General features: G+C 73.0%; 50 protein-coding genes, 1 tRNA gene and 1 pseudogene (2 of these 52 only partly in view). 23 read left to right on the top strand and 29 right to left on the bottom strand.

The window, feature by feature from the left end; all coding sequences use genetic code 11:
- Together adh and D7147_RS00535 are read left to right on the top strand one after the other, a co-directional pair.
- Positions 1 to 39, top strand: partial view of an aldehyde dehydrogenase gene (gene adh / locus D7147_RS00530; RefSeq protein ID WP_120673268.1) — the end only. Its footprint begins 1,467 nt before the window's first position; only the last 39 of its 1,506 coding nucleotides appear in the window; its start codon lies off the left edge, out of view; it ends in the stop codon at positions 37 to 39.
- Between the two features lie 122 nt (positions 40 to 161).
- Positions 162 to 530, top strand: coding sequence for a DUF779 domain-containing protein (locus D7147_RS00535; protein WP_120673907.1), 369 nt, complete (start codon positions 162 to 164; stop codon positions 528 to 530).
- 6 nt (positions 531 to 536) lie between these two features.
- On the opposite strand, the gene D7147_RS00540 is transcribed toward D7147_RS00535, so the two are convergent.
- Positions 537 to 1,241 carry a GNAT family N-acetyltransferase gene (locus D7147_RS00540; RefSeq protein ID WP_120673269.1) on the bottom strand — a complete coding sequence of 235 codons (705 nt, stop codon included), beginning with the start codon at positions 1,239 to 1,241 and terminating at the stop codon, positions 537 to 539.
- A complete protein-coding gene (locus D7147_RS00545; RefSeq protein ID WP_120673270.1) occupies positions 1,238 to 3,721 on the bottom strand; it encodes a hypothetical protein in 2,484 nt (827 codons plus the stop codon). The genes D7147_RS00540 and D7147_RS00545 overlap by 4 nt, the downstream gene beginning before the upstream one ends.
- A 182-nt stretch (positions 3,722 to 3,903) precedes the next feature.
- On the opposite strand from D7147_RS00545, the gene D7147_RS00550 reads away from it, so the two are divergent.
- Positions 3,904 to 4,257 (top strand): nitroreductase/quinone reductase family protein, encoded by a 354-nt coding sequence (locus D7147_RS00550; protein ID WP_120673271.1) that lies wholly within the window; start codon positions 3,904 to 3,906, stop codon positions 4,255 to 4,257.
- Between the two features lie 64 nt (positions 4,258 to 4,321).
- Here D7147_RS00550 and D7147_RS00555 read toward each other — a convergent pair whose 3' ends face one another.
- Entirely contained in the window at positions 4,322 to 4,684 is a 363-nt protein-coding gene (locus tag D7147_RS00555) for a DUF3499 domain-containing protein (RefSeq protein ID WP_120673272.1), read from the bottom strand.
- A 165-nt stretch (positions 4,685 to 4,849) separates the two neighbouring features.
- Here D7147_RS00555 and D7147_RS00560 point away from each other — a divergent pair, with 165 nt between their 5' ends.
- Positions 4,850 to 5,299 carry a metallopeptidase family protein gene (locus tag D7147_RS00560; protein WP_074316962.1) on the top strand — a complete coding sequence of 150 codons (450 nt, stop codon included), beginning with the start codon at positions 4,850 to 4,852 and terminating at the stop codon, positions 5,297 to 5,299.
- 101 nt (positions 5,300 to 5,400) lie between these two features.
- Here the strand turns inward: D7147_RS00560 and D7147_RS00565 are convergent, their stop codons facing one another.
- The 3 genes from D7147_RS00565 to D7147_RS00575 form a co-directional block, all read right to left on the bottom strand.
- On the bottom strand, positions 5,401 to 5,658 hold the full coding sequence (locus D7147_RS00565; RefSeq protein WP_007455784.1) for a WhiB family transcriptional regulator: 258 nt from the start codon (positions 5,656 to 5,658) through the stop codon (positions 5,401 to 5,403).
- Between the two features lie 1,124 nt (positions 5,659 to 6,782).
- On the bottom strand, positions 6,783 to 9,296 hold the full coding sequence (locus D7147_RS00570) for a bifunctional FO biosynthesis protein CofGH (protein WP_120673273.1): 2,514 nt from the start codon (positions 9,294 to 9,296) through the stop codon (positions 6,783 to 6,785).
- Between the two features lie 169 nt (positions 9,297 to 9,465).
- Positions 9,466 to 10,377, bottom strand: a complete 912-nt coding sequence (locus D7147_RS00575) for a hypothetical protein (protein ID WP_120673274.1) — start codon at positions 10,375 to 10,377, stop codon at positions 9,466 to 9,468.
- 98 nt (positions 10,378 to 10,475) lie between these two features.
- Here D7147_RS00575 and cofD point away from each other — a divergent pair, with 98 nt between their 5' ends.
- Both cofD and D7147_RS00585 read left to right on the top strand, forming a co-directional pair.
- The gene (cofD, locus tag D7147_RS00580; RefSeq protein ID WP_120673908.1) at positions 10,476 to 11,423 is read left to right on the top strand and encodes a 2-phospho-L-lactate transferase; all 948 of its coding nucleotides are present in this window, start codon (positions 10,476 to 10,478) and stop codon (positions 11,421 to 11,423) included.
- Positions 11,420 to 12,505, top strand: a complete 1,086-nt coding sequence (locus D7147_RS00585; RefSeq protein ID WP_120673275.1) for a coenzyme F420-0:L-glutamate ligase — start codon at positions 11,420 to 11,422, stop codon at positions 12,503 to 12,505. The genes cofD and D7147_RS00585 overlap by 4 nt, the downstream gene beginning before the upstream one ends.
- Positions 12,506 to 12,555: 50 nt before the next feature.
- Here D7147_RS00585 and D7147_RS00590 read toward each other — a convergent pair whose 3' ends face one another.
- Positions 12,556 to 13,548, bottom strand: coding sequence for an ArsR/SmtB family transcription factor (locus D7147_RS00590; protein ID WP_120673276.1), 993 nt, complete (start codon positions 13,546 to 13,548; stop codon positions 12,556 to 12,558).
- Positions 13,549 to 13,967: 419 nt separating this feature from the next.
- Between D7147_RS00590 and D7147_RS00595 the strand changes: the two genes are divergently transcribed.
- On the top strand, positions 13,968 to 14,501 hold the full coding sequence (locus tag D7147_RS00595; protein ID WP_407663303.1) for an NUDIX hydrolase: 534 nt from the start codon (positions 13,968 to 13,970) through the stop codon (positions 14,499 to 14,501).
- Here D7147_RS00595 and D7147_RS00600 read toward each other — a convergent pair.
- Both D7147_RS00600 and D7147_RS00605 read right to left on the bottom strand, forming a co-directional pair.
- Entirely contained in the window at positions 14,470 to 15,558 is a 1,089-nt protein-coding gene (locus tag D7147_RS00600; protein ID WP_120673909.1) for a mannose-1-phosphate guanylyltransferase, read from the bottom strand. The genes D7147_RS00595 and D7147_RS00600 overlap by 32 nt on opposite strands.
- A 52-nt stretch (positions 15,559 to 15,610) precedes the next feature.
- Positions 15,611 to 16,756 (bottom strand): glycosyltransferase family 4 protein, encoded by a 1,146-nt coding sequence (locus D7147_RS00605; RefSeq protein WP_120673278.1) that lies wholly within the window; start codon positions 16,754 to 16,756, stop codon positions 15,611 to 15,613.
- A gap of 151 nt (positions 16,757 to 16,907) precedes the next feature.
- Between D7147_RS00605 and D7147_RS00610 the strand changes: the two genes are divergently transcribed.
- The gene (locus tag D7147_RS00610) at positions 16,908 to 17,597 is read left to right on the top strand and encodes a TIGR03089 family protein (RefSeq protein WP_120673279.1); all 690 of its coding nucleotides are present in this window, start codon (positions 16,908 to 16,910) and stop codon (positions 17,595 to 17,597) included.
- Between the two features lie 36 nt (positions 17,598 to 17,633).
- On the opposite strand, the gene D7147_RS00615 is transcribed toward D7147_RS00610, so the two are convergent.
- Positions 17,634 to 19,619 (bottom strand): acetoacetate--CoA ligase, encoded by a 1,986-nt coding sequence (locus D7147_RS00615; protein ID WP_120673280.1) that lies wholly within the window; start codon positions 19,617 to 19,619, stop codon positions 17,634 to 17,636.
- A 255-nt stretch (positions 19,620 to 19,874) separates the two neighbouring features.
- Positions 19,875 to 20,393, bottom strand: a complete 519-nt coding sequence (locus D7147_RS00620) for an acyl-CoA thioesterase (RefSeq protein WP_120673281.1) — start codon at positions 20,391 to 20,393, stop codon at positions 19,875 to 19,877.
- Between the two features lie 23 nt (positions 20,394 to 20,416).
- Between D7147_RS00620 and D7147_RS00625 the strand changes: the two genes are divergently transcribed.
- Positions 20,417 to 21,067 (top strand): hypothetical protein, encoded by a 651-nt coding sequence (locus tag D7147_RS00625; RefSeq protein ID WP_120673282.1) that lies wholly within the window; start codon positions 20,417 to 20,419, stop codon positions 21,065 to 21,067.
- A gap of 89 nt (positions 21,068 to 21,156) precedes the next feature.
- Here the strand turns inward: D7147_RS00625 and D7147_RS00630 are convergent, their stop codons facing one another.
- Positions 21,157 to 22,320, bottom strand: coding sequence for an acyl-CoA dehydrogenase family protein (locus tag D7147_RS00630; protein ID WP_120673283.1), 1,164 nt, complete (start codon positions 22,318 to 22,320; stop codon positions 21,157 to 21,159).
- Between the two features lie 245 nt (positions 22,321 to 22,565).
- On the opposite strand from D7147_RS00630, the gene D7147_RS00635 reads away from it, so the two are divergent.
- Together D7147_RS00635 and D7147_RS00640 are read left to right on the top strand one after the other, a co-directional pair.
- Positions 22,566 to 23,993, top strand: a complete 1,428-nt coding sequence (locus D7147_RS00635; RefSeq protein ID WP_120673284.1) for a UDP-glucose dehydrogenase family protein — start codon at positions 22,566 to 22,568, stop codon at positions 23,991 to 23,993.
- Positions 23,994 to 24,155: 162 nt separating this feature from the next.
- The gene (locus tag D7147_RS00640) at positions 24,156 to 29,063 is read left to right on the top strand and encodes an SCO7613 C-terminal domain-containing membrane protein (protein WP_120673285.1); all 4,908 of its coding nucleotides are present in this window, start codon (positions 24,156 to 24,158) and stop codon (positions 29,061 to 29,063) included.
- Positions 29,064 to 29,162: 99 nt separating this feature from the next.
- On the opposite strand, the gene purE is transcribed toward D7147_RS00640, so the two are convergent.
- From purE to mca, 6 genes are all read right to left on the bottom strand, one after another.
- Positions 29,163 to 29,654, bottom strand: coding sequence for a 5-(carboxyamino)imidazole ribonucleotide mutase (gene purE, locus D7147_RS00645; RefSeq protein ID WP_120673286.1), 492 nt, complete (start codon positions 29,652 to 29,654; stop codon positions 29,163 to 29,165).
- 41 nt (positions 29,655 to 29,695) lie between these two features.
- Positions 29,696 to 30,871 (bottom strand): 5-(carboxyamino)imidazole ribonucleotide synthase, encoded by a 1,176-nt coding sequence (locus D7147_RS00650; RefSeq protein ID WP_120673287.1) that lies wholly within the window; start codon positions 30,869 to 30,871, stop codon positions 29,696 to 29,698.
- A gap of 130 nt (positions 30,872 to 31,001) precedes the next feature.
- Entirely contained in the window at positions 31,002 to 33,044 is a 2,043-nt protein-coding gene (locus tag D7147_RS00655; protein WP_120673288.1) for a thioredoxin domain-containing protein, read from the bottom strand.
- A gap of 29 nt (positions 33,045 to 33,073) precedes the next feature.
- Positions 33,074 to 35,563 (bottom strand): putative bifunctional diguanylate cyclase/phosphodiesterase, encoded by a 2,490-nt coding sequence (locus D7147_RS00660; protein ID WP_233562903.1) that lies wholly within the window; start codon positions 35,561 to 35,563, stop codon positions 33,074 to 33,076.
- Between the two features lie 221 nt (positions 35,564 to 35,784).
- Positions 35,785 to 36,078: a hypothetical protein gene (locus D7147_RS00665; protein ID WP_120673289.1), complete on the bottom strand. Its 294-nt coding sequence runs from the start codon at positions 36,076 to 36,078 to the stop codon at positions 35,785 to 35,787.
- Positions 36,079 to 36,126: 48 nt separating this feature from the next.
- Positions 36,127 to 37,011 carry a mycothiol conjugate amidase Mca gene (gene mca / locus D7147_RS00670; protein WP_120673911.1) on the bottom strand — a complete coding sequence of 295 codons (885 nt, stop codon included), beginning with the start codon at positions 37,009 to 37,011 and terminating at the stop codon, positions 36,127 to 36,129.
- 192 nt (positions 37,012 to 37,203) lie between these two features.
- On the opposite strand from mca, the gene D7147_RS00675 reads away from it, so the two are divergent.
- Both D7147_RS00675 and greA read left to right on the top strand, forming a co-directional pair.
- Positions 37,204 to 37,641: a DUF4307 domain-containing protein gene (locus D7147_RS00675; protein ID WP_120673290.1), complete on the top strand. Its 438-nt coding sequence runs from the start codon at positions 37,204 to 37,206 to the stop codon at positions 37,639 to 37,641.
- Positions 37,642 to 37,890: 249 nt separating this feature from the next.
- A complete protein-coding gene (gene greA, locus D7147_RS00680; protein WP_120673291.1) occupies positions 37,891 to 38,388 on the top strand; it encodes a transcription elongation factor GreA in 498 nt (165 codons plus the stop codon).
- Positions 38,389 to 38,475: 87 nt separating this feature from the next.
- Here the strand turns inward: greA and ilvA are convergent, their stop codons facing one another.
- The 3 genes from ilvA to D7147_RS00695 form a co-directional block, all read right to left on the bottom strand.
- On the bottom strand, positions 38,476 to 39,696 hold the full coding sequence (ilvA, locus tag D7147_RS00685) for a threonine ammonia-lyase (RefSeq protein ID WP_120673292.1): 1,221 nt from the start codon (positions 39,694 to 39,696) through the stop codon (positions 38,476 to 38,478).
- A gap of 79 nt (positions 39,697 to 39,775) precedes the next feature.
- The gene (locus D7147_RS00690) at positions 39,776 to 41,185 is read right to left on the bottom strand and encodes an amidase (protein ID WP_120673293.1); all 1,410 of its coding nucleotides are present in this window, start codon (positions 41,183 to 41,185) and stop codon (positions 39,776 to 39,778) included.
- Positions 41,186 to 41,201: 16 nt separating this feature from the next.
- Positions 41,202 to 42,344 (bottom strand): cystathionine gamma-synthase, encoded by a 1,143-nt coding sequence (locus D7147_RS00695; protein WP_120673294.1) that lies wholly within the window; start codon positions 42,342 to 42,344, stop codon positions 41,202 to 41,204.
- 92 nt (positions 42,345 to 42,436) lie between these two features.
- Between D7147_RS00695 and D7147_RS00700 the strand changes: the two genes are divergently transcribed.
- The 3 genes from D7147_RS00700 (at position 42,437) to msrA (ending at position 44,008) form a co-directional block, all read left to right on the top strand.
- Positions 42,437 to 42,763, top strand: a complete 327-nt coding sequence (locus D7147_RS00700) for a hypothetical protein (RefSeq protein ID WP_120673295.1) — start codon at positions 42,437 to 42,439, stop codon at positions 42,761 to 42,763.
- An 80-nt stretch (positions 42,764 to 42,843) separates the two neighbouring features.
- Positions 42,844 to 43,263 (top strand): HIT family protein, encoded by a 420-nt coding sequence (locus tag D7147_RS00705; protein WP_120673296.1) that lies wholly within the window; start codon positions 42,844 to 42,846, stop codon positions 43,261 to 43,263.
- A gap of 76 nt (positions 43,264 to 43,339) precedes the next feature.
- Positions 43,340 to 44,008 (top strand): peptide-methionine (S)-S-oxide reductase MsrA, encoded by a 669-nt coding sequence (gene msrA, locus D7147_RS00710; protein WP_120673297.1) that lies wholly within the window; start codon positions 43,340 to 43,342, stop codon positions 44,006 to 44,008.
- A 13-nt stretch (positions 44,009 to 44,021) separates the two neighbouring features.
- Here the strand turns inward: msrA and D7147_RS00715 are convergent, their stop codons facing one another.
- Positions 44,022 to 44,528: a YxiG-like protein gene (locus D7147_RS00715; RefSeq protein ID WP_120673298.1), complete on the bottom strand. Its 507-nt coding sequence runs from the start codon at positions 44,526 to 44,528 to the stop codon at positions 44,022 to 44,024.
- Positions 44,529 to 44,805: 277 nt separating this feature from the next.
- Here D7147_RS00715 and D7147_RS00725 point away from each other — a divergent pair, with 277 nt between their 5' ends.
- From D7147_RS00725 to D7147_RS00735, 3 genes are all read left to right on the top strand, one after another.
- Positions 44,806 to 45,162 carry a YciI family protein gene (locus D7147_RS00725; protein ID WP_120673299.1) on the top strand — a complete coding sequence of 119 codons (357 nt, stop codon included), beginning with the start codon at positions 44,806 to 44,808 and terminating at the stop codon, positions 45,160 to 45,162.
- Positions 45,163 to 45,493: 331 nt separating this feature from the next.
- Positions 45,494 to 46,411 carry a ribonuclease Z gene (locus D7147_RS00730; protein ID WP_120673300.1) on the top strand — a complete coding sequence of 306 codons (918 nt, stop codon included), beginning with the start codon at positions 45,494 to 45,496 and terminating at the stop codon, positions 46,409 to 46,411.
- Positions 46,412 to 46,421: 10 nt separating this feature from the next.
- Positions 46,422 to 46,931, top strand: a complete 510-nt coding sequence (locus D7147_RS00735; protein ID WP_120673301.1) for a GNAT family N-acetyltransferase — start codon at positions 46,422 to 46,424, stop codon at positions 46,929 to 46,931.
- A gap of 107 nt (positions 46,932 to 47,038) precedes the next feature.
- On the opposite strand, the gene D7147_RS00740 is transcribed toward D7147_RS00735, so the two are convergent.
- Both D7147_RS00740 and D7147_RS00745 read right to left on the bottom strand, forming a co-directional pair.
- A complete protein-coding gene (locus tag D7147_RS00740; protein ID WP_120673302.1) occupies positions 47,039 to 48,409 on the bottom strand; it encodes a cystathionine beta-synthase in 1,371 nt (456 codons plus the stop codon).
- Between the two features lie 80 nt (positions 48,410 to 48,489).
- Entirely contained in the window at positions 48,490 to 48,846 is a 357-nt protein-coding gene (locus tag D7147_RS00745) for a YkvA family protein (protein ID WP_120673303.1), read from the bottom strand.
- A 169-nt stretch (positions 48,847 to 49,015) separates the two neighbouring features.
- Between D7147_RS00745 and D7147_RS00750 the strand changes: the two are divergent.
- From D7147_RS00750 to D7147_RS00760, 3 genes and pseudogenes are all read left to right on the top strand, one after another.
- Positions 49,016 to 50,148, top strand: a pseudogene (locus D7147_RS00750) (SGNH/GDSL hydrolase family protein).
- Between the two features lie 156 nt (positions 50,149 to 50,304).
- On the top strand, positions 50,305 to 51,108 hold the full coding sequence (locus D7147_RS00755; protein ID WP_120673305.1) for an SGNH/GDSL hydrolase family protein: 804 nt from the start codon (positions 50,305 to 50,307) through the stop codon (positions 51,106 to 51,108).
- A gap of 68 nt (positions 51,109 to 51,176) precedes the next feature.
- Entirely contained in the window at positions 51,177 to 52,439 is a 1,263-nt protein-coding gene (locus tag D7147_RS00760; RefSeq protein WP_120673306.1) for an acetyl-CoA C-acetyltransferase, read from the top strand.
- A gap of 22 nt (positions 52,440 to 52,461) precedes the next feature.
- On the opposite strand, the gene D7147_RS00765 is transcribed toward D7147_RS00760, so the two are convergent.
- The 4 genes from D7147_RS00765 to D7147_RS00780 all read right to left on the bottom strand — a co-directional run bounded on the left by D7147_RS00765 (position 52,462) and on the right by D7147_RS00780 (position 54,750).
- A complete protein-coding gene (locus tag D7147_RS00765) occupies positions 52,462 to 52,782 on the bottom strand; it encodes a hypothetical protein (protein ID WP_120673307.1) in 321 nt (106 codons plus the stop codon).
- 51 nt (positions 52,783 to 52,833) lie between these two features.
- A complete protein-coding gene (locus tag D7147_RS00770) occupies positions 52,834 to 53,586 on the bottom strand; it encodes a Bax inhibitor-1/YccA family protein (protein ID WP_120673308.1) in 753 nt (250 codons plus the stop codon).
- Between the two features lie 153 nt (positions 53,587 to 53,739).
- On the bottom strand, positions 53,740 to 54,555 hold the full coding sequence (locus tag D7147_RS00775; RefSeq protein WP_120673309.1) for a Bax inhibitor-1/YccA family protein: 816 nt from the start codon (positions 54,553 to 54,555) through the stop codon (positions 53,740 to 53,742).
- Positions 54,556 to 54,669: 114 nt separating this feature from the next.
- Positions 54,670 to 54,750 (bottom strand) — tRNA-Leu (locus tag D7147_RS00780).
- 91 nt (positions 54,751 to 54,841) lie between these two features.
- Here D7147_RS00780 and D7147_RS00785 point away from each other — a divergent pair.
- Positions 54,842 to 56,707: a hypothetical protein gene (locus D7147_RS00785; RefSeq protein ID WP_120673310.1), complete on the top strand. Its 1,866-nt coding sequence runs from the start codon at positions 54,842 to 54,844 to the stop codon at positions 56,705 to 56,707.
- Between the two features lie 94 nt (positions 56,708 to 56,801).
- On the opposite strand, the gene D7147_RS00790 is transcribed toward D7147_RS00785, so the two are convergent.
- Positions 56,802 to 57,472: the 3' portion of an NAD(P)/FAD-dependent oxidoreductase gene (locus D7147_RS00790; protein ID WP_120673311.1), read on the bottom strand. Its footprint extends 661 nt past the window's final position; the window shows 671 of its 1,332 coding nt (coding positions 662-1,332); its start codon lies beyond the right edge, outside the window — the gene reads right to left on this strand; its stop codon occupies positions 56,802 to 56,804.

Raw genomic sequence — 57,472 nt, forward strand, 5'->3', positions numbered from 1 at the left:
CTGGTCAGCTACTCCCCGAAGAAGCTCGGCTTCTTCTGATGGGCGACCACCCGTCGCGCGACGCGGTGCCCGGTTCGCCGGGCGCCGCGGCGCCACCCACCACCCGACACGCGCCCGTCCCGCTCCCCCGTGCGGTCTCCCCGGTGTCGCTCCCGCCGGCGATCGACCCGGTCTCCGTGACGCCGGCCGCAGCGGAGCTGATCCGTTCGCTGCGGGAGCAGCACGGGCCGCTGATGTTCCACCAGTCCGGCGGGTGCTGCGACGGCAGCGCCCCGATGTGCTACCCGGCCGGCGAGTTCCGCACCGGCGGCTCGGACGTCCTGCTGGCGTCGCTCGACGTCGACGGCGTCCCCGAGCCCGTCGAGTTCTGGATGTCGGCCGCGCAGTGGGCACTGTGGAGACACACCCGGCTCACGGTCGACGTGGTGCCGGGCCGGGGCAGCGGCTTCTCCCTGGAGGCTCCCGAGGGGGTGCGCTTCCTCATCCGCTCCCACCTCGCCGAACCCGGGCCCTCGGACGGGCGGCGCTGACAGGCGTCAGCCGGCGGCGATCTGCTCGTACCGGTCGACCGGCAGTACGGCGACGCCGCCGGCACGCTCCAGCCCCTGCCAGAGCGCGCCGATCGCCGGGTCCTGCCGCGCGACCTCACCCTCCGCCTCGACCAGGTACTCGGTGAGGAAGTCGCGCAGCGGGCCCGCCGTCACGCTCTCCGGCCGCTCGCCGGCGAACTCGGGCGCCGCATGCAGCAGCAACAGCAACATCCCGGGGACCCGGGCCTTCTGCCGATCCAGGGCCGGCTGGAAGTACGGCAGGTCCAGGGCCCGCGCCCCGAGCCGATGGTAGAAGCGCAGCCGTGCTTCGGGGTCGCCGTGCGCCGAGTTGCCGGTGTGCAGGTCCGGACGCTCCACCTCGGCCAGGATGAGGCACGGGTCGTACCGCTTGGCCCACTCGGGCACGAGGTTGCCGAGCAGGAGGGTGCCCGCCCCGGTACCCCGGCTCGCCTCGGTCACGGCGAGGTAGCTGAGCAGCATCACCCGGCCGTCCTCGTACCACGATCCGACGGCCCCGCCGAGCAGCGTGCCGGCCTCGTCCCGGACGACGAAGACCTCGCCGGCTCCCTCGTGCAGGTCGGTGAGGAGGCTCTCCCGCGTCACCAGCTGCTCGTCGGGGAACGAGGGGAGCAGCACCTGCCGGTAGAGCAGGTCGGTGGTGGCGTCGTCGGTCACCCGGGTGATCCTCATCCGGTCACGCTACCGGCGTCGTCCACCGATCCGACCGCTGAACGCGCCCGCGGGCCCCGCCGGTCGCGGGACATGAAGTGCAGCGTGAAGCCGAACGCCGCCGCGAGGAGCAGCACCCCGACGGCGAGCGACAGCGCCCAGAGGTCGTGCAGGTCGTACCCCGCCTGGATCAGCTGCATCACGCCGGAGAGACCGACCGCGGCGGCCACGCCCAGCAGGATGTCGATCCGCCGGCGGTTCACCCGCTCGCGCTCGGCGCGCCGCCGCGCGGCCGTCTCCTCGCGGAACCGCCGCACCCGCAGCTCCTCCTCCTCGCGCTCCCGCGCGGCCCGGGCCGCCGCGAGCGCCCACTCCTGCTGACGACGCATCGACGCCTCCACCAGCGCGCCCACCCGGTCGGCGAGAACCTTGTCGACCATGTCCTCGAACTCGGCGCGCAGCTCGCCGAAGCGCGCGGCCACCAGCAGCCGGTCGATCGTCACCCGGATCGCCGGGGAGGTGACCAGCGACGGCGCGGTGAGGAACATCAGGACGGTACGACTGGACATGACGAAGCCGTGCATCCGGAGCTGCTGGGCCTCCAGCCGCCCCTGCAGGTCGGTCAGCTCCTCGACGTCACGCCGGTGCGCCGCCGAGGAGATCTCGGCCGCGTCCAGCTCGGCCCGGCCCCGGTCCAGCCGTGCGGTCATCTCCGCCAACTGCTCCAGCACGGCCTGGTGGTAGCCGCCCAGCTGGTCCTGCCAACCGGCGAACATGCCTTCGAGGGAGGCCACGAACTCGGCCGTCTCGGCGAGGGAGCGCATCATGTAGCTCGGGCTACCCGGGGTCATCATCAACGTCGTGTTGCAGCTGCGCAGCAGCAGGTCACCGGCGAAGCCGGGCACGTCCACGACGGGGAGCCGCGCCGCGTCGACCGGATAGCGCAGCCACTCCGCGACGGCGCTCATCCCGTCCCGTACGGGGTTGCAGAGCGGCTGCGCGCCGAACGCCGAGAGCAGCTCCGCGGCCGTACGAACCGGCTCGACCACGCCGGTCGAGGGTGAGACGAGGCTGGCCCGGTCGACGGAGAGCAGCACGTGGTACATGCCCGGACGCCCGCTGCAGCGGACCTGCCGTGCCGTGGTCCGGGCGAGCTGTCCGGCCAGATCCGAGATCACCTGGTTCGCGAAGTCCGACAGTCGCTGCCACTGCGGAGCCGACGGCCCCGCCTCGGCCATCCGTAGTGGGGTGCCGAGCTGGGCGAGGTTCCCGGCCTCGGGGGCGACCCGGACCATCGCCGCGTACACCTGTGGCGGGGTGGCCTCGGAGAGCTGCCCGACGATACGCAGGAAGTGGTTGCCCAACTCGGACAGCCGCAGCTCGACGGTGAAGGTCTGCGGCTCGGCGTCGGGCTGGTCGACGTCCCGGATCTCCAGGTCGGGCAGCGTGATCGTCATGCCGCGGAACTGCCGGTCGAGCGGGTCGTCGCCCTTCCAGATGTCGCTCAGCGAGAGGTCGTCCGAGACGTACGCCTGCGGATGTTCGCTGATCGAGCAGCCCGCGATGGTCCAGTCGAACGCGGCCCAGCGGGCCGTGTTGATCAGCTCCTGGGGCAGGCTGACCGCACTCGGCGGCGTCCCGGCCGACGTCCCGTCACCGGCCACGTCCTCGTACAGGCCGAAGGGGTACAGGTAGACGACCTGACCGTGCTCGACCCGGAGCCAGGGTCGCTCGACCGAGGCGGCGAGCGTCTCCAGCGCGAAGCGGTGGGCCCGCATCTCGCTCCGTTCGATGCCGTCGGGCAGGCGCTCCTCCGCGTCATGCAGGGCCCGGATCGCACCGCCCACCTCGCTCTCGCCCGTGCTGAAGTGGTCGAAGACCGCCCGCGCCGCCAGGGAGAGCGCGCGGTAGTAGCGGACGTCGCCGCCGGCCTGCTCGGTCACGAACGACAGCAGCGGGGAGCGCGGGCAGGAGATCGCGTCGGCCAGCATCCGCTCGGCCCGGTCGGCCACCCGGGCGGCCAGCTCCGACCAGGTGGCGAGGGAGCCGGCGTAGCCGGCGTCGTAGCAGACCATCTCGACGGCCAGCAGCTCGATCATCTGCAGCACCAGCCCGGCCGTCGCCTCGTCGACGGCATGCCCCTGCGCCGTGAGCCGCGACCACCGCTCGCCCACGAACCGCATGTGCTCCAGCGCCGGTTCGATGTCCCAGGCCTCTTCCCAGTACTCCTCGAAGAGCGCCTCGAGGTAGAGCAGCAGGCCCGGCGCCGCTCCCGGCAGGGGCGCGGCCACCGCCAACGCCCGCTCGATCGCCGATCGCAGCTGCGGCTGCTCCACCCGCGCCGAGTCCCAGGTGGAGAGGGAGGCGAGCAGGTCGAACTCCTCGGCGGCGAGACCGCCGGGCCGGCACAGCCGCCCGGCGAGCCAGCGACGCAGTGGCCGCAGGTCGCCCTCGCCGAGCGCTTCGAGGTGCTCCGCACCGATCTCAGTCGCGATATCCACTGAGCAGCCCTCCGCTGGGGGGTCGGCGTCGCACAGGGCACTATGCCAAGTGACCGCAAGGATTCTCGACCCCGATCAGGTGGTACGTCGATCGGCCGGTCTGCCGGAACCGGCTCCGGGTGGGCGTCCCGATATCTAGCCTGACAGGCAGGAGCAGCTCAGCGACGTCGACGGAGGCCCGCATGAGTACCGAGGCCATGGACGCCTTCGCCCACGAGCGCGAGGTCGAGATCACCGTGACCGGCCGGCGGACGGGGCGGCAGATCTCCCACCCGGTCTGGTTCGTGCAGGAGGAGCAGAGCATGTTCCTGGTGCCCGTCTCCGGCCTCGACAGTGACTGGTACAAGAACGTCCGGCAGACGCCGGTGATCCGCCTCTCCGCGAACGGTACGGCGGTGAACTCGACCGCGACCACCATCGAGGACCCGGATCGGGTCGACCACGTGGTGTCGCTCTTTCGGGAGAAGTACGGCGCGGAGCAGGTGGAGGACTACTACCCGAGGCACGACGTAGCGGTGCAGGTGCCGCTCGGCTGACCCGGCCGCTAGCGGGCGGCGGAGACGCGACGCGCGGACCGCCCAGCGCTCAGCGGTCCGGCGCTCAGAGGTTCGGCGGGATGACCCGCAGGTGGCCCCGGCGCCCGGTCGAATGCGCCTGCTTGTCCTGGTCGTCCTCGGGCGGACGCGGTGCCGGACGGGCCGCCTCCCGGACCGCCTCGGCCAGCGCGACCAGGTCGTCGGTGGTGGGCGGCGGCGGTTCGAACTCGCCCTCGTGCCGGACGACGTCCCAGCCCCGCGGGGCGGTCAGGCTGCGGGCGTGCGGCTCGCAGAGGTCGTAGGTGTGCGGCTCGGCGAAGGCCGCCAGGGGGCCGACCACCGCGGTCGACTCGTTGTAGACATAGGTCAATGTGGCGACCGCTTGCCGGGGGCAGCCGTTTCGGGAGCAGCGCCGTGGTGACCTCACGGCGGCAGGGTATCTCCATTACCGGGTCCGGCGCACCGGTTCGCGTTGCGACACGCCCGTCACGGTGATCACAATTCGCCGCGCCGGTGCCCGGGTCCGGTCCCGGCACGCCCGAACGCTGGCGGTGCCGCAGGGCGGGGTCGCCCGGGGGCTACCCTTTGCCTCATGACGAGCCCGGAACACCGCCGCCCCGGCTCCGGCCGGCGCGCACACCGCGACCGGCACGGGCGCGGCCTGCGCGGGCGGCTGGTGCCGGCCACCGTACCGCTGGCCAGGACGAAGGCGGAGGTCTTCGACGACCTGGTCCTGGACACCGTCGAGACGCTGGAGCGGCGGTTCGCGAAGGAGCTGGCCGGGGTCGAGTTCGCGGTGGAGGACGTCCCGCCCGACCTGAACGTCTACGACTCCGACGTGCTCGAGGACGGCGAAGTGCCGCTGGCCCGCCTGCTGCCCGGACGGCCGGGCCGGCAGGAGGTGCCGCCTCGGATCGTGCTCTACCGGCGCCCGCTGGAGTTCCGGGCGATGGACCGCGAGGATCTCGCCGACCTGGTCCACGACGTGATCATCGAGCAGGTGGCGAACCTGCTCGGAGTCGACCCGGACGAGCTGGCCTGACCGTCCCGCCCCCACGGGAGCCGGTCGTGCTGAGCCCGTCGGTCGAGGCCGTGGTCTGACGCCTCACCCGGGCGGCCCCCACCGCCCGGGCTACGCGTCGATCAGGCGGCCCGCCGCTTCAACTTGCGCCGCTCCCGCTCGGAGAGGCCGCCCCAGATCCCGAACCGCTCGTCGTGGCCGAGAGCGTATTCGAGGCACTCCGTCTTGACCTCGCAACGCGAGCAGATCCGCTTCGCCTCACGGGTCGAGCCGCCCTTCTCGGGAAAGAACGCCTCCGGGTCGGTCTGCGAGCAGAGCGCCCGCTCCTGCCACTCCGGCGCGTTTCCGAGCAGGTCGGCCACCTCAAGCTGGCCGTCCATCAAATGCCTCCTTGTCGCGCACCGGCGTCATCGCCGCTGCAACCCCCCACGCGAAAGGCGTGCGTGTCCGTCCGGTCCGGTTTGATGCGTTCCGTGCGAACAACCCCATTCAAATTACACGTGTGTAATACGTGCGCCGTCAAGCCAAACTTGATAATGGAGTCGTCCTCCCGACATGACCCGGACGGCCATCCGACCACCCGGCCTCGCAACCTGCCCTATCGATTCAGACCCCGGCCGAGTAACGCCCTCTCCGGCGAGTTGCCGGAGATTTCCCCGTGGCGTACCGGCGCCGGCCGCGTCGGAGCGGTCGCGAAACGCCACAGGGGCGCACCCGGACAGCACTGCTGATCTTGGTGGGGCACAGGTTAACGCGACTCGCGACGGACCGCCCGTCGAGCGACCACCGCCGACCTCTCCGCGTCCACCATGTGGACGTGGAGCCGCGGACGAGTGTGGACGGAGTTCGGGCGAGCCGGAGACGGGCTGCTCGAACCGCATGCCCGGGGCCGGCAACCGTACGGTGACGCACCCCCGCTCTTCCCATCAGGCGGTACGTCGCCCCGACCAGCCGCCGCGGCGCGGCCTGCTGGAGACCGGCCCACGGCCCACCCGGCGAGTGTGCGGCCGACCCCGCTCGACCGACCCGAAGCGCGATCCCGCCCCCGGCGGCAGGCAGCGGCGAACCACCCCGGGCTTACTCCGAACGACGATTGCGGCCGGCATCTTGAACAACTGGTTGCCCGATCATGATCCGCTGCCGGACGGGCCGCCACGCCGAACGGAGAGGTCCGAGAAAGCCACCCCCTCGATGATCAGGAAGTGGAATTCCCCGCCGCTTCCCGACACCCCCTTTTCGACCCGGCCCGTCGAGCGGCCCGCACCGGGCCCGAGCGCCCGGCCCGACGGACGGCGAGCCAAGGGTCGCGAAAGGGGTCACCCGGCGAGCAGCGACGGAGGTCGATCGAGGTCGAGGCGTACGGCCGCACCGAATCGCACGATCCGCGCCGGACGATTCCGGGCGGAGGCCGGCTCGCGAGCCGCCACCGGTCCCACCCGGGCACCGGCGGCGGTACTCGTCGCCGGCGGCGCCCCGGGCAGGTCCACCGGGGAAGGGCCCGATCTCAGGAACGCACGGTCCCGTACGCGGTGGTCCGTCGCCGCGGCGGACGTCCGGCCGCCACCGCGATCGCCCGCAACTGCTCCTCCGTACGCGCCGACCCGTTGGCCGAGCCGGCCATCCGGGAGATGGTCTCCTCCATGAGGGTGCCGCCCAGGTCGTTGCAGCCGCCCTGGAGCATGGCGACCGTGCCGGCGTCGCCGAGCTTCACCCAGGAGCACTGGATGTTGTCGATCCGACCGTGCAGCAACAGCCGCGCCATGGCGTGCACCACCCGGTTCTCCCGCCACGTCGGCCCGGGACGGGCGATCCCGGCCAGGTAGATCGGAGCGTTGGTGTGCACGAACGGCAGGGCCACGAACTCGGTGAAGCCACCCGTGCGGTCCTGCACCCCGGCGAGCACCCGGAAGTGGGCGAGCCACTGCGCGGGGTGGTCGACGTGTCCGTACATCATGGTCGAGCTGGACCGGATGCCCAGCTCGTGCGCGGTGGAGACCACCTCGACCCAGGCCGCGGCCGGCAGCTTGCCCTTGGTGAGCACCCAGCGGACGTCGTCGTCGAGGATCTCGGCGGCGGTGCCCGGGATGGTGTCCAGACCGGCCTCCCGCAGCTGCGTCAGCCACTCCCGCACCGGCACGCCGGCCTTCGCGGCGGCGGTGACGATCTCCATGGGCGAGAACGCGTGCACGTGCATCTCCGGCACCCGCGCCTTGATCGCCCGGACGATGTCGGCGTATCCGGTCACGGGCATCTTCGGGTCGATACCGCCCTGCAGGCAGACCTCGGTCGCGCCGGCCGCCCACGCCTCCTCGGCCCGGTCGGCGACCTGGTCGACCGAGAGCCGGTACGCGTCCGCGTCCCGCTCCCGCTGGGCGAACGCGCAGAACCGGCAGCCCACGTAGCAGACGTTTGTGAAATTGATGTTGCGGTTGACCACGTACGTCACGTCGTCGCCGACCGCCGAGCGGCGCGCGTCGTCGGCGATCCGGCACAGCTCGTCCAGGGCCGGACCGTCCGCGCCGAAGAGCGCCAGCGCCGCGTCGGTGTGCCGCGGCTCCAGCAGGGCAGCCGGGTCGTCGGCGGCCAGCCGCAGACCGGCCCGCAGGTCGTGGTCGCCCGCACCGGACGTCGCCGGAGCGGCGGTCACCTTCGTGGCGACCTCGGCCCAGTCGCCGTAGACGCTGTCGAAGTCGCCCCGCCGGTCGCCGGTACGCCCGGCCGTGTCGATCGTGACGTGCAGATCGGTCCGCCCGCCGAAGACCTCCTCCGGCTCCTGCCACGGCCGGCCCACCGGGCGGGCGTCCTCGACGGCCAGCCCGGTCTCCCCGTCCGCCAGCGCGGTCACGTGCGCCAGCAGGCGCGGGTCGAGCCACGGATCGCCGGCGCGGACGTACTCCGGGTAGACGGTCAGCCGCTCACGCAGGGCGAACCCACCGTCGGCCGTACGCCGCGCCAACTCGTCCAGCTGCGGCCAGGGACGTTCCGGGTTCACATGGTCGGGAGTGACCGGGGAGACGCCACCCCAGTCGTCGATGCCGGCCCGCAGCAGCAGGTCGAACTCGCCCTCGATCAGGTTCGGCGGCGCCTGGATCCGCATCCCCGGGCCGAGCAGCAGCCGGGCCACCGCCACCGTGGCCGCCAGGTCGTGCAGCTCCGCGTCCGGCATACCCCGCATCGCGGTGTCCGGCTTGGCGCGGAAGTTCTGCACGATCACCTCCTGGAGGTGGCCGTACTCGCGGTGGGCGCGGCGGATCGCGAAGAGCGCGTCGACCCGTTCGGCGTGCGTCTCACCGATGCCGATGAGGAGGCCAGTGGTGAACGGGACGCCGACCCGGCCGGCGTCGTCGAGCACCCGCAGCCGGACGGCGGGCTCCTTGTCCGGCGAGCCGAAGTGCGGGCCGCCCGGCTCGGACCAGAGCCGGGTCGCCGTGGTCTCCAGCATCATGCCCATGCTGGGGGCGACCGGCTTGAGCCGTTGCAGCTCCGACCAGGAGAGCACCCCGGGGTTCAGGTGCGGCAGCAGCCCGGTCTCCTCCAGCACGGCCACCGCGCAGGCCCGCAGATAGTCGAGTGTGGAGTCGTAGCCGCGCTCATCCAGCCAACGGCGGGCCGCCGGCCAGCGCTCCTCCGGCCGGTCACCGAGGGTGAACAACGCCTCCTTGCAGCCCTGCGCCGCCCCCTCCCGGGCGATCGCCAGCACCTCGTCGCGGTCGAGGAACGGCGCCGGGAGGCGGTGCGGCACCGTGGCGAAGGTGCAGTAGTGACAGCGGTCACGGCACAACCGGGTGAGCGGGATGAAGACCTTTTTGGAGTACGTGACGACACCGGGCCGACCGGCGTCACGGAGGCCGGCGTCACGGATCCCGGCGGCGAAGCCGAGCAGTTCGTCGAGGGCGTCGCCGCGCGCGCCGAGCAGCGCGGTCGCCTCGTCGACGTCCAACGCCCGACCGGTGGCGGCGCGGCGCAGAGCCCGGCGCACACTCGCCTCGGTCGGCGCGGAGTCGGTGCGATCAACCATCCGCTCAGCCTAAGCGGTGATCCGCTGCACCCCGCCGTCGTCGTCGCCACCGTGGGCAACCACACCTCTCCGCCGGCCCCGGCGAAGAAAATTCGGCGAGAGGTGGCCTCCCGACGGGGAGCCCACTCTCTCGCCGAACGTGTGCGGACGGTGCCGGACGGTGCCCGGGTCAGTGCGGGGTGTTCGGATCGTCACCCGGGTTGATCGACTGGGTCCGGTCGCTCTCGCCGTCGCCGGGGCGCGGAATCGCCTGGGTGGGCTCGGCGGGCTGACGTGGGATCGTCTGCGTCGGCTCGGCCGAGGGCGGCTGCCCGAACGGCGGGGCCGACGGGGCCGGGCCCGCTGGCGGGGCGGAGTGCGGCGCGACGTTGGCCGGCGGAGCCGAGTGCGGCGCCGACGTGAACGGTGGGGTCGGCTGGCCGTACGCGCCGGGCTGACCGGCGTACGGGTAGCCACTCCCCTGACCGGGCGCCGGGTACCCGCCGGGCTGGCCGGGAACCGGGTAGCCGCCGGGCTGACCCGCACCGGGCCAGCCGCCCGGCTGCTGCGGCCAGCCGGGCTGCGGGGCGCCGTAGACACCGGGCTGCGGCTTGGGCTTCGGCACGTAGTAGAAGGCCCGCCAGATCGTGTAGACGGCGAAGACCCCGACCGCGAAGATCGCCAGCCAGGCCAGCCGGCTGAGCAGGCCGAGCAGGGCGTCGAGCGCCTCCCCTTCGGCCAGCCGACCCACCATCCAGATCAGGAAGGTCAGCGCGCCGAAGAGGGCGCCGACGGCGTACTCGCCCAGCGCCAGCTGAGTGATCGTCTTCGCCTTCGTCAGGACCGGCTCGATGTGCGTGGCGAGCAACACGGCCAGCAGCGGCAGCGCCGTCGCCTCGAGACCGACGAACGTGAAGAAGGCGCTGCCCGCGCGGTCGCCGAAGCTGCCGTAGTCGGTGGGCGTCAGCAGCCGGATCAGGCCGACGAAGAGGAACACGGCGTTCGCGCCGAGCAGCGCGAACGCGGCAAGCTCACGTAGCGGCTTGGTCAGCTGGCGGGCCCGGGTCGCGTCGGCGGACGCGGGCTCGGCGGGGCTGGTCACTAGCTCTCCCAGGGGCGAGGCGGACAGTTGCCGGACGTGAGCCTAGTCTCCCGGGCCACCGGAGGACCGCAGGCGTGGCGTGCGGGAGGATGGTCGACATGCGCATCGTGGTTCTGGCGGGCGGCATCGGGGGCGCCCGGTTCCTGGTCGGCGTACGCGAGTACGCCCGTCAGGTGGGCGCCGAGGTGACCGCCGTGGTCAACGTCGGTGACGACCTCTACCTGCACGGGCTGAAGATCTGCCCCGACCTGGACAGCGTCATGTACACCCTCGGTGGCGGCGCCGACCCGGAGCGGGGCTGGGGGCGGGTCGGCGAGAGTTGGACGATCAAGTCGGAGCTCGCCGCGTACGGCGCGGAGCCGACCTGGTTCGGCCTGGGCGACAAGGACATCGCCACGCATCTGGTGCGCACCACGATGCTCGGCGGCGGTTATCCGCTCTCCGCCGTGACCGAGGCGCTCGCCACCCGCTGGCAGCCGGGCGTACGCCTGCTGCCGGCGACGGACGATCGGCTGGAGACGCACGCGGTGGTCGACCTCGACGGCGCCCAGCGGGCGATCCACTTCCAGGAGTGGTGGGTACGCCACCGGGCCGAGGTGCCGACCCACCGGTTCGTCTTCGTCGGCGCGGAGTCGGCGAAGCCGGCGCCCGGTGTGTTGGACGCCATCGGCTCCGCCGACATCGTGCTGGTCGCGCCGAGCAACCCGGTGGTGAGCATCGCGCCGATCATCGCCGTACCCGGACTACGGGAAGCCGTCAGCGACGGCCCGGCGCCGGTGGTGGGCGTCTCACCGATCATCGGCGGCGCGCCGGTACGCGGAATGGCCGACCGGTGCCTGGCCGTGCTCGGGGTCGAGTGCAGCGCGGCCGGGGTCGGCGGCCTCTACGGCAGCCGGACGGCCGGTGGCCTGCTGGACGGATGGCTGGTCGCGGAGGAGGACGAGGGCACCCTCGTGCCGGAGGTGACGGTCCGCGCGGTACCGCTGCGGATGACCGACGAGGCGGCGACGGCGGCGATGGTCCGCGCCGCGGTGGAGCTGCGGTGAAGCTGGAGATCCTGCCGGTGCTCGGCATCGGCCACGTGTCGGAGGGCGACGACCTGGCGGCGCTGATCGCCACCGCGGCGCCCTGGCTGCGCGACGGCGACGTGCTGGTGGTCACCAGCAAGATCGTCTCCAAGGCGGAGGGGAGGTTGGTGGACATCCCCGCCGACGGGCCCGAGCGGCAGGCCGCCCGCGACGAGGTGCTGACCGCGGAGACCGCCCGCGTGGTGGCCCGCCGGGGTGCCACCCGGATCGTGCAGACCCACCACGGCTTCGTGATGGCCGCCGCCGGCATCGACGCCTCGAACGTCGACAAGACCCGGCTCGTGCTGCTGCCGAAGGATCCGGACGCCTCGGCCCGGGCGCTGCGCGCCGCGCTGCGCGAGCGCTACGACCGGAACGTCGCCGTGATCGTGAGCGACACCATGGGCCGGCCGTGGCGCAACGGGCTCACCGACGTGGCGCTCGGGGTCGCCGGGATGGACGCGATCCGCGACCACCGCGGCGAGACCGACCCGTACGGCAACGAACTCACCCTGACCGAGATGGCGGTGGTGGACGAGCTGGCCGGCGCCGGCGAGCTGATCAAAGGCAAGATCGACCAGGTGCCCGTCGCCGTGATCCGCGGCTACCTCGGTGCCACCCGGGACGACGACGGCGCCGGCGCGGCGGTACTGGTCCGCGACGCCGCGCAGGACCTCTTCTCCCTCGGTACCGCGGAGGCGCGGGCCGCCGGCCTCGCCGCCGGGGCCGTCCTCGCGGACGGTCCGGGTGCGGAGCCGGCCGACCCGGGCGCCGTCCGGCGGGCGATCGACGCGGTCGCGCAGGCCGTCGCGCCCGGGACGGTCTTCACCCTCGTCGACGAGGACGCGTACCCGGGACTGGCCGCCACCGTCACCGGCTGGCCGTCGCGGGCCACCCGGCTGATCCTCGGCTCGCCGCCGACCCCGGTGAGCGCTCAGGATCTGGTCCGCTTCGGCGCCGACCTGCACCGGCTGCGGATCGCCCTGGCCGTCGAGGGAGTGCCGTCGCTGGCCCTGTCGCCTCCGGCGGCGAGCACCGCGAGCGCCGCCCTGGCCGTCTGACCGGTCCGGGCCGGCTCCGCCACCGGCCCGGCGGCCTCGGTCCGGCGTTGTCAGGCGTCCAGGACCGCGCGGCCGAGCGGGGTCAGCGTGTGCAGCACCGTGTTGCGGTCCCGCTGACTGACCAGCAGCCCGGCGTTGCGCAGCACGGCCGTGTGCTGGCTCGCCGCCGCCGGTGAGATGTTCAGTCGCCGGGCCACCTCCCCGGTGGTGCAGCCGTCGTGGCTGGCCGCCAGCACCGCCGCCCGTGTCCGGCCGAGCAGCGCGGCCAGCGCCTCCCGGCCGGGGCCCGATCCGACCTCGGCGCCGGACGACCCCAGCCCACCCATCCGGTCCACCGGATAGGCCAGGACCGGCGGCAGCGCCGGGTCGAGCAACGCCACGGGGGTACGCGCACAGAAGAACGACGGCACGAGCAGCAGCCCACGACCGTCCAGATGCAACTCACGACTGTCCGGGTAGTCGTGCACCTCCAGCACACCCGAGTCCCAGCGCATGCTCGGCCGCAGGCTGCTCAGCAACCCCTCCACACCGCGGTCGAGCAGGGCCCGGGCCCGGCGGGTCCGGTCGGCCTCCACCGCGGCCTGGATCCGCCCCCAGTACGGGCTGATCGCCACCGACCGGTAACGCTCCATCGAGTCGGTCAGCGCCCGCAGCACTTCCGGCTCGCCTCTGGCCAGCGCGGATGCCGACGACGGCAGCGGATTCTCCCCGGCGAGCACGGCCAGGTCACGACGGAGCAGCGGGATGGGCGTGCTGCGGACCGCCTCCAGCCCCGCTTCGAAGCCGTCGACACTGGCGTACGGGGTGAGGAAGTCGGGGAAGTATCCCGTCGGCGGGTTCAACGCGAACAGCAGACGCAGCTGCGCGAAGGCGGTCTCCTGGCGCAGCCCGCGCGCCACCGTCCGCCGCCAGGTGGCCATCAGCGGGTCCCGGCCGCGACCTCGCAGGAGGTGCAGGCTGAGGACCAACTCCCAGACCGGGTCGGCGGCCGGGGCGACCCTGGTCCGCAGGACGTCCTCGCCAGAAAAGTAAATCTTCAACATGGCGCGCTCCAGCTCGCCCGGCAGGGGGGTGCCGGGCGACCATTTGCACTCTACCGGCCGGCACTTATCTCCATCTTTAAGCGTGAGCTGAAAAACCTCGACGTCCGCCGGGCGAGTTGGGCATGCTTCCAGTGCCCGCCGGTGCCGGCGCGTCCGTTGCGCAGCGCGGCCGGGCACCGGGGCCGGGGAGGACCGGCGGCCGGGCGGCGCCACGAGGGTCTGCGGCCCTTGCACCGCAGGGGTGCCACCCGGCCGTCCCGCCCGGCTGGTCAGGGAGCAGTGGCCTGCCAGCTCGATGCCCGATCTACTCGTACAGTGTCGGAATGCCCGATGCCCTGAACGACTCGCAGAGCAGCCCGGCCACGACCACGGTCGACGCCGAGGACAGGTACGCCGCGCTGCACGCCGACGCGACCGCGGTGCTGACCGACTGGCGTCCCACCAGCCCCGCCGCCGGGGCCGCGCGGGACCGCGTCCTGGCCCTGCTCACCGCCGGGCCGGTCGCGATGAGCCGGGAGCACCGCGCCGGGCACGTCACCGCGAGTGCGCTGGTGCTGGACCCGACCGGCAGCCGGGTGCTGCTCTGCCTGCACGGGAAGTTCCACCGCTGGGTGCAGCTCGGCGGGCACTGCGAGGCCGGTGACCGGACGCTCGCCGCCGCCGCGCTGCGCGAGGCGACCGAGGAATCCGGAATCGGCGGACTGCGGATCGACCCCGTCCCGATCGACGTGGACATCCACCCGGTCGGCTGCCAGGGCGGCTCGCTGCACTACGACGTCCGGTTCGCGATCCTGGCCCCGGCGGGCGCGGTGGAGCAAGTCAGCGACGAGTCCACCGCGCTCGGCTGGTTCCCGCCGGAGCGGCTGCCCGAGCCGCTGGCCGACGGGACCGCCCAGCTCGTCGCGCCCGCCCTCGCGTCGCTCAGACGTAGTCCTCTTCGCCCCGCTCCTTGAGCTCGTCGACCAGGGCCTTGACCTCCTGCGCCCGGTCCCGCGGGCAGACCAGCACCGCGTCGGGAGTGTCCACCACGATGAGGTCGTGCACGCCCACCGCGGCCACCAGGCGCCCCGAGTGCGGCACCACGACGAGGCCCGTGCTGTCCCGCAGCAGGACGCCCGGTTTGGCCGAACCGAGCACCACGTTGCCCGTGTGGTCGGCCGGCAGCACGTCGCCCAACGTGTGGAAGTCGCCGACGTCGTTCCAGCCGAAGTCACCGGGGACCGTCGCCACCCGCCCGGCCGTCGCGGCACCCTCCATGACCGCGTAGTCGACGGAGATCTTCGGCAGCGTGGGCCAGACCGCGCCCAGCACCTCGTCCTGCTCCGGGGTTTCCCACGCCGCCGAGATCGCGGTGACGCCGGCGTGCAGGCCGGGCTGCTGCCGGGCCAGCTCGGCGAGGAAGACGTCCACCCGCCAGACGAACATGCTGGCGTTCCAGAGGTGCCGACCGGAGCGGAAGTATGCCTCGGCCACCTCGGCGGCGGGCTTCTCCTTGAACTCGGCGACCATGCGCATCGGGCCGTTGCCCACCAGGTCGCCGCACTCCAGGTAGCCGTAGCCGGTCTCGGCCCGGGTCGGCGTGATCCCGACCGTCATCAGCATCCCCTGCTCGGCGCCGCGCATCGCCTCCCGCACCGTCTCCGCCCAGCGGTGCGGGTCGCCGATGAGATGGTCGGCGGCGAAGGAGCCCATCAACGCATCCGGGTCCCGCAACGCGATCACGGCCGCGGCCAGCGCGATCGCCGCGCAGGAGTCCCGGGGCGACGGCTCGACGAGGATGTTCTCCTCCGGCAGGCCGGCGAGCTGCCGCGCCACCGCCGTCACGTGCGCAGCCCCCGTGACCACCAGCGTCCGCTCGGGTGATGTCAGCGGCGCCAGCCGCTCCACCGTCGCCTGCAGCAGCGAGGCGGACGTTCCGGTGAGCGGGTGCAGGAACTTGGGATGCCCGGCACGGGACAGCGGCCACAACCTTGTGCCACTGCCTCCCGCCGGGATGACGGCATAGAGCATCAGCACATCATGCCCGACCGACGCACGTGCCAACCGGCGGTTTCGACGGACGTCAGGACCGGGCCCGCGTCCAGGCCGCGATGTGCACCTCGGCGCTGGACTCCCAGGTGAACTCCTTCGCCCGGTCGAAGCCCGCCTTGGCCAGCGTCAACCGGCGCGGCTCGTCGTCCAGCAGGGCGGCCAGATCGGCCGCCACCTGGTCGGGGCTCTCGCTGGTGTACGCCACGGCGTCACCGCCCACCTCGGGCAGCGAGAGCCGCGGCGTGGTGAGCACCGGGGCGGCGCACGCCATCGCCTCCAGGATCGGCAACCCGAAACCCTCCCCGTAGGACGGGTAGGCGGCCACCAACGCCCCGCCGAGGAAGCCGGGCAGGTCCGCGTAGCGCAGATAACCCGGACGCAGCAGCCGCAGGTGCGCGGGCACCTCGGCGACCGCGCGGTCGATGTCGTCGTCGTGCCCCTGACCACCGGCGATCACCAGTGCGGGCGGGTTCGGACGGTCGGCGACCGCTCGCGCCCAGCCCCGAATAAGGTTCGGGACGTTCTTACGCGGCTCCTTGGCGCCGAGGAAGGCGATGTAGCTGCTGCTGCCGAGCCCGAGGCGGGCGCGTACCCGAGCCTTCTCCTCCTCGCCGGGCGCGTGGAACGCGGCGTGGTCGACCCCGTGGTAGGCCACGTCGATCCGGGTCGGATCGGCGTCCAGCAGGCGGATCAGCTCGTCCCGGGTGGCCTTGCTCGGCACGATCACCCGGTCGGCCCGGCGCAGCGACGTCTTGATGGCGCTGCGGAAGAAGGTGCGACGCGACTTGTCGTAGTGCTCGGGCTCGGTGAAGAAGGTCGCGTCGTGCACGGTCACCGTGACCGGACAACCCGCGCGCAGCGGACAGGTGTAGAAGGGCGAGTGCAGCACCTGCGCGCCGAGCTGCTGGGCCAGCATCGGCAGCCCCGTCTGCTCCCAGGCGAGCCGGGCCGGCCGGTGCGCGACCGCCGCCGGGGCCGGCACGATCTCGGCGCCGGGCAGCATCCGCGAGTAGCGCTCGAGATCGGTGCGGAGGCTCACCACCGCCAGATCCACACCCGACCCACAGACCTTGCCCAACGCTCCGAGCAGGCCGTCGACGTATCTACCGACGCCGCCACGGTCGGCGGGGACACTCGTGGCGTCGATGAGCACGCGGGGCGGGCGACCGGCGGTCACGGGGCGACTCCTTGCTGGCGGGTCTGTGGGGAACAACACTCCGGTGGCAAGCCTACGCCGCAGCCCACCTCCGACGCTGACTGCGACCCGACGGTACGCGTACTTGTCATCGCCATCAGGTACGGACGGCGGCGGCGTATCGTTCGCGCCGATGGCCGAGAACATTGCCCGGGTCTTCGCCGACGCGATCGCACCCGACCCGACCCGACCGCTGCTCACCTGGTACGACGACGCCACCGGCGAACGCACCGAACTCTCCGGCGCGACGCTGGCCAACTGGGTGGCCAAGACGGCCAACCTGCTCGTCGACGAGGTGGCCGTGGGGCCCGACGACAGCGCCGGGGTGCTCCTTCCGCCGCACTGGCAGACCGCCGCGGTGCTGCTCGGCTGCTGGTCGGCCGGGCTCACCGTGGCCGAGGCGCCGGGCCCGGTCGACGTGCTCTTCGCGGCCGTGACCCGGGTGACCGAGACCGACGCCTGGCCGGCCGGTGAGCGGTACGCGCTCGCGCTCGACCCGTTCGCCCTGCCGATGCGCGAGGTGCCCACCGGCTTCGCCGACTACGTGCTGGAGGTACGCGGCCACGGCGACCACTTCACCCCGCGCTCCTCGGGCGGCGCGGCCGACGCGGACCTGCTCGCCCGAGCGCGGGAGCGCGCGACGGAGTTCGGCCTGGCCGTTGGCGACCGGGCGCTGATCGACGTGGTCCGTCACCCCGAGCCGGTGGAGTGGCTGCTCGCACCCCTGTCCGTCGGCGCCAGCGTCGTGCTCTGCGGCAACCTGGACCCGACCCGCCTCCCCGACCGGCTGGTCGCGGAGAAGGTCACCCGGACCGTCGCCTGACACCTCGTCCCCCGCGCCCCGTCGAGGCGCGGGGGCTCAGGCGGGGGTGGGGTCGTCCTGCGGAGCGCGCCGCTGGGCGAGCTGCGCGAAGGCGGTGAGCGACTCCGGGTTGGCGAGGGCTCCCGTGGCGGCCGCGCGGTCGACCGGCGTGCCGGTGAGGATCTTCTTGACCGGCACCTCGAGCTTCTTCGCGGAGAGCGTGCGCGGCACCGCGCGTACCTGGTGGATCTCGTCGGGCACGTGCCGCGGCGACAACGCGGTACGCAGCTCCCGGGCGATCTTCTTCCGCAGCTCGTCGTCCAGCTCCAGCCCGTCGGCGAGCACCACGAAGAGCAGCAGCTCGCCGGCGCCGCCCTCGTCGTCCTCCAGGTGCACGACCACCGAGTCGACCACCTCGGCCAGCCCCTCCACCACCGAGTAGAACTCGGCCGTGCCGAGGCGTACGCCACCTCGGTTGAGCGTGGCGTCGGAGCGACCGGTGATCACACAGCCGCCCCGGGAGTTGATCGTGATCCAGTCGCCGTGCCGCCACACCCCCGGATAGACGTCGAAGTACGCCTCCCGGTAGCGGGAACCGTCCGCGTCGTTCCAGAAGCCCACCGGCATGCTCGGCATCGGCTCGGTGATCACCAGCTCGCCCAGCTCGTCGACGACCGCGCTGCCGTCCGCCGCGCGCGCCTCGACCTTCGCCCCGAGAGCCCGGCAGGTGATCTCACCGGCGTGCACCGGCAGCAGCGGCACCCCGCCGACGAAACCGGTGCAGACGTCCGTGCCGCCGGAGAGGGACTGGAGCTGCAGGTGGTCGCCGACCGTCTCGTACACCCAGGTGAAGCCCTCGACGGGCAGCGGCGCGCCGGTGGAGCCGAGGCCGCGCAGCGCGGAGAGGTCGGCGACCTCCTTCGGGACCACCCCGGCCTTCCGGCAGGCCAGCAGGAACGGCGCGGAGGTACCGAAGTACGTCGTGCCCGTCTCCTCGGCGAGCCGCCAGAGCGCGCTCAGGTCCGGGTGGCCCGGGTTGCCGTCGAAGAGCACGATCGCCGCACCCACCGCCGGCCCGGAGACCAGGAAGTTCCACATCATCCAGCCGGTGGTGGTGAACCAGAGGAACCGGTCGGCCGGGCCCAGGTCGTGGTGCAGGGCGAGCATCTTCAGGTGCTCCAGCAGGATTCCCCCGTGCCCGTGCACGATCGGCTTGGGCAGGCCGGTGGTGCCGGAGGAGTAGAGCACGTAGAGCGGGTGGTCGAAGGCGACCGGGGTGAAGGGGAGCGGCTCGTCGGTGGGCGCGGCCAGCTCGCTCCAGGAGATCGCCCCCTCGGGCACGGCCGCCGGGTCGAGGTAGCCGATGCCGACGGTGTGCCGCAGCGACGGCAGGGCGGCCCGGATCGCGGCCACCTCGGCGCGCCGGTCCACCGCCTTCGGGCCGTACCGGTAGCCGTCGACGGCGACCAGCACCGTCGGCTCGATCTGCTGCCACCGGTCGGTGACGCTCCGCGTACCGAACTCGGGCGCGCAGGAGGTGAAGATCGCGCCGAGGCTGGCCGCGGCGAGCAGGAGCACGTACGTCTCCGGGATGTTCGGCGCGTACGCCGCCACCCGGTCGCCCTCGACGACTCCCAGCCGGCGCAGCCCCGCGGCGACCCGCCGGACCTGCTCGCGCAGCTCGGCGGCGGTGAGGGTGACCGGCGGGCGGGTCTGCCCGTGCGCGATCACCACCGGGTCGGCGTCGAGGCGGCCGGGCATACGCAGCACGTTCTCGGCGTAGTTCAGCGTCGCCCCGGGGAACCACCGCGCCCCGGACATGCCCCGGCCGGTCAACGTGGCGGTCGGCGGCGTGTGCGCCACCACCTCGAAGTGGTCCCAGATCGAACGCCAGAACGCGTCCAGATCGGTGACCGACCAGCGCCACAGCGCGTCGTAGTCGGCGAAGTCCAGGCCGCGGTGTTCCCGCAGCCAGCGCAGGTACGCCCCGATCCGGGACCGCTCACGTACGTCCGCCGGCGGCGTCCACAGCACGTCACCCACTGCTCTGCCCTCCCCTGGCCCGGACACGACTCTGTGCGTGGGCCGTGGCGCCATCTTGCCTTAGAGGGTGGTTGAGCCTTCTCAACCACCCTCTTACGTCGAAGCGCCATTCTCCGCACCCGCCGCCCCGGAAGGGGCGTGGCCGAGCCACATGCCGGGGCGGCCACCGGTGTGGGCGACGGCCGGCGCACTCACACCTCGGCCGCCGGGGCCCGGCGCCACGGGGAGAGTCGGGCGGGAGCCCCTGCGCGGGGGTCAGCCGGCGCGATGGGCCTGGATCGCGCGGCGGCGGGCCAGCCGATGCGCCCGCCGGATCTCCGCCTCCCGGAAGCGCCGCTCGTCCTCGGCCGTCTCCGGCAGCACCGGCCGGACCGGGCGGGGCGCGCCGCCCACGTCGACGCTGACGAACACCAGGTACGCGGTGGCCACCCGCAGCGGCTCGTCCTCGGCCGAGTCCCACCGCTCGGCCACCACCCGGACCCCGACCTCCATCGAGCTGTGACCGGTCCAGTTCACCTGGGCGTGCGCGTGCAACAGGTCGCCGACCCGGACCGGCTCGGAGAAGACGATCTCGTCGATGGCGGCGGTGACCGCCGTTCCGCCGCTGTGCCGGGCGGCGGCGGCGCCCGCCACGTCGTCCACGAACTTCATCAGCACGCCACCGTGCACGGTGCCGTACAGGTTGACGTCCACTGCGGTCATGATCCGGCTCAACGTGACCCGGGAGTACGACGTCGGCTTGCCCGCCGGCGAGGTGGAGGGGTGCTCGTTCATGACGAAAACGGTACGGTGCGCGGATGCGACATCTCTGGAGCTTCCTCGCAGGGTTGGTGGTGGCGCCTGTCACCTGGGTGCTGGTCACGCTCGGGCAGGACGGGTCGAGCGGCACGATCGGCCGCTGGGTGGAGATAGGAAAGTTCAACACGGCCAACCTGATCGAGCCGGCCGTCTACCTCGCTGCCGGTGGCATCCTGCTGGGCCTGCTCGGCACGCTGCGTTTCTCGCCGGTCGGCCCGCTGCTGGCCGGGCTGCTACTGGTCGTCCCGTACATCGGGATGTTCGTGGCGCCGTACGAGGTACGCGACCGGATCCCGGACGGGTGGAAGGTGCTGGGCGACCCGCTGCCGCTGCAGGTGCCGGTGGAGAACGGCACACTCTTCCTGATCGGCACGATGCTGATCATGGCGGCGTTCAGTCTGCAGCGTTGGCGGGCCTGGCCGGCACCGGCGAGCGAGCCGGCGCCCGCCGAGTCGGAGAAGAGCACGGAGAGCGACGTAACGCTCACCGACTGGCCGCCGGTGGCCTCGCCGGAGCGGGACACCGCCGCCCCGATCACCCTGGCCTACCCGGACTCCACGCCGACCGAGCCGCTCCCCCGGCGCAACGGCGGGGAGTCGCCGTGGTCCGCCCCGCCCCGTAAGCCGGAGGACAGCCCCGGCATCCGCTGACCCGTGGGCGGGCCGGCACCGCCGGCCCGCCCCCGACCCGCCCCGACCCGCCGCCGAGCGGCGGGCCGGGTTCGACGAGGTACGCCGCGTCAGCCGCGCAGCAGCTGGCGGGCCATCACGATGCGCTGCACCTGGTTGGTGCCCTCGTAGATCTGGGTGATCTTGGCGTCCCGCATCATCCGCTCGACCGGGTAGTCCCTGGTGTAGCCGTAGCCGCCGAGCAGCTGCACCGCGTCGGTGGTGATCTCCATGGCCGCGTCCGAGGCGAAGCACTTGGCCGCCGCCCCGAAGTACGTGAGGTCGGCGTCACCACGCTCGGACTTGCCCGCCGCCGCGTACGTCAACTGCCGCGCCGCCTCCAGCTTCATGCCCATGTCGGCGAGCATGAACTGGACACCCTGGAACTCGGCGACCGCCTTGCCGAACTGCTTGCGCTCCTGGACGTAGCCCTTGGCGTAGTCGAGCGCGCCCTGCGCGATGCCGAGCGCCTGCGCGGCGATGGTGACCCGGGTGTGGTCCAGGGTGCGCATCGCGGTGGCGAAACCGCTCCCCTCCGCACCGATCATCCGGTCCACGGGGATCCGCACGTTGTCCAGGTAGACCTCGCGCGTCGGGGAGCCCTTGATACCGAGCTTCTTCTCCGGCGCGCCGAAGCTCACGCCCGGATCCGACTTCTCCACCACGAACGCGGAGATGCCCTTCGAACGGGCGGACGGGTCGGTGACCGCGAAGACGGTGTAGTACTCGGAGACCCCCGCGTTCGTGATCCACCGCTTCACACCGTTGAGCACCCAGTGATCCCCGTCACGCACCGCCCGGGTGGTCATCGACGCCGCGTCGCTGCCGGCCTCCGGCTCCGAGAGGCAGTACGAGAACATCGCCTCGCCGCTCGCGACCGGCGTCAGGTAGCGGCGCTTGAGCTCCTCCGAGCCGGCCAGCAGCAGCGGCATGGTGCCGAGCTTGTTCACCGCCGGGATCAGCGAGGACGCGGCGCAGGCCCGGGCCACCTCCTCGATCACCACCGCCGTGGCCAGCGCGTCCGCGCCGGCGCCGCCGTACTCGACCGGGATGTGCGGAGCGTGGAAGTCCGCCGCGCGCAACGCGTCGTAGGACGCCTTCGGGAACTCACCGGTCTCGTCGGCCTCGGCGGCGTTCGGCGCCACCTTCGCCGCACAGACCTCCCGGACCGCCTCGCGGATCGCCTCGTGCTCCTCGGGCAACCGGTAGACGTCGAACGACTCCTCTGCGGCCATGCCGGCCCCTCCCCTTCACCGCTATCATGCGCAGTCTGTACCGTCTCCTGACCGCGGACCGCGCAGACTGAAGGATAGCGACCAAGGTTCAGGTACAAGTTACCGCGGCGTAGGCTCGTTCTCGACGGGTAACGCCGCCGCCCGGCAACCATAGAAAGACGAGCAGTGCCCTCCGGTGCCCGGCCAGGCGCCGCAGCAGTAGCGACGCGACGGTGCGCCGCCCAGTGCGAGCGGAGAAGACAGGCGTGACGATTCCGTACCCCAACAGCCAGCCGGTGCATCCCATCGCCGCGGTGACGCCGCCGTCGGGCGCATCCCGGCCCCGGGTGACCTTCCTGGGCACCGGCTACCTCGGTGCGACCTACGCCATCTGCTACGCGGAGCTGGGCTACGAGGTGCTCGGCTTCGACGTCGACGCCGACAAGATCGCAATGCTCAACGCGGGTCAGGTGCCGATCCACGAGCCCGGCCTCGACGAGCTGCTCCGGCGCAACCTCGCGGCCGGCCGGCTGCGGTTCAGCACCGACATCGCCGAGACCGCCGACTTCGGTGACGTGCACTTCATCTGCGTCGGCACCCCGCAGCGCGCCGACGGCATGGGCGCCGACCTGTCGTACGTCGAGGCGTCGGTGACCGGCCTCGCGCAGCACCTCACCCGCAAGGCGCTGATCGTCGGCAAGTCGACGGTTCCGGTCGGCACCGCCGAGTGGGTGGAGCAGCTCGTCGGCAAGCACACGCCGGCCGACCTCGGGGTCGAGGTCGCGTGGAGCCCGGAGTTCCTCCAGGAGGGCTTCGCCGTCGACGACGTGCTCCGCCCCAACCGGATCGTCGTCGGCGTGAAGAGCGAGTGGGCCAACGGCATGCTCTACGCCGCGCACAAGGGCGTCTTCGACCTGGCCGCCACCGAGGACCGCGAGGTGCCGCTGGTGGTGACCGACTTCGCCACCGCCGAGCTGGTCAAGGTCGCCGCGAACGCCTTCCTCGCCACCAAGATCTCCTTCATCAACGCGATGGCCGAGGTCTGCGAGGTCGCCGGCGGCGACGTCACCCAGCTCGCCCGCGCGATCGGCTTCGACCCACGGATCGGCAACCGGTTCCTCCAGGCCGGTCTCGGCTTCGGTGGCGCCTGCCTGCCCAAGGACATCCGCGCCTTCCAGGCCCGGGCGCAGGAGCTGGGTGCCGGTGAGGCGCTGCGCTTCCTGCACGAGGTCGACCTGATCAACCTCCGCCGCCGTACCCGCGTGCTCCAGCTCGCCGCGGACCTCCTCAGCCGCCGCACCGGCCCGGCCGGCCCCGACCTCTCCGGCACCCGGATCGCCGTGCTCGGCGCCACCTTCAAGCCCAACACCGACGACGTACGCGACGCCCCGGCGCTCGCCGTCGCCGGGCTGCTGCGCAAGGCCGGCGCGGACGTGCACGTCTTCGACCCGCAGGGCATGGAGAACGCCCGCCGGGCGATGCCCGAGCTGACTTACGAGAGCACCATGACCGAAGCGGTGACCGGCGCGGACCTGGTCTGCGTGCTCACCGAATGGGCCGACTTCCGCAACGCCGACCCGGTCGCGCTCGGCGAGCTGGTCGCCGGCCGCAAGGTCGTCGACGGGCGCAACTGCCTCGACCCGGCACTGTGGACGCAGGCCGGCTGGGAGTACCGGGGCATGGGTCGCCCCTGATCAGGATCGCCACGACGGCCGGCCGCGGAGCTACTCCGCGGCCGGCCGTTTCCTCTTCCCGGCCGGCTCGTTTGTCCTGGACCCGCCGACAACTGTCGAAAATCGCGCCGGATTTGGGCATGCTGCGACAGTGAGGGTCCACAGTGCGGGTGGGGGGATGTCGTGGCGACCTTTCAGTGCTCGGCGTGCGGTCGGGAGATCAAACCGGCCGACCGGTGCCCGCACTGCGGCGCCGACCAACCACAGTGGGTCGAGCACCTGGCGGAGATCGAGCGGTCCATCGCGGAGATGAAGGCCCGCGAGGCCGCCATCGCCCGGGAGCAGCGGCAGATCGCCGCGAAGATGCAGGCCGCCCTCTTCCAGCGGGACATCCTCGCGCACGCCGGCGAGGAGCGGACCAAGCAGGCCACCCGACCGCACCGGGTGCTGCGCCGCCGTCCCGGCCGGCGTCCACCGACCGCCGCCACCGGCGCGCCACCCCGCGTCCCCCGGCAGGGCACTTCACCCGGCTCCGCCGAACCACCGCCGCCGCCACCGCCGGTGACCTGGCTGGACGTCGACGACCCCGAGCACCCGCCGGAGGCCTCCTCGCGGGAGGTGCAGAACATCCCGCTCGGGCTCGGCGCACTGCTGCTCGGCGTGGCCGCGGTGGTCTTCGCCGCGGTGGCGACGAGCTCGATGGACGCGCTCGTACGGCTCGGCATCCTGCTCGTCGCCACCGTGCTGCTGCTGCTCGCGCCACCGGTGCTGGCCCGGCGTGGGCTCACCTCCACCGCCGAGACCATCGCCACGGTCGGTCTGCTGTTGGTGCCGCTCGCCGGGTACGCGCTCTGGGCGGTGGACCGGATCGGCAACGGCGGCGCCTCCGGCACGGTCTTCGCCGGGCTGATCCTCCTGGTGACCGCCGCCGTCTCGATCGGCTACGCCGCCTGGACGGGGCTGCGCGCACCCCGCTTCGCCACCGTGCTCGCCGCCCAGCCGGTGGTGCCGCTGCTGGCGTACGACCGGATCACCGGACCTTCCGGCTGGGCCCTGGCACTGACCGTGGTCGCGCTGCTCGACCTCTGGCTGGCCCGCTCCGCGGTGGCCGTGGAACGACCGGTCCGGCGCGACCTGCCGGAGCCGTCACCCACCTCCCCGGCAGCCCCGCCCACGCCCCGGCAGCGCCCCGCCGAGACCCGTCCCGAGGGCGCGCCGGAGGAGGCCGGCGAGACCGTCGCGGCAGCGGATCCGGCGGCCGTCGACTCCCGGCCCCGTCCGGTGCCCGGGCTACGCGGGCTGACCTGGGTGCTGCACGGGATCGCCGTCGCGATCGCCCTGGCGTACGCGGTGACCGCCCTGCTCCGCGCGAGCACCGTGCCGGCGGCCACCGCCGCCGGGCTGGTGTTGCTGCTCGCTGCGGTCGTCGGGATGGCCGGAGCCCTCGCGCTGCGCCGCCCGCCCCTGCCGGACCTCGGCGCGGGCATCCTCACCCTCGCGGTCATCGGCGCGTTGAGTCGGGTCGCCTCGGTGGCCCTGCCGGGTCGCGCGCTCCTGCTGATCGCGGCGGTCATCGCGATCACCGGCCTGGCCGTCCGGGCCCTGCCGGAGGCGGCCCGACGCGGCCCGCAACTCGCCTCGGCAGTGGCGCTCACGGTGAGCGGGCTGCTGGTCGCCGGGAACGCGCTGCGCGCCGGGGTCGCACCGGTGCGCGCCGCGCTGCCCGCCTGGACCGCCGACCTCGACCGCTACCCCGCCGAGCTCGCCGCCGCGGTCGGCCCGGCCGCCTGGCAGCTGGCTGCGAGCGCCTTCCTGCTCACCGTCGCCGCGGTGCTGGCCCTGCCGCCGGAGATCCGCCGCGAGTTCGCGGTGGCGGGCGCGGCGCTGACCGCGCTGGCCGTACCGGCGTCGTTCGGTCTGAGCTGGACGGTCGCGCCCTGGCCTATGGTGCTGGCGGCGGTCGGCCTCGGCGTGGCCGGCCTCTCCGCCCGCACCCCACGGGCCGCGCTGGTGCACGGATTCGGCGCGGCGGTGGTCGGCCTGTTCGGGGCGGGCGCCGCCCTGGCGCGGCCCACGCTGACGGCCGCCGTGCTGGTGGTGCTCTTCCTCGCGGGCGTCCTGGTCGCGGTGGCCCCCCGGATCCGGATCGCACCGGCACCGGCCGACATCGTCTCGGCGTGGGCGGCCGGCGGCGCGGCGTTCGCCCTGCCGGGGGCGGTGGCCGCGTTCGTCGCCGCCACCACGCCGGCGGATCCGACTCCCACCCCGGCGAGCCTTCGTGAGGCGACCGTCCCGGTGCTCGCGGCGGCCTTCCTGGCGGTGTGCGTGACCCTCGGGTACGCGGCGATCGTCCAGGTGTCGCAGCGGCACATTCCGGCGCCGCTCGCCGTCGGCACCGGGCTCGGCGCGCTGGTGGTGACGGCAGCCGCGTTCGGTGCTCCCGGGGCCACCGTGGCGGACGCCTGGGTCGGCGCGCTGCTGCTGGTCGCCGCGGTGCTGCTCTTCCTGGCCCCGTCGATCGACGCGGGCCGTCGCTCCGACCGCACCGTGGACGGATCGGACCTCGCGGCCGCCGCGGTGACCGCCGCCCTGATCGCCACGTTGGTCCGGATCGCGGCCGTACTCGCCCCCGGCGGGCAGCTCGCGGTCACCGCCGCACTGGTGCTCGTGGTGGCCGTCGCGGCACGGGCGATGCCCGAGGAGTGGCGGCGCGGCCCGATCCTCGGCATCGCCGTGGGCGGCCTGCTGATCGGTCTGGCGGCCGGCTGGATCGCGCTGCGCGGCGGGGTCGGTGTGCTCGCCACCCCCGGTCCGATCTGGAACGGTGATCTCTCCGACTGGCCGGCCGCGCCCACCGGAGGCTCCACCTGGCAGGCGCCGATCGCCCTGGGGCTGCTCGCCCTCGCGGCCGCCGTCCTCCTGCCCCGACCGTGGCGCTACGACGTCGCCGGCGTCGCCGTGGTGCTGGCCACCATCGGCGCGCCGGCCGCGTTCGCGTTGCCGTGGTGGTCGCCGGTCCTGGTCGGGGGCATGGTGGCGGCCGTCTTCGGGATGGCCGCCACGGCGTCCTTCGATCCACGGGCCGCGCTTTCCCGGGCGACGATCGCCGGGGTGGTGGCGCTGCACGCCGCCGGCGCCGGACTGGTCCGGCCCTGGACGACCGCGCTCTCACTCTTCAGCATCGCGCTGATCGGCGTCGTGGTGGCCGTGCTGGCCCGCAATCTCGCCGGAACGCTGGTGGAGGACGTCGAGACCGAGGGCATGCCATCGCACCTGGCGCAGATCGGCGGCGCCGCCGCGGGCGCCACGTTGCTCGCCCTGCCCGGCGCGCTCGCGGCGCTGGCCGCCGAGTTCGGCCACTCGGCGCAGGTGGTGCTGACGGCGGCGCTCGCCGCGTCCAGCCTCGGGCTCGCGGCGGTGGCGGCGGCCCGCCGCCGCATCCCGCAGTACCTGCCCTGGGCCAGCGTGGCCGTGGTCGGCGGCGCGACCATCAGTGCCCTGGCCGCGTTCCCCACCGGCCTAGCGGTCGGCGTGTATGCGGCCGCGGCGGCGCTGCTCGGCGTACTTGCCGAGCTGGTCCGTGCGGCCACCGCTCCGCCGACCGGCGCGGCAGAGCCGGTACGACGGTGGTCGGTGCTGCTGGACGGGGCGCTGCGCCGGTTCGACGGCCCGGAACAGCGCCGTTGGCGGGTCAGCCCGGCCGCCGGGGCGTTGGCCGCGGCCGTGCTCCCCACCGCGCTGGCGCTCGCCTCGATCGCCGAGGCCCTGGCGGTGGCGCTGGTCGAGCCGCACCGGACGCTGACCCGGATCTGGCAGGGCCCACCGCCGGAGCTGCTCACCCCGCCGCCGGGGGCGGCGGATCCCACGCACGTGCTCACCGCGCTCCTGCTGACCGCGACGGCGACGCTCGCGGCCACCGGCTTCAGCGGCGGTCGGCGTGCGCGAGCGGTACCGGTGGTGCTGCCGGGCGCGGCGATCACGCTGCTCATCGCTCCGACAGCGTTGGGCAGCGGCTGGCCGGCGAGCGCCCTCGCCGCGCTCGCCGTCTTCACCATCTCGATGCTCGGGCTCGCCCTGACCCCACCTCCGCCGCTGGTCGAGCCGGCCCGCTCACTACGCCTGGCCCGGGTGCTGGTCTTCGTGATCGGCCTGGCGGCGGGCGGTGCGGGACTCGCCGGCAGCCTCGCCACCCGGGAGCTGACCCTCTTCACCCTCGGCGGAGCGGTCGGCGTCGGTACGGTGGCCGCGCTCTTCGGCACCACGCAGCGCGCCCGGATCCTGGGCTGGCTCTTCGCCTCGCTGATGGCGCAGCTCTTCGTGCTGACAGCCGGTCTCGTCGCCGGACTGGCCGCGGTCTGGTCGGCGTTCGGGGTCCTCGCGGTCGGCGCCGCGTTGCAGGTCTTCGCCGCCATGCTGCCCCGGCTGCGCCGTCCGGAGGCGCAACGCGAGGCGGCCACGGTGGAGTGGAGCGCGCACGCGGCCGCGCTCATCGCGCTGGCGCTGGCGTTCGACTCGCCCCGGCACATCGCCGCGCTGCTGGCGGCGTGGGGCGCGGTGCTCGGGGTGGCCGCGACGCGACCCAACCGGCGGCCGGTGGAGCGACGGATCCTGTTCTGGGCGGTGGTGGTCTGCGAGATCACCGCCTGGTGGATCCTCATGCGGGTCGCCGACGTGGCGCTGCCCGAGGCGTACACGCTGCCGTTCGCGGCGCTGGCTCTGCTCGTGGGGGTGCTGGAGCTGCGTCACCGCCCCGACCTGAGCAGCTGGGTGGCGTACGGTCCGGCGCTGCTCGCCGCGTTCGTGCCGAGCCTCGCGATCGTGCTCGCCACCGGCTCGACCACGCTCCGGCAGGTGCTGCTGCTGCTCGGCGCGGTCGCGGTGCTCGTCTTCGGCTCGTCGAGCCGGCAGCAGGCCCCCGTGATCGTCGGCGCCACGGTCACCGCGATCACCGCGATCCACGCGCTCTTCGCCTTCGGTCCGTGGCTGGCGCTGATCCCGGTCGGGATCCTCCTGCTGGTCCTCGGGGCGAGCAACGAGCGCCGCCGCCGGGCTCAGGAACGCCTGCAGACCGCGCTGCGCGGCATGCGATGACATCGGAGGGTCACAACGGGCGCCGTCGAGTGTGAGCAGAGCACGCCGGGCCGATGCACGCCCTGCGCCGCCTTCGGCCGGTGCAGGGCTCAGCGCGGGTCAAGAGAGGCTGGCCTGCAGCTTCGCGTCCTTCTCGTTGATCATCTGCTCGAGGTTCTCCTGGAAGGAGGCCATCCGCCCACGCAGTTCGAGGTCGGTGGCGCCGAGGATGCGGACCGCGAGCAGGCCGGCGTTGCGGGCGTTGCCGATCGACACCGTGGCGACCGGGATGCCCGCCGGCATCTGGACGATGGAGAGCAGCGAGTCCATCCCGTCCAGGTGCGTGAGCGGCACCGGCACACCGATCACCGGCAGCGGGGTCACCGAGGCGACCATCCCGGGCAGAGCGGCGGCGCCGCCGGCCCCCGCGATGATCACCTGCAGGCCCCGCCCGGCGGCGGCCTGGCCGTACTCGATCATCTTCACCGGGGTGCGGTGGGCGGAGACCACGCCGACCTCGTAGGAGACCCCGAACTCGTCGAGGACCTCGGCGGCGGCCTTCATGGTCGGCCAGTCCGAGTCACTACCCATGATCAAACCGACGGCGGTCACGCTCTTCTGCCTCTCATCGACGGAATCGGAAGCCCGTCCGCTCACTCGCGACCCTCGCGCAGCCAGCGCGCCGCGCGTACCGCGCGTGCCCGTACGTCGTCCAGGTCGTCACCGAGCACCGTGACGTGTCCGATCTTGCGGCCCGGGCGGACCTGCTTGCCGTAGAGGTGCACCTTCGCGCCCGGCTCGGCGGCGAAGAGGTGGTGCAGCCGCTCGTCGATGGAGATCCCGCCCGGCTCACCGCCGAGCACGTTCGCCATGACCACCACCGGCGCGGCCAGCGAGGTGTCCCCCATCGGGTAGTCGAGCACCGCGCGCAGGTGCTGCTCGAACTGCGACGTACGGGAACCCTCGATGGTCCAGTGCCCGGAGTTGTGCGGCCGCATGGCCAGCTCGTTGACGACGATGCCGGGCCGCCCCGAGGCGTCGGTCACCTCGAAGAGCTCGACCGCGAGCAGGCCCACCACGCCGAGCGAGGTGGCCAGGTCGATGGCGAGCTGCTGGGCGGCGAGCGCCACGTCCTCCGGCAGGTCCGGCGCCGGGGCCAGCACCTCCACACAGATGCCGTCGACCTGCACGGTCTCCACGACCGGGTACGCGGCGACCTGCCCGAACGGCGAGCGCGCCACCTGGACGGCCAGCTCCCGTCGCAGCGGCACCCGCTCCTCGACGATCAACTCGGTGCCACCGGCGAGCAGCGTGGCCGCCAGCTCCGCGGCCTGCGCCGCGTCGGTCACCATCCAGACACCCCGGCCGTCGTACCCACCGCGGGCGGCCTTGAGCACCACCGGCCAACCCGTCTCGGCACCGAAGGAGACCAGCTCGTCCGGCTCGCCGATCGGCCGCCAGGCGGGCACCGGAGCGCCCAGCTCCGTCAGCCGCTCCCGCATCGCCCGCTTGTCCTGGGCGTACCGCAGCGCGTCGGCCGGCGGGTAGAGCGTCGCACCCTCCGCCGCAAGGGTGCGGATGTGCTCGTTCGGCACGTGCTCGTGGTCGAAGGTGACCACGTCGCAGCCCTTCGCGAAGGTGCGCAGCGCCGCGAGATCGGTGTGATCGCCGTACTGCACGTCCGCGGCGACCAGCGCGGCACCGTCGTCCGGGGCCAGGGCGAGGACGTGCAGCGACTGGCCGAGGGCGATCGCGGCCTGGTGGGTCATCCGGGCCAGCTGGCCACCACCCACCATGCCGACAACAGGCAGACCGGTACGGGAATCCATAGCGGCGCAAGCCTATCCGGGCGGCTGCTCAGGGCCGCCTCCGGATGGCGAATCGCACGTTCGGCCGCCGCGACGGGCCGGAGGCCACCGGAGCCTGCTAGCCCCGGCAGTCCGGCCCGGCCGGCCTCGCTCAGCGCCGGCCGAGCTGCGCCACCAGGTCGTCGACCTCGTTGACGGGGCGCTCGCAGACGAAACCCCGGCAGGCGTACGCGGTGGGCCGTCCGTCGACCATGGGACGCTCGGCGAGCAGCGGCACCCCCGGCTGGTCGCTGCGACCCGCCACGATCACCGCCCCGGGCGGCGCGTGCCGGTGTGCTGCCGAGAGCAGCGGCTCGTCGTCCGGCTGGTCGGTCACCACGGCGATCTCGTACGGCCCGGAGACGAGCGCCTCGCCGACCGTCGCCGCGTACCCGGTGAAGCGGGCGTGCCGGGCGACGATCGGCGCGACGGTGGCCAGCGCGGCCTCCGCCGCCTCCCGGTACCGCGGCTGGCCGGTCAGCGCCGAGTACGCCACCAGCGCCGCGACGATCGCCGAGCGGCCGGAGGGGGTGGCGTTGTCGGTGGGGTCCGCCGGCCTGGTGACCAGCCGTTCGGCGTCGTCGGCGGTGTCGTAGAAGCCACCGCCCGGAGCGGCGAACCGGTCCAGCGCGACGTCGAGCAGCTGCCCGGCCAGCTCCAGCCAGCGCCCCTCCCCGGTGAGCTGGTGCATCGCGCAGAACGCCTCGGCGACGCAGCCGTAGTCCTCCAGGACGCCCGCGGGCTCGCCGACGACGCCGTCCCGGGAGACGCGGCGCAGCCGCCCGTCCACGATGTGCGCGGTCGCCAGGTGCTCGGCGGTGTCGCGCATCGCGCCGTCGGTCACGATGACGACGCCGTCCATCAGATTGACGTCCTCGTCGTCCGGGTTCGCGTAGACCCTGGCGACCTGCTGGAACTCGGCGAGCGCGGTGACCGCCAAGCCGTTCCAGGACGCCACCACCTTGTCGTCCCGGGCCGGCTGCGGGCGCGTGTCCCGGGCCGCCAGCAGCCGACCGACGACGCCCCGCCAGCGGGCACGGATCTCCGGGTCGGCGTCGTCCACGTCGCGGGCCAGCTTCAGCACGCTGGCACCGTGCTCGAAGGTGCCGGACTCGGTGACACCGAACAGGTCGGCGGCCCAGCGGCCGTCCTCCTCCCCGAGCGCCTCGACGAGCTGCTCCGGCGTCCAGACGTAGGTGAGGCCCTCGACGCCCTGGGTGTCCGCGTCGAGGGCGGAGGCGAAGCCTCCCCCCGGCCGGTGCAGCTCGTCGGCGAGGAACCGGGCGACGTCCCGGGCCACCCGCCGGGCCAGCCGGTCTCCGGTCAGCCGCCAGAGCTGGGTGTACGCCCGCAGCAGCAGCGCGTTGTCGTAGAGCATCTTCTCGAAGTGCGGCACGGTCCAGTGCGCGTCCACCGAGTAGCGGGCGAAGCCACCGGCCAGTTGGTCGTAGATGCCGCCCCGAGCCATCGCCTCGCAGGTGTGCCGGACGATCTCCAGACTCCGCGCGGAGCCGGTGCGCTGGTGGTGGCGGAGCAGGAAGAGCAGGTTCATGTGCGGCGGGAACTTCGGCGCGCCGCCGAACCCGCCGTGCGTCTCGTCGTACTCCGTGGCGAGCTGTGCGGCCGCCGCGTCGAGCAGGTCGGCCTCCAGCGGCGCGGTGGGACCGCCCACGGCCTGGGCGCCGCCGATCGCCTCGACCACCGCGGCGCCCTGGCGCACCACCTCCTCCCGCTGGTCGCGCCAGGCGGCGGCGACCGACTGGAGCAGGCGGAGGAAGTTCGGCTTCGGGAAGTAGGTGCCGCAGAAGAACGGCGTGCCGTCGGGCGTGGCGAAGACGGTCATCGGCCAGCCGCCCTGGCCGGTCATGGCCTGCGTGGCGGTCATGTAGACCGCGTCGACGTCCGGACGCTCCTCCCGGTCCACCTTGATCGAGACGAAGTCGGCGTTCATGACGGCGGCGACGGAGTCGTCCTCGAACGACTCGTGCGCCATCACGTGGCACCAGTGGCAGGCGGCGTAACCCACCGAGATGATCACTGGCACGTCGCGGCGGCGTGCCTCGGCGAACGCCTCCTCGCACCAGGGCCACCAGTCGACCGGGTTGTCGGCGTGCTGGAGCAGGTACGGGCTCGTGGCGTCGGCGAGTCGATTCACCTGACGACCATAACCAGGCGACCTGGGGGCTAGGAGGCGCCGTCGGCCCGAAGCGGGAAGACGTTGGGGCGGGCCTCGTCCAGCAGGGTGCCGAGGACCGCGCCGATCTTGTCGGCCGGCATGGGCTTGAAGAAGTGGTAGCCCTGGGCCGCGGTGCAGCCCAGCTCGGCCAGGGCCAGCCGCTGCTCGGCGGTCTCCACCCCCTCGGCCACCACCCGTAGCCCCAGCTCGTGCGCGAGACCGACGGTGGTCCGTACGATGGCCGCCGCCTCCGGCGAGTCGGCCATCCGGATCACGAAGGAGCGGTCCACCTTCAGCTCGTCGACCGCGATCCGGGTGAGGAACGTCAGCGACGAGAAACCGGTGCCGAAGTCGTCCACGGCGAGCTGCACCCCCATCGACCGCAGGGTGGCCAGCACCTCGTCGATGACCTCCAGCTCGCTCATCACCACCGTCTCGGTGATCTCCAGCACCAGCCGGTGCGCCGGCACCTGGTGGCGGCGCAGGGCCTCGGCGATCTCACCGGGCAGGCGAGGGTCCAGCAGGCTGCGCGCGGAGAGGTTCACCGAGATCGGGACGTCCAGCCCCTCCCGGGCCCAGCCGGCGGCGACCGCGAGCGCCTTGTCCAGCACGTACCGGGTGAAGGTGCCGAGCTGTTCGCTGTTCTCCACCGGCCGGATGAACTCGACCGGGCTGAGCCAGCCGCGGCGCGGATGCCGCCAACGGATCAACGCCTCGACCCCGGTCGGCGCCCCGGTGGCCAGGTCCACCGCCGGTTGCAGCGCCAGGACGAGCTGGTCGTCCACCTCGAGCGCCTCGCGCAGCTCGGCGAGCAGGGCGAGCTGGTCGGTGCTCGCCGCGTCGCGGGTGCTGTCGTACCCGGCGACGTTGCCGCCGCCCTCCTTGGCCTGGTACATGGCGATGTCGGCCCGGCGCAGCAGCTCGGTCAGGTCGGCGGCGCCCGCGTCGGCCACGACCACGCCGACGGAGACCTCGACGGACATCCGCACCCCGGCGATCTCGGTGGGCGCGGCCAGCCGCTCGGCGATCTCGCGCGCCTGACGCAGGGCGTACGCCATCGGGGCGTTCCGGTCGCCGACCACCGGCACCGACGTCAACAGCAGCGCGAACTCGTCGCCGCCGAGCCGGCCGAGGAGGTCCCCTGGGCGGGCGAGCGCGCCCAGCCGGTTCGCGGTGAGCCGCAGCAGCTGGTCGCCGGCCACGTGCCCGAGGGTGTCGTTGACCTCCTTGAACTGGTCGATGTCGAGCAGCAAAAGCGCCACCGGGTGGTCGTGCGCGAGCTGCCGCAGCGTCTGGTCTCCCCGGCTGAGAAGGGCCGCCCGGTTCGCCAGGCCGGTCAGCGGGTCGTGCACCGCTTCGTACGACGACCGCGCGGTGACCTGACGCAGCTCGCGGTGCGTCGCCGCATCGTGCAGCGCGGCGGCGAGCGCGTCACCGAACGCGGCCACCGCGTCCCGGTCGCGCCCGACGGGCGGCGCCGACCGGGGGAACCGGACCCGCAGCCGCCCGACCGGCAGGTCGCCGACGGCGAGCGGACGGACGAGCTCGTGCTCCTCGGGCTCCGCGGGCCCGGGTTCGGCGACCTCCCGGTCGACGAGACCACCCGCCGCGTCGCCCCGGTAGCGCCACCAGCTCCCGTCTGCACGGGCCACGTCGACGTCGACCAGCTCGGCGTGGAAGAGGGCGAGCGCGCCGGCGACCGCCGCGCCCGCCACCCCCCGCTCGTCGAGCTGGTTGAGGGCGGCGGTGGACTCGGCGAACGTCCGCCAGGTGCGCTGCTCCTGGTCGGCCCGGAGCCGGTGCCGGTAGGTCTGCTGGAGCAGCCAGAGCGGTGGCGGGAGGAGCAGCAGCCAACGCGCGTCGACGTGCAGGAGCACCACCACGACCAGGCCGACCGCCACGTTGCCGACGAACATCAGTAGCTTGCCGCGGAGCGCGGCCAGCAGCGGGGGCCCGATCGGCACGCCGAGCCGCAGGCCGAGCGTGACCCCGCTGAGCCAGGCGGTGACGAGCAGGTACGTCACCGCGCCGGCGATCATGGCGGCGGAGAGCCCGGGCGTCGGGGTGGCGAGCAGCGGGTGCCCGAGGGTGGTGGTGACCGCCACGGCGAGCGCGGACGCGGCCGACAACGACGCCGCGATCCGGACGGTCTCCAGCACCGGCCGCCGTTCGCCGTAGGCCGAGAGCGCGGACCAGGCGAGTCCGGCGCCGATCAGGGTGGCGGACGGGATCCAGCCGGCGGGCACCAGGTAGAGGCAGATGATCAGTGCCGCCTCGCCCCAGCTGATGCTCACCATGCCGGCCGGCGCACGGAAGCGCAGCCGGGCCAGCTGGGCGAGGGCGAGTACGGCGACGGCGATGCCGTAGCGGGCGGGGGCGGGGAGCGGATCGTCGACGGGCAGGCGGTGCGGCAGCGTCAGACCGACCACCGCGGCCACGAGAGCTGTCACGGTGACCGCCGCCGTGAGCACGAGCACCCGGGGCGGGTTGCCGCGCAGCCCGAGCCGGTCGGCCTGCTCGCCGGCCTGGCCGGAGGTCACCGACCCGCTCCGCGGCCCGGTGCGCACCCGGTACGACGGGCAGCCGCTGCTGTGACGGTCATCGGCGCCCCCTCCCGCGCACGGTTCGGGGACGCGTGGTCCCCCCGGCGAGAGGCTAAGCCAAACCCGGTGGCCGCAACAGGGGTCGACCGCCGGGTTCGGCGTGATTCACGCTCGGACTACCCGTTTCGGCGCTGCTGGTGCCCGGTGGGAGCCTCCGGGGATGAATCCTGTTCCTCACTCCCGTCCGTCGGATCGACGGCCACCGCGTCCGCCTTGCCCGGATCGCCCACCGGACCCTGTTGCGGGAACCGATCGGGCAGTCGGCGCAGCCGAGCGTTCATGTTGCGGATCAGCAGGACGGTGGCGGTGCCCAGCACCAGGATCAGGAGCAGACCCATCGGGCCGGCCAGGCCACCCGTGCGGGTGTCCCCGAAGTTGTTCTCCGCGAGCACCTGGGCAGCGGTCAGCATGGCGTTCCTCCGATGTGCGGTTGCCCACCAGCGTAACGCCGTCCCAGATCAGCGGGCATGCGCCGTCCCGCGTACTCCGGCGAAGAGGTCCGACTCGGGCAGCTGGCTCTCGACCAGCGAGCGCGCCAGGTGGAAGTCCTCGGTCGGCCAGGCGTTCTGCTGGATCTCCATGGGCACCCGGAAGAAGAAGCCGTCCGGGTCGACCTGGGTGGCGTGGGCGCGCAGCGCGTCGTCGCGGACCGGGAAGTACTGCGCGCAGGGCACCCGAGTGGTGATCTCCGGACGCTGCTCGTCCGGGTTCTCCTCCCAGCGCTTGAGCCAGTCCTGGTAGGGCGACTCCAGCCCGGCGGCGAGCACCGCCTCGTGCAGCGCCATGATCTTCGCCTTGGAGAAGCCGATGTCGTAGTAGAGCTTGAGCGGCTGCCAGGGCTCGCCGAGCTCGGGGTAGCGCGCGGCGTCACCGGCGGCCGCGAAGGCCTCGACGCTGATGTTGTGGCACATGATGTGGTCGGGGTGGGGGTAGCCGCCCCGCTCGTCGTACGTGGTGACCACGTGCGGGCGGAACTCGCGCATCAGCCGCACCAGGGGCCCCGCGGCCACCTCGACGTCCTGGAGCGCGAAGCACCCCCCGGGCAGCGGCGGCAGCGGGTCGCCCTCGGGCAGGCCCGAGTCGACGAAGCCGAGCCACGCCTGCTCGACGCCGAGGATCGCGCGCGCCGCGTCCATCTCGCCGCGGCGGATCTCCGCGATGTTGGCCCAGACGTCGGGTTGGTCGAGCTTCGGATTGAGCACGCTGCCGCGCTCACCGCCGGTGCAGGTCGCGACGAGGACCTCCACGCCCTCGGCGACGTACTTGGCCATGGTGGCGGCACCCTTGCTGGACTCGTCGTCCGGGTGTGCGTGGACGGCCATGAGGCGTAGCTGTTCTGCCAACGTCGGCACTCCTCGTCTGGGGCGGCCGGTCGGCCCCGAAGGCCGGTGACCTGCCATGATCCTCCGCCCGATGACACCGGACGGTCACCTCCGGTGGCCGACCTGCCATGCTTGACGCCGGGCCGGGCTGGGAGGATGGACTGAGCCATTCTTGCTGATGCCACTGACAACGACGCCAGGAGATACCCGCCGGTGAGCGAGACGCACACCACAGTTGCCCCGGAAGCACCGGTGTTCCCCGCCGGACGGTACGGCCGCCGCCGGGAGCCGGGCCGTCGCCGCTCGAAGGTTCCGGCCATCGCGGCGCTGGTCGTCCTACTGGCCGCGCTCAGCGTGATCTCGGTACGTCTCTACCGCCAGTACGGCGATCCGAACTACGACGCCCAGGTCATCACGTACACGGACATAACCGACAATCAGCTACGGCTCGACTTCCGGGTGACCGTGCCCTCCGGCGGCTCGGCGGTCTGCCTGCTGCGTGCCCGCGACCGGGCCGGCAACGAGGTGGCCCGCGAGCAGACCACCGTGACCGCGGCGCCCGGGCAACGGCACGTCACCGTCCAGCACCGGATGACGACCACCGGACGGGCCTTCATCGGCGAGGTGCTGCGCTGCCGCCCGCCGGCCTGACCGCGTCGCCGACCCGCCGCTGACGGCCCTCGCCCGGGGGCCGGCCGAGGGTCTCGCCACTCCCCGAGGCCCCTGCCTGACCAGCCCGTACGCGGCTGACGCGCAGCGCACGGGCCGACGGAGGACCATCCTCGCAACCACCTGCCGAGGCGATCCGCCGGTGGTGTTCGTGGCCACCTCGTGTCGTATCGCACTGGTAACTTGGAGATTCACCTGTCGTCCAGCCCCGCACAACTGAGGAGACCGCCTGTGTCCACTGGCAACGAGGCGCCCGCCACCTGGCTGTCGCAGGACGCTTACGACCGCCTCCAGGCCGAGCTCGACGAGATGATCGCCAACCGCCCGGTCATCGCCGCCGAGATCAACGCCCGGCGCGAGGAGGGCGACCTGCGCGAGAACGGCGGCTACCACGCCGCCCGTGAGGAGCAGGGCAAGGCCGAGGGGCGCATCCGCTACCTCCAGGAGCTGCTGCGCACCGCGAAGGTCGGCGAGGCGCCTTCCGCCGACGCGGTGACGCCCGGCATGGTGGTCACCATCTACTTCGACGACGACAAGGACGACACCGAGACGTTCCTGCTCGGTTCCCGCGAGATCTCGTCCACCACCGACCTGACCGTCTACAGTCCGGAGTCGGCGCTCGGCAAGGCCATCCTCGGCGGTCGCGCCGGGCAGACCTGCACCTACACGGCGCCCAGCGGGGCCGACATCAAGGTGACCGTGGTCAAGTTCGAGCCGTTCGGCGGCTGACCCCCGGGCCGGCCGGCCCCTGCGTACCGTCCTGCGAGGCGTGACACCGACAGGTGTCACGCCTCGTCGGCACGGAGCACCTGATGCTCACGCCTCGCCGGCGAAGACCACCTGGTAACCGCTCGCCCGCAGCGCACTGATCAGAGTGTCCGAATGCTCCACACCGCGGGTCTCCACCGAGAGCGCCACCTCCACCTCGCCGAGGTGCAGGTGCGGGTGGGCACGCTGATGCACCACGTCCACCACGTTCGCCCGGTGCTCGGCGATCTCACCGAGCAGCGAGGCGAGCTGACCGGGACGGTCCGAGCAGCGCACCGTGAAGCGCAGATAGCGGCCGGCGGCGGCCAGGCCGTGCTCGATCACCCGCATCATCAGCAGCGGGTCGATGTTGCCGCCGGAGAGCACCGCGACCACCGGCGCCTCCACCTGCACCACACCGGCCAGCAGCGCCGCCACACCGACCGCCCCGGCCGGCTCGACCACCTGCTTGCCACGCTCCAGGAGCATCAGCAGCGCCCGGGAGATGTCCTCCTCGGAGACGGTGACCACCTCGTCCACCAGCTTGCGCACGTGCGTGAAGGTGAGGTCACCGGGCCGCCCCACGGCGATGCCGTCGGCGATGGTGCTGAACGCCGGCAGCCGCACCGGCTCCCCCGCGACCAGGGAGGGCGGGTAAGCGGCCGCGCCGGTCGCCTGCACCCCGATCACCCGTACGTCCGGACGCAGCGCCTTGGCGGCCACCGCGATCCCCGAGACCAGGCCACCACCGCCGACCCCGGTGATGATCGTCTTGACGTCCGGGCACTGCTCGAGGATCTCCAGCGCCACCGTGCCCTGGCCGGCGATCACGTCCCGGTGGTCGAACGGGTGGATGAAGACCGCCCCGGTCCGTTCGGCGAACGTCTGCGCCGCCACCAACGACTCGTCGACCGTGTTGCCGATCAGCTCGACCTGCGCCCCGTACCCCTTGGTGGCCGCCACCTTCGGCAGCGGCGCGTTCACCGGCATGAAGACCGTGGCGTGCGTCCCCACCAGGCCGGCGGCGAGCGCCACCCCCTGGGCGTGGTTGCCGGCGCTCGCCGCGACCACCCCCTGGGCGCGCTCCTCCGCCGACAACCTGGAGATCCGGACGTACGCGCCGCGCACCTTGTACGACCCGGCCCGCTGCAGGTTCTCACATTTGAGCCAGGTCGGACCGCCGAGCGCGGCGCTCAGCGGCCGGGAGGGCTCCAGCGGGGTGGTGCGGGTGACGCCGGCGAGCAGTTCCCGCGCGGCCCGTACGTCGGCGAGACCGACCAGTTCCGTCATGCCCCGATCGTGCCACCCGCCGGTTTGGCTCCCGGCGGCGACGCCCGGGAAGGTCAGCGCCGCCGGCCGGCTCGAACGATCACGCGACTGCGGGTGACCCCGTACCGACCCGGGGGTAGCCGGGGGCGTGCCGGGGCCACGGCGACTCCATCTCGAACTGCCCGGCGACGCCGAGCAGCAGCAGCTCCGAGCCGGGCGGCCCGATCAGCTGCACGGCGACCGGCAGCCCGTCCGGACGGCGCCCCACCGGCACCACGATCGACGGCAGGCCGGCGATGTTCCAGGGCGCGGCGAACGGGGCGTACCGGATGTTGGCCGCCATGTTGGCCCGCCACGAGCGCGACGACCAGCCGGCCGCCTCCGGCGGCGGAGCGGCCAGCGCCGGGGTGAGCAGCAGGTCGATCGAGTGGTCGCTGAAGAAGCCGACGGAGCGGACCCGCCAGGCGGCCCGGTCGGCCTCCCGCACGTACCCCCGTCGCTGCGCCCACTCGCCGAGCGCGACGTGCCGGCGGCTGCGCTGCTGAAGGCTGCGCCGGTCGACCCCGCTGGCCCGCACGTCGGCGGCGGCCGCCGCGAACCAGGTGGCGATCCCCTGAAGGCCGAGCCGGGTCGGGTAGACCGGGTCGGCCGGCACGGTGTCGTGGCCGGCGGCGGCCAGCAACCGCCCCGCCGCGGCGACCGCGTCCCGGTTCGGCGCGTCCGGCGACACACCGCGCACCGGCGAGCGGAGCGAGACGCCGACGCGCAGCCGCTGGGGCGGCACCAGCTTCTCCGGACGCCGCCCGGCCAGCACCGAGAAACCCACCGCCGCGTCGGCGACGGTGGTGGTCAGCACGCCGTGCTCGGCGAGCCCGAACCAGTCGTCCGCACCGAGCTGGGACGGGATGACCCCACGGCCGGGCTTCAGCCCGACCAGGCCGCAGCAGGCGGCGGGGATACGGATCGAGCCGAGACCGTCGTTGCCGTGCGCCATCGGCACCAGCCCCGCCGCGACCGCGGCCGCCGCGCCACCGGAGGAGCCGCCCGGAGTACGTCGGGTGTCCCACGGGTTGCGGGTCACCGCCGTCTCGTCGTCGGTGAGCGCCCAGAGGCCGAGCTCCGGCATCCGGGTCACCCCGAGGATCACCGCGCCGGCCCCGCGCAGCCGGCGGACCACCTCGTGGTCGGCCTCGGCCACCGGCGTACGCACCGCGGCCGACCCGTTCCAGGTGGGCAGGCCGGCGACGGGGGTGTTCTCCTTCACCGCCACCGGCACCCCGGCCAGCGGAAGGTTGGCGAGATCCTCCTCCTCGTCGACCTTCTCCGCCTCGGTGATCGCCTCCCCGCCGCGTAGGACGCGGAACGCGGCGAGGTCGGCGTCGGCCCGCGCGATGTGGTCGAGGTGGTCCGCGACTACCTGGGTGGCGGAGACGTCACCCCGCCGTACGCCCCGGGCGACCTGCTTGGCGGTCGCCCCGACCCAGGTCGGCATGATGTCCTGCACGGCCACCCTCCCCAGCCAGCGGTCAGCCCAGCGCCTGCTCCAGATCGGCGAGCAGGTCGTCGACCGTCTCGATGCCGACAGACAGTCGCACGAGATCGCCGGGAACTTCAAGCGGTGAGCCCGCAGCACTTGCGTGTGTCATCCGGCCCGGGTGCTCGATCAGCGATTCCACCCCGCCGAGCGACTCGGCGAGCACGAACAACTTGGCCCGATTGCAGATCTCGACGGCGTGTTCCTCACCGCCCGCCGCCCGGAACGAGATCATGCCGCCGAACCGGCGCATCTGCTTCGCCGCGACCTCGTGGCCCGGGTGCGAGGGCAGCCCCGGGTAGATCACCTGCGCCACCTTCGCGTGCCCGTCCAGGTACGCGGCGAGCCGCTCGGCGTTGTCGCAGTGCCGGTCCATCCGTACCCCGAGGGTCTTGATGCCCCGCAGGGTGAGCCAGGCGTCGAACGGGCCGTTGACGGCGCCCATCGCGTTCTGGTGGTAGCGCAGCTCCTCACCCAGCCCGGCGTCGGCGGTGACCAGCGCGCCGCCGACCACGTCGGAGTGCCCGCCGACGTACTTCGTCGTGGAGTGCACCACCACATCGGCGCCGAGCGTGATCGGCTGCTGCAGGTACGGCGAGGCGAACGTGTTGTCGACGACCAGCAGCGCCCCCGCGTCGTGCGCGACGGCGGCCAGGGTGGCGATGTCGGCGATGCCGAGCAGCGGGTTGGTGGGCGTCTCCACCCAGACGAGCTTGGTGCTGCCGGGACGGATCGCGGCGCGGACCGCGTCCGGGTCGGAGACCTTGGCCGGCGTGAACTCCAGGCCCCAGCGCTGCTGGACCCGGGCGAAGAGACGGTACGTGCCCCCGTACGCGTCGTCGGGGATCACCACGTGGGAACCGGGCTCGCAGACGGCACGCAGGAGGGTGTCCTCGGCCGCCAGACCGCTGGCGAAGGCGAGCCCGACCTGGCCGGCCTCCAGCGCCGCCAGGCAGTCCTGGAGCGCGTCCCGGGTCGGGTTGCCCGAGCGGCTGTACTCGTAGCCGAGCCGCGGCGCGCCGACCGCGTCCTGCGCGTACGTGCTGGTCTGGTAGATGGGTGGGATCACCGCGCCGGTGCGGGCCTCGGGGTCCTGGCCGGCGTGGATGGCGAGCGTCTCGAAGCCGTGACTCATTCCCGTGACGTTAGTCCGCCGGCCCCGCCGACCGGGCGCAACCCAGCGCGTCGCGTCCGCGCGCTCTCCTACCGGTCGGCGATAAGGGCCCGGTGACCTCGACCGCCCTCCCCTCCCGCCTGATCGGTGCGGCCGATCGCATTCCGGCCTCGCTCGCGGAGCTGGCCGGTCCCGAGCACGGCCGGGTCGAGCTTCCGGTACGACTGGCCTGGTCCGGCCTCAGCAGATTCGACGTCGGTGACCCACGGCAGCGGCTGACGCTTTATCGGACTTTGATGGACTGCGGCCAGCGCGAGGACATCTCCCGCTACGTCAACTCGGAACTGCTGCGTCGAGACTGGCCACGGATGCGCCGGCTGACCGCCCGGCGACTGATCTCGCTCTGGGAACGGCGGCTGCCCGAGCTCGCCACCGCCTGATCGACACCCTGCACCGCCGGCTGGTCGAGATCGCTCGACCCGGCCTGATCCCACCGGCGGGCCCGGCATAGCCTGGCCGGATGGCGGGCTGCGTCTTCTGCGGGATCGTGTCGGGTGAGCTGCCCGCGATGCGGGTGACCGACGAGGCCGACGGGGTGGCTTTCCTGGACACCCGGCCGGTCTTCAAGGGGCACGTGCTGGTAGTGCCGCGTCCCCACCTGGTGACGCTCGCCGACCTGCCGCCGGAGTCGCTGCCCGGGTACTTCGCCCTTGTCCGGCGGCTCGCGGTGGCGGTCGAGGCCGGTCTGGGCGCCGGTGGGACCTTCGTGGCGATCAACAACAAGGTGTCCCAATCCGTGCCGCACCTGCACACCCACGTCATTCCCCGGACCAAGGGCGACGGCCTGCGCGGCTTCTTCTGGCCGCGCACCCGCTACTCGGACGACGCCGAGGCGCAGGAGTACGCCGACCGGATCGCCGCCGCGCTCGCCACCGGGTGAGCCGAGGCGCAGCGGGTAAGGATGGGGCACCCCGCGGTGTTGCACGTGCTGGGAAAGCCATGAGAGGAGTCCCACTGTGTTCCTGCGCCGCATGAAGGCCGAGATGATCTCCGCCGACCAGGCCTTGCCGGGCCGCCTGATCGCGATGCCGGTGGCCGACCGGCACGAGGTCCTCGGTACTCCCCTGAAGGGCCCCTTCCCCGAGGGCAGCCAGGTCGCCGTCTTCGGCATGGGGTGCTTCTGGGGAGCCGAGCGGCTGTTCTGGACCCTGCCCGGCGTCATCACCACCTCCGCCGGCTACGCGGGCGGCTACACGCCGAACCCGACGTACGAGGAGGTCTGTTCGGGTAGGACCGGCCACGCCGAGGCGGTCGAGGTGGTCTACGACCCCTCGAAGATCACCTACGAGGACCTGCTGAAGGTCTTCTGGGAGAACCACGACCCGACCCAGGGCATGCGCCAGGGCAACGACGTGGGCACCCAGTACCGGTCGGCGATCTACGCGACCACCGACGAGCAGCTGGCCACCGCGACCGCGTCCCGCGACGCGTTTGCGCCGATCGTGGCCCGCGCCGGCAAGGGTGAGATCACCACGGAGATCGACCGGCTCGGCACGTACTACCTGGCGGAGGATTACCACCAGCAGTACCTTGCCCCGACGAAGAACCCGAACGGCTACTGCAACCACGGCCCAAACGGTCTCAGCTGCCCGGTCGGAGTGGCCCGGGTCAGCGGTACGCACTAGCCCACATCGCGACCTAGAAAGGGGGACCTTGAAGTCCGGTCCCCCTTTCAGTCACAACGAAAGGTGCGAACCCGACGTCGACCGTGTCGACGGCCAGGTCCGAGAAGACCAGGGAGACGTTGTGGCCGTTCGTCCCGATGACGGCTTCGTGCAACGGGAGATCTAGATCTTGTGACCACCGCTCCGCGTCGGGCGAGTCGGTCAGCAGTCTCATACCCGGGTACAACTCCTGCCACTTGACGCCCCACACGTATCCGTCGAGGTCAACGCCCTGTTCATAATCAACGAGCCGCTCGTCGAGTGATTCTTTCCAGACGGCGGGCGGTACGGCGGAGGTGGCCACGGCCCGGACGCAGTACTTGAACCGGTACCTCAGGTGCTTGGGCGCGATTCCGGTGTGGGGGTCGGCGGTGGCGTAGATGAAGACGTCGTAGTCACGCATATGGTCGGCGAAGCCGTGGAACACGATGGCTTGATCGAATACGTCCTCGAACGCGGCCCGGATCTCGGCAACATCCACGTCCGCATGATCGCATCAACGGTGAACCGCCCGGGCTGAGCCATCTCCGGGTCTTACGAAGTACCACATCGTCCGCCAGAGTCGAAGAACCCGAACGGCTACTGCAACCACGACCCGAACGGTATGACCTGCCCGGTCGGCGTCGCCCAGGATGCGCACCACCCTTCCCCGCCAACATCGACGTGGAAATCTCCGGCCCGAGGTGTCGCATCGGCCCGACGCCGTTCGTAGCGAAGATGGGGCGAACAGAGGGTCCGCCCGAGACGAGGGAGCAGACATGGCCGAGTACCTCATCTACTTCAACCAGCAGTGGGTGGGCGACCACACTGAGGAGTGGTTTCGTGGGCGTGGGCCACTCGCCGCGGCGGTCGTGGACGAGATCAAGGCGGCCGGGGCGTACGTGTTCGCCGGGGGCCTGGAAGAGGACGGCCCCGTCTTCAGTGCCGACGCCACGAGCGGCACGTTGATGTTCACCGACGGGCCCTACGTCGAGACCAAGGAGTGGCTGGGCGGGCTGACCGTGGTGGACGTGGCCGACGAGGAAACGGCCCGGATGTGGGCCGGCAAGATCGCGGAAGCCTGCGGCTGGCCCCAGGAGGTCCGACGGTTCGGGCGGCAGCCCGAACCCCGGTGATGAGTGAGGGCGCGCATTCCCGGCCGGCATGTGATCGAAATCCGTTGCCGAGCCGCGCGGGGAGTCGATAGCGTGGCCGTACACGCGAAAGGAGGTGGTCCAGACTTGTATAGCAATCGGACTCGTGAGGTGGCTGTCCGCTAGCCGCTGTCCTCGACAGTGATCACGTCCGTCGCGAGGCGGGCACTGCACCATCGTCGAGACCGTGTGGCAGCGGTGCGGCGAAACCACGACAGCCACCCGACCCCCGGGGCGCCGGCCCAGTCCAGCCGGCCCGCGCGCAAGCGCGGACGCCCCGGGGGTCGCTTCATATGCAGCGAAGGGGTACGCCGTGTCGATGCGCGAGCTGGTGGTGCTCGGGACGGCCAGCCAGGCGCCGACCCGGTCGCGCAACCACAACGGGTACGTGCTGCGCTGGGACGACGAGGTGATCCTCTTCGACCCGGGCGAGGGCAGCCAGCGGCAGCTGCTGCACACCACTGTCACCGCGACCGACCTGACCCGCATCTGCGTCACCCACTTCCACGGCGACCACTGCCTGGGGCTGCCCGGCACCATCCAGCGGCTCTCCCTGGACCGGGTGCCGCATCCGGTGGCGGTGCACTTCCCGGCCGGTGGGGCCGAGTACTTCGCCCGGCTGCGCCACGCCACGAGCTTCTACGAGACCGCCGAGCTGCGGGTCGAGCCGATCGAGGCCGACGGGCAGCGGATCGAGCTGGGCTGCGGCACGTTGGAGGCCCGCCGACTGCGCCACCCCATCGAGACGTACGGCTACCGGCTGGTCGAGCCGGACGGCTGCCGGATGCTGCCGGAGAAGCTGGCCGCGTACGGCGTCAACGGTCCGGCGGTCGGGGAGCTGATCCGCGCCGGACACCTGGACCTGGACGGACGCCGCGTCACGCGGGACGAGGTGAGCGTGCCCCGACCGGGGCAGCGGTTCGCCTTCGTGATGGACACCGGTCTCTGCGACGGGGTGTACGCCCTGGCGGAGCAGGCCGACCTGCTCGTCATCGAGTCGACCTTCCTGGAGTCGGAGACCGCGCTCGCCGCCGAGGTCGGCCACCTCACCGCGGGTCAGGCCGCCCGGGTGGCGACCGAGTCGGGCGTACGCACGCTGGTGCTCACCCACTTCTCCCAGCGTTACGCCGACCCGCGCCGGTTCCTCGACGAGGCGCGGGCGCACTTCGACGGCGACCTGGTGATCGCCGAGGATCTCGCCACCGTTCAGGTTCCTCCCCGCCGCGGGTAGCCTCGGCCCGGTGACCGTCACCCTTCGCCCGGCGACCACCGACGACCTGATGGCGGTCGGCGCGCTGCACCGGCGCTCCCGCGTCGCCGCGTACTCCTCGTTCCTGCCGGCCGAGGCGCTGGCCGAGCCGACGGCGGAGGCGATGGGCCGCTACTGGGTCGAGCGGTGGGGCTGGGAACGCGACGACCACCTGATGACCGTGGCCGAGCGGGACGGCGAGCTTCTCGGCTTCACCTACCTGGGCCCGGACGACGAAGGCGACCCGGCGACCGGGCTGCTGAACGCGATCCACCTCGACCCGGCCGAGCGGGGCCGCGGGACGGGCCGGGAGCTGATGATCGACGCGCTGGCCACCATGCGGAAGTGCGGCCGGCGGCGGGCGGTGCTCTGGGTCCTCGCGGAGAACGCCTCGGCCCGGCGCTTCTACGAGCGGGGTGGCTGGTCGCCGACGGGCGTCGAGCGCGAGGAGTTGATCGGTTCCGCGGTCACCGCGCAGCTCCGGTACGCCCGCGCGCTCTAGCCACGAAGATCCGCGCAACTTCGGTGGGGTAAGTGCCTCCGCTCGGCGTGAGGCCACTACTTCCCCGAAGTTGCGCGGATCTTGATGCCGCCGGGTCGTCGCCTCGGTCAGCGGGCGCCGAGGTGGGCGAGCAGGTCCTGTCGGGTCAGCACGCCCTTCGGCTTGCCGTCGACCAGCACCAGCGCGGCGTCGGACTTCTCCAGCAGGCCGACCGCCTCGCTCACCGGCTGGCCACCGCCGATCATCGGCAGCGGCGCGGCCATGTGCCGCTCGATCGTGTCGTGCAGGTGCGCCTGGCCGGTGAAGAGCGCGTCCAGCAGGTCCTTCTCGGCGATCGAGCCGGCCACCTCACCGGTGACGACCGGCGGCTCGGCCTTGAGCACCGGCAGCTGGGAGACGCCGTACTCGCGCATGTAGTCGATCGCGTCGCGGACCGTCTCGGTCGGGTGCACGTGCACCAGCTCGGGCAGCGCCCCCGGCTTGCTGGCCAGCGCGTCCGCCACGGTCGGCTCGGCGCCCGAGTTGTCCAGGAAGCCGTACCGGGCCATCCACGCGTCGTTGAAGATCTTGGACAGGTAGCCCCGGCCGCCGTCGGGCAGGAGCACCACGACGACGTCGTCCGGGCCGGCCTTGCGGGCCACCTCCAGGGCGGCCACCACGGCCATCCCGCAGGAGCCGCCGACCAGCAGCCCCTCCTCGCGGGCCAGCCGCCGGGTCATCTCGAACGACGCCTTGTCGGAGACCTCGACGATCTCGTCGGCGACGCCGCGGTCGTACGTCTCCGGCCAGAAGTCCTCACCGACTCCCTCGACGAGGTACGGCCGGCCGGTGCCGCCCGAGTAGACCGAGCCCTCCGGGTCGGCGCCGACCACCCGCACCCGCCCCTCGGAGGCCTCCTTCAGGTAGCGGCCGATGCCGGAGATGGTGCCGCCGGTGCCCACCCCGGCGACGAAGTGCGTGAGCTGACCCTCGGTCTGCCGCCACACCTCCGGACCCGTGCTCTCGTAGTGCGACCGCGGGTTCGCCGGGTTGCTGTACTGGTCGGGCTTCCAGGCGCCCGGGATCTCACGGGCCAGCCGGTTGGAGACGTTGTAGTAGGAGCGCGGGTCCTCCGGGGCGACCGCCGTCGGGCAGACCACGACCTCGGCGCCGTACGCCCGCAGCACGTCCTGCTTGTCCTGGCTGACCTTGTCCGGGCAGACGAAGACGCAGCGGTAGCCCTTGAGCTGCGCCACGAGGGCCAGCCCGACACCGGTGTTGCCGCTGGTCGGCTCGACGATCGTGCCGCCCGGCTTGAGCAGCCCGGCCGCCTCCGCGTCCTCCACCATCCGCAGCGCGATACGGTCCTTCACCGAACCGCCCGGGTTGAGGTACTCCACCTTCGCCAGCACCGTGGCCTGGATGCCCTCGGTGACGTTGCGCAGGCGCACCAGCGGGGTGTTGCCGATCATGTCGACGACGTTGTCGTAGTACTGCACCTAGATGTTCCTTCTCCTCGGCGCCGGCGTCGGGGCGGCCGGGCAGCTGGGCGGATTCCCAGCGCCCAGGGTACGTGCCGTCAGGGCGCCACATGCCCAGGGATGACCTGGCTACGACGCGTCTCCCACTCCAGGAACCGCTCCGTCTCGGCGAGCACGCTGCCGGCCAGCCAGGCGACCAGGACCGCGTCGTCGGCCAGCCCGAAGACCGCCAGCGGGATCTCCGGAACCAGGTCGATCGGCGAGGCGATGTACGCCGTGGCGGCGGCCATCAGGGCCAGCCGGAGGCCGCCGTCGTACTCCCGGCGCGCCGTCGCCCGGATCATCCGGGGCAGTGCGGCCAGCCGGGCACCGACCGACGGGCCGCCGCGCGCTCCGCTCGCCAGGGCCCGCGCCAGGGCCGCGAAGGCCGCGCTCCGCTTCAAGTTCTTCGCCATCCTCGTGCTCCTTCCCGCGAGCAGCATGTCGCCTCGACGCAAGGGCCCGGCTCGGACGGGCCGACCGGCGGCCCCGCACAGGAGGTACCCAGAACGGTCGTACCTGCCCCAGGTTCGTCTGCCCGCACGACGACAGCGCGCTGTCGGGGCGGCGCGATACTGTCGCGGTATGGGGGTGGCTGGCTCCGTCGTACCGGTTCGTCCGCGCTGGCAGCGCGCTCGGCAGATCGCCCGCCTCACGGCGATCGGCACGGGTGCCACAGCGGCGGCCGTGGTCGCCACCGCAGGAGTGTTGCTCGGTCAGGCCCGGCAGGCCCGGCGCATCATTCCGATGGCCGAGGCGCCGCCACCCCGCTGTGACGGCGTCTACGGCGCGAAGTTCCCCGGGCCGCCGCTCACCATGGTGGTGCTCGGTGACTCCTCGGCCGCCGGCTACGGCGTGCACCGCCGCCGGGAGACGCCCGGGGCGCTGCTCGCCACCGGCCTGTCCCGCCGGTCCCGGCGACAGGTGCGGTTGCGCCGCTTCGCCGTGGTCGGGGCGATCTCGGCCGGCCTGAAGCACCAGGTCGACGCCGCGCTGGAGTGCCAGCCCGACATCGCGGTGATCCTCATCGGCGGCAACGACGTCACCAACCGCACCCCGCCCGCGTTGGCCGTGCGCTACCTGGTCGAGGCCGTCCAGACGCTGCGCGCCGGCGGCTGCGAGGTGGTCGTGGGCACCTGCCCGGATCTCGGGGCGATCCAGCCCATCCAGCCGCCGCTGCGCTGGCTGGCGCGACGGTGGAGCCGGCAGCTCGCCGCCGCTCAGACGGTCGCCGTGGTCGAGGCGGGTGGCCGTACGGTCTCCCTCGGCGACCTGCTCGGTCCCCGGTTCGCCGCCGAACCGGCCCGGATGTTCGCCTGGGACCGGTTCCACCCCTCGGCCGAGGGGTACGCCATGGCCGCGGCCGCGCTGCTGCCGACGGTGCTCTCCGTGCTCGGCGTCGGGCAGGAGCCGCGGGCAGCGGCGGTCCTCGGTCGGGGCGTACGGTCACTGCCGGAGGCCGCGCAGGAGGCGGCCCGGCACGCCGGCACGGAGGTCAGCGGCGCCCAGGTCCGCGGTCGCGACCGTGGGCCGGCCGGCCGGTGGGCGCAGCTGCGCCGGCGGGCCTTCTTCGGGGTCGGCGCGGTGCCGCAGTCCGGTCCCGCCTCCGACTCACCCACCGTGGAGGGACTGGCATGAGCGAGCGCAAGCGAGCGAATCATCAGCACAGCGCGGTGGTGCCTCAGGACGGCGGCGAGCGCAGCGAGGCGGCGGCATGAGCGAGCGGCAGCGAGCGAATCATCAGCACAGCGCGGTGGTGCCTCAGGACGGCGGCGAGCGCAGCGAGGCGGCGGCATGAGCGAGCGCAAGCGAGCGAATCATCAGCACAGCGCGGTGGTGCCTCAGGACGGCGGCGAGCGCAGCGAGGCGGCGGCATGAGCGAGCGGGACTTGGCCACCAGGCTCGCCGGGCGGCTCGGCCGCGCGGCGCTGCTCACCCTGGTCGCGGGCACGGTGGGGGGCGCCGCCGTGCTGGCCGGCGAGGCGTTCATCGCCCGGCACCGGCGTTACGCCGAGCCCGAACTCGGGCTGGCCCTGCGCGCGACGGTCGGCCGGACCGGCGCGCCGCCGCTGCGGCTGGTTCTGCTCGGCGACTCGTCCGCCCTGGGCGTCGGCGTCGACCGGCTCGACGACACGATCGGCGGCCAACTGGCGAACCTGCTCGCCGAGGGGCCGACCGGCCGGCTGGTGCACCTCTCCAGCGTCGGGGTCAGCGGCTCCCGCTCGACCGACCTCGCCACCCAGGTTGCCCGGGCCCTGCTGGGCAGGCGGCCCGACGTGGCGCTGATCCTCATCGGGGCGAACGACGCCACCGGGCTGCGCCGACCCGCCGAGGCGGCGGCTTACCTGGCCGCTGCCGTGCATCGGCTGCGCGAGGCGGGTGTGGAGGTCGTGGTCGGCACCTGCCCGGATCTCGGCGCGGCCCGGGCCATCGCACCGCCGCTGCGGCAGGTGGTCGGCTGGTCGGGACGGCGGATCGCCCGCGCCCAGACGGCCGCCGTGCTGGACGCCGGTGGCCAGGTGGTCGATCTGGCCACCGAGACCGGGCCGGTCTTCCGGGCCGACGCCGGGACGCTCTGTCACGACGGTTACCACCCCTCGGCGGACGGTTACCGGGTCTGGGCGCACGCGCTGCTGCCGGCGGTCGCCGCGGCGGCGGCGGTCGCATCACCGCACTGACCGGTAGTGACATTTCTCGTTGCGTCGCCGGCTTCCACCCGAAGTTACCGGCGGGTTAACGTTGCGCCATGCCGACTGAGTCGTCCCGCGACGCCGTCATCGTCGCCACCGCCCGCTCCCCCATCGGCCGGGCCCACAAGGGATCCCTGCGTGAGGTACGCCCGGACGACCTGACCGCGACCATCGTCCAGGCCGCCCTCGACAAGCTCCCCGAACTCGACCCGGGCGAGATCGACGACCTCTACCTCGGTTGCGGTCTCCCCGGCGGCGAGCAGGGCTTCAACATGGCCCGGGTGGTCGCCACCCTGATGGGCCTGGACGGTCTGCCCGGCGCGACCCTCACCCGCTACTGCGCCTCCTCGCTGCAGACCACCCGGATGGCGATGCACGCGATCCGGGCCGGTGAGGGCGACGTCTTCGTCTCCGCAGGCGTGGAGACCGTCTCCCGGTACGCCCGGGGCAGCTCCGACGGCCTGCCGCCGGAGGCGCAGGCGCTGGTCGGCGGCGGATGGGAGAACCCCCGCTTCGCCGCCGCCCGCGCCCGGTCGAAGACCCGGGCCCAGGGCGACGCCGAGGTCTGGACCGACCCGCGCGAGTCCGGCGAACTGCCCGACATCTACCTGGCCATGGGGCAGACCGCGGAGAACCTGGCCCAGGTGTACGACGTGACCCGCGCCGACATGGACGAGTTCGGCGTACGCAGCCAGAACCTCGCCGAGAAGGCCATCGCGGACGGCTTCTGGGCCCGGGAGATCACCCCGGTGACCACTCCGGACGGCACGGTGGTCAGCATCGACGACGGCCCGCGCGCCGGGGTCACCCTGGAGGGGGTGGCCGGGCTCAAGCCGGTGTTCCGGCCGGACGGGCGGATCACCGCCGGCAACTGCTGTCCGCTCAACGACGGCGCCGCGGCCGTCGTGGTGATGAGCGCCCAGCGCGCTCGGGACCTGGGCATCACCCCGCTGGCCCGGATCGTCTCCACCGGGGTCACCGCGCTCTCTCCGGAGATCATGGGCCTCGGCCCGGTGGAGGCGTCCCGGCAGGCGCTCGAGCGGGCCGGGATGACCATCGACGACGTCGACCTGGTCGAGATCAACGAGGCGTTCGCCGCCCAGGTGATCCCCTCGTACCGGCAGCTGGACATCCCGCTGGAGAAGCTGAACGTGATGGGCGGCGCGATCGCCGTCGGGCACCCGTTCGGGATGACCGGCGCGCGGATCACCGGCACCCTGCTCAACGCCCTCGAGTGGCACGACAAGACCGTCGGGCTGGAGACGATGTGCGTCGGTGGCGGCCAGGGCATGGCCATGGTGATCGAGCGGCTCGGCTGAGCCGGCCCGCCGCCGAGGAAGGTCAGAGCGCGCTGCGGGTCGCCGTCACCTCGGCGGCGGCCCGGGCGAGCACCTCGGGTGCCGCGCCGGCCGCGATGAGGTCGGCGGCCACCACCCGGAGCTGGTCGGTCAGGGCCAGGTCTTTCGTCAGCCTGGGCACCGTGTGGCGCGGCTCGCCCTCGGCGTCGGCCCCGAGGTTGGCGACCTCCTGCACCAACCGGTGCACCACGTCCGCTCGGGAGACGTTGCCGGTCTCCCCGGTCGCCGCCCACCGGGGCTGCTCCCAGTGCCCGACCTGACGGACCAGCAGCTGTACCGCCCGTTCCAACTCCGCTGCGCTCATCGCGCCGAGTCTACGGACCGGCCGGCGCCGTGGCGGTGCGCGTCGCCGGGTTCAGCGGCGCAGGTAGCTGAGCAGCCGTAGCAGCTGCCAGTAGAGGAAGACCAGGCCGGTGAGGAGCCCGAAGGCGCAGAGCCAGGCGTACCGGCGGGGCCGGCCGGCGCGGACCGAGCGTTCGATGAGGTCGAAGTCGAGGATGAAGCTGAAGGCGCCCGCGATGATCGCGATGATGGCGAAGCCGTACGCCCACCCGCCGACCTCGCCGGTGAGGCTGTAGACGACCAGGCCCTGCCGGCCGGTGACCAGGTAGACCACCAGGTTCACCAGGCCGATCGCGACGACGCCGAGCAGGGTGCCGATGACCAGCCGCGCCAACCGGGGCGTGGCCCGGATCAGCCTCGCCCGGTAGAGCAGCGCCATGCCGAGGAAGACACCGAACGTCCCGGCCACCGCCATCGCCACGATGCCCGGATAGACCAGCTCGAACGCCCGGCTCGCCACACCGAGCAGGAGCCCCTCGATCACCGCGTACGCGATCATGGGTATCGGGTTGGTGATCGCGCGCAGGGAGATGACCAGGGCCAGCACGATCGCCGCCAGGGCGGTGCCGGCGAGCGCGAAGGGCGCCCAGACCGCCGGCGGCACGAAGATCCAGGAGATCAGCGCGGTGACGCCGGTGAGCAGGAGCAGCCCGACGGTACGGACCACCACGTCGTCGACGGTCATCGCGTCCGCGACGCCGACCCCCTGGCCCGGTAGCCGCGTGGTCTCGTCGACCCGGTTCAATACCGGGTTGCTGCTGCGCACCGCGTCACCCCCTCGCCGCCGTACCCCTCGCAGTCACTCTGCACCGGCGGGTCGGACGGCGGCGGGTAAACGCCCCAGCGGGACGTGACCCAACGCGACGGCGCCCGCCCCGCGGTGCGGGTACGGGCGCCGGTCGGACGTGGACGAGGACTGTCAGTCGTCGCCCTGGAAGTAGCTGAGCAGGCGCAGCAGCTCCAGGTAGAGCCAGACCAGGCTGACCAGGATGCCGAAGGCGGCGACCCAGGAGTAGCGCTGCGGCAGGCCCATCCGGACGCCGTCCTCGACCTCCTTGAAGCTGAGCACGAAGCTCAGCGCGGCGACCACGATGCAGATCAGGCTGAACCCGATGGCGAGCTTGCTGCCGTCGCGCAGGTGGGTGTTGACGCCGAAGAGCGCCAGCACCAGGTTGATCAGCATCACGGCGAAGAGGCCGGCCATCACGGCGACCATGCCCTTGACGAACGCCGGGGTGGCCCGGATGACCCGCGCCTTGTAGAGCATCGCCATCACGAAGAAGACGCCGAAGCTCGCGACCACGGCCTGGAGCACGATGCCGTCGTACGCCCGCTCGAAGGCCTTGCTCACCATGCCGACGAAGACACCCTCGACGACGGCGTAGGTGACGACCAGAGCCGGGTTCGCCATCCGGGAGAACGAGATGATCAGACCGAGGACCAGGCCGACGACGGCCGCGCCGATCCAGGCCACGCCGACCAGCGCGTCGGGCACGAGCACCCAGGCGGCCGCGGCGGAGACACCGAGGATGCCGAGGAGGGTGACGGTCTTGACCACCACGTCGTCGATGGACATGGGCGCCACGGTGGGCGGCGCCGCCGGGTAACCGGCCTGGCTCGGGTACTGCTGCGGAACGCCGGGCGCGCCGTACGGCCCGGTCGGGGCGTACCCGGCGGAGCGCTCACGCTCGGCCGCCTGGCCGAGCCGGGCGAGCACCGGGTTCGAGGTCTTCACTGTCTGGCCTCCCTCAGGGGGTCGTCATGCACGTAGACGCGCACACCCAAGAGTAAACCGCCACGCCCATCCGTGGAGATCATCGATCGGATGAGGGGGATCGCAATGTGTCGGTGCCCGGGGCGGGGGTCGAACCCGCACGCCTTGCGGCAGCCGCTTTTAAGGCGGCCGTGTCTGCCGTTCCACCACCCGGGCCGGGCGGCACCGGCGCGTCGACACGCGGCGGTGCAATGCCACGTTAACCGGTCGCCCGCGACTCGGCGCACCCCGTCGCCGTTGCCGGATTGTGAGCAGCGCAGCCACCACGGCAACCGACGTCGTCCCCGAGCGTGCCCCCGGCCCCGCCGAGCGGGCCGCGAGCCGCCCCCGTGCCGCCCGGATCCGGGCCGCCCTCGGCCGGCACCGCAGCGACCTCGCGGTCTCGCTCCTCTTCGTCCTGCTCGCCGGCTGGCTCACCCAGGGGCTGTGGCCGAACCCCGGTACCCGAACGCTGGCACTGAACCCCGCGGACCAGGCGCTCTACGAGTGGTTCCTGGCCATCGACGCGCGGGCCCTGCTCGGCGACTTCGGTCTGCTCAGCGACGGGCTGAACGCGCCGGCCGGGGTGAACCTGATGACCAACACCTCGGTCATCGCGCTCGGCATCGTGCTCGCCCCGGTCACCCTGCTGCTCGGGGCGCCCGTCACGTTCGCACTGCTGGCGGCGGCGAACGTGGCCGGCACCGCGATCGCCTGGTACCTGCTCTTCACCCGGGTCCTGCGCGCCCGCCGGCTCGCCGCCGGGCTCGGCGCCGGCCTGTGCGGCTTCGGCCCGGGAATGGTGTCGCAGACCAACAGTCACCTGCACATGACGGCGCAGTGGCTGGTACCCGTGATCGTGTGGCTGGTGGTCCGGCTGCTGCGCGCCGCCGACCCGCGCCGGCTGGCCGCCTCCGCTGCACCGGGCGGCGTCGTCAGGTTCGGCGCGGACCGCCGCCGGATGGTGAGCTCCGCGGTGGGTCTCGCCGTCACGGTCAGCGCCCAGGTCTTCATCGGCGAGGAGGTGCTCTTCCTCGCTGCGGTCACTCTGCTGATCATGGCCGTGACCTGCGTCGTGCTGGACCGCGAGCTGGCCCGCCGGGCCCTGCCCGGCTTCGCCGGCGGCATGGCGCTCGCCACCGGCCTCGCCTCGCTGGTGCTCGCGTACCCGCTGTGGTTCCAGTTCGCCGGCCCGCAGGGCGTCGCCGACGGGGTCTTCAACCCGCTGCACTTCTCGGCCGACCTGCACAGCTGGTGGGCGATCTCCCCGCTCTCGCTGGGCGGAACCGAGAGCGCGGCCGCGCTGACCACCGGACCGGCCGAGTACAACACCTTCCTCGGCTGGCCCCTCCTGCTGGTCACCGTGGGCTGCACCGTCTGGCTGGGCCGCCGCCGGCGGATGGTGGCCACCGCCTGCGTGGTCGCCGCGGTGGTGATGGCGGCGCTCTCCCTCGGGCCGGCGCTGGTGCTCGGCGGTACGCGTACCGGGGTGCCCGGACCGTACGCCCTGCTGGCCGGGCTGCCGGTGGTGGACGGGGCGCTGCCGATGCGGTTCGCGCTCGCCGTGCTGCCGCTGGTCGGGACGCTACTGGTGCTGGCGGTCGACCGGGCGTTGCGCGGCACCGGGCGGGCCCGGCGGCTGGTTCCGGCGGCGGTCGGCGCGGCCCTGCTCCCGCTGCTGCCCACCCCGCTGCCGACCGTCGAACGCCCACCGCTGCCGGAGTTCGTCACCGGCGGGCACTGGCGGGCGTGCGTCGAGCCGGGAGGCGTGCTGGTTCCGGTGCCGCTGCCCAGCCCGAAGGATCCCTGGCCGATGCGCTGGGCCGCCGCCGACCCGGCGTTCGGGCTGCCCGAGGGCTTCTTCATCGGCCCGTACGGCCGTCGCGGCACCGCCGCGTTCGGCACCTACCCGCGGCCCACGTCGCGCCTGCTCGCCGAGGTCGCCAAGCGGGGCGACCGCCCGGTGATCGGGCCCGAGCAGCGGCAGCAGGCCGCCCGGGACGTGGACTTCTGGAACGCCTCCTGCGTGGCGCTCACCGACGGCACCCCGCACGCGAATAGCCTGCGGATCGTCCTGGAACAGCTCTACGGGCCGGCCACCCGGATCGCGGACGCCTGGACCTGGCGGGTGTGACCGGCCCGGCCCGCCCGCCCGGCACGGTCAGCGGCACGGAGACGACGCGACCCCCCCGGCCAGCCGGCCGAAGGGGTCGCACACGAGAGCCGGGTCAGCCCTGGCGGGAACCGACCGGCGCCGACGCCTCGAGGAACTCCTCGCGCGGCTCGTGCAGCTGACCGAGGGCGACGGCCTCCCGCTTGAGGAAGAAGGCGAGCGTCCAGTCGACCACGACCCGGACCTTGCGGTTGAACGAGGGGATCCGGCTCATGTGGTACGTCCGGTGCATGAACCAGGCCGGCCAGCCCTTCACCTTGATGCCGTACACCTGGCCGACACCCTTGTGCAGACCGAGGCTGGCCACGCTGCCGGCGTGCTTGTGCTTGTACTCGACCGGCTCGCGCCCGCGGATCACGTTCGCGATGTTGTCGGCCATCCGGGCGGCCTGCCGCACCGCGTGCTGCGCGCTCGGCGAGCAGTAGGCGCCCGCCGGCTTGGTCAGGTCCGGCACCGCGGCGCAGTCGCCCGCGCTCCAGGCGCCTTCGACCACCTTGTCGCCGTCGACCAGCTGGAGCGTCGGCACGCAGGTGAGGTGGCCCCGCTCGCCCCGCGGCAGATCGGTCTTCGCGAGCAGCGGCGACGGCTTCACACCGGCGGTCCAGACGATCGTGCCGGCCGGGAAGCTGTCACCGTCGGAGAGCTTCACGATCCCGTCGACGCAGGACTCGAGCCGGGTGTCCAGCCGGATGTCCATGTTCCGCTTGAGCAGCTGCTGCACGGTGT

The sequence above is a fragment of the Micromonospora musae genome, assembly GCF_003626545.1.
Lineage (GTDB): Bacteria > Actinomycetota > Actinomycetes > Mycobacteriales > Micromonosporaceae > Micromonospora > Micromonospora musae.

Bases quoted from the DNA above. Each gene is read 5' to 3' on its own strand.
- D7147_RS00540 (WP_120673269.1), bottom strand. From the start codon at position 1,241: ATGAGGATCACCCGGGTGACCGACGACGCCACCACCGACCTGCTCTAC.
- D7147_RS00550 (WP_120673271.1), top strand. From the start codon at position 3,904: ATGAGTACCGAGGCCATGGACGCCTTCGCCCACGAGCGCGAGGTCGAG.
- D7147_RS00560 (WP_074316962.1), top strand. From the start codon at position 4,850: ATGACGAGCCCGGAACACCGCCGCCCCGGCTCCGGCCGGCGCGCACAC.
- D7147_RS00565 (WP_007455784.1), bottom strand. From the start codon at position 5,658: ATGGACGGCCAGCTTGAGGTGGCCGACCTGCTCGGAAACGCGCCGGAG.
- D7147_RS00570 (WP_120673273.1), bottom strand. From the start codon at position 9,296: ATGGTTGATCGCACCGACTCCGCGCCGACCGAGGCGAGTGTGCGCCGG.
- cofD (WP_120673908.1), top strand. From the start codon at position 10,476: ATGCGCATCGTGGTTCTGGCGGGCGGCATCGGGGGCGCCCGGTTCCTG.
- D7147_RS00590 (WP_120673276.1), bottom strand. From the start codon at position 13,548: ATGTTGAAGATTTACTTTTCTGGCGAGGACGTCCTGCGGACCAGGGTC.
- D7147_RS00600 (WP_120673909.1), bottom strand. From the start codon at position 15,558: ATGCTCTATGCCGTCATCCCGGCGGGAGGCAGTGGCACAAGGTTGTGG.
- D7147_RS00610 (WP_120673279.1), top strand. From the start codon at position 16,908: ATGGCCGAGAACATTGCCCGGGTCTTCGCCGACGCGATCGCACCCGAC.
- D7147_RS00620 (WP_120673281.1), bottom strand. From the start codon at position 20,393: ATGAACGAGCACCCCTCCACCTCGCCGGCGGGCAAGCCGACGTCGTAC.
- D7147_RS00625 (WP_120673282.1), top strand. From the start codon at position 20,417: ATGCGACATCTCTGGAGCTTCCTCGCAGGGTTGGTGGTGGCGCCTGTC.
- D7147_RS00630 (WP_120673283.1), bottom strand. From the start codon at position 22,320: ATGGCCGCAGAGGAGTCGTTCGACGTCTACCGGTTGCCCGAGGAGCAC.
- D7147_RS00650 (WP_120673287.1), bottom strand. From the start codon at position 30,871: ATGGATTCCCGTACCGGTCTGCCTGTTGTCGGCATGGTGGGTGGTGGC.
- D7147_RS00665 (WP_120673289.1), bottom strand. From the start codon at position 36,078: ATGCTGACCGCTGCCCAGGTGCTCGCGGAGAACAACTTCGGGGACACC.
- ilvA (WP_120673292.1), bottom strand. From the start codon at position 39,696: ATGACGGAACTGGTCGGTCTCGCCGACGTACGGGCCGCGCGGGAACTG.
- D7147_RS00695 (WP_120673294.1), bottom strand. From the start codon at position 42,344: ATGAGTCACGGCTTCGAGACGCTCGCCATCCACGCCGGCCAGGACCCC.
- D7147_RS00705 (WP_120673296.1), top strand. From the start codon at position 42,844: ATGGCGGGCTGCGTCTTCTGCGGGATCGTGTCGGGTGAGCTGCCCGCG.
- D7147_RS00725 (WP_120673299.1), top strand. From the start codon at position 44,806: ATGGCCGAGTACCTCATCTACTTCAACCAGCAGTGGGTGGGCGACCAC.
- D7147_RS00745 (WP_120673303.1), bottom strand. From the start codon at position 48,846: ATGGCGAAGAACTTGAAGCGGAGCGCGGCCTTCGCGGCCCTGGCGCGG.
- D7147_RS00755 (WP_120673305.1), top strand. From the start codon at position 50,305: ATGAGCGAGCGGGACTTGGCCACCAGGCTCGCCGGGCGGCTCGGCCGC.
- D7147_RS00760 (WP_120673306.1), top strand. From the start codon at position 51,177: ATGCCGACTGAGTCGTCCCGCGACGCCGTCATCGTCGCCACCGCCCGC.
- D7147_RS00765 (WP_120673307.1), bottom strand. From the start codon at position 52,782: ATGAGCGCAGCGGAGTTGGAACGGGCGGTACAGCTGCTGGTCCGTCAG.